Source organism: Nesterenkonia sedimenti, from assembly GCF_012641515.1.
Classification (GTDB): domain Bacteria; phylum Actinomycetota; class Actinomycetes; order Actinomycetales; family Micrococcaceae; genus Nesterenkonia; species Nesterenkonia sedimenti.
The window spans coordinates 1-57671 of the sequence record NZ_JABAHY010000014.1; the positions used below are offsets into that span (position 1 = coordinate 1).

The following is a 57671-nucleotide window of genomic DNA, read 5'->3' on the forward strand; positions in this document are numbered from 1 at the left end:
GCTCCACCGGTCTCATATGACTGTTTGTGGTCGATTTCTGCGGCCCAGCCGGATTCGGTGCACCCTGGGGTCTGGCACTGCCCATCCCGGATCAGCACCGCGTTGCGCTGGTGGGCTCGGGCGGTACGTGATTCATAGGTCTTGGTCAGCAGGTTATTGGCCTCGGGGTCGGTCTTGCTGAGCCAAGCATCTCTGTCCGCGGTGTTAGTGGAGGCCGGGGCGGTACGTGATTCATAGGTCTTGGTCAGCAGGTTATTGGCCTCGGGGTCGGTCTTGCTGAGCCAAGCATCTATGTCCGCGGTGTTAGTGGAGGCCGGGGCGGTACGTGATTTGGTGACGGTGAGCACTTCACCAACTCCAATGGTGGGTTCCCCCTCAGCCGCAGAGTCACCGNCCCACTGATCAATGTCCTTAGTGCTGGTGGAGGCCGGTGCTGTACGGGACTTAGTGACGGTGAGGACTTCACCGACACCAGTGGAACCTGAATCTTCGGTTGCAACGTCCTGGGTGACGCCGACGGCGTACCAGTCATGCTTCGCACTGGTATCCGCAGCAATAGCGCGAGCCTCGCTGGCCGGCAGGATCCATGTCCGGTCCCAGCTGATCGCCGGATCATCAGATTCACCGGTCAGTGTTTTGACGGGGATGAGGATCCCGATCTTCGCGGCACCGACTCCGGTGGGTCCCAGCACGAGGCTGGTGGCATCAGGAGTACCTGCGCCCTCTGTGGTCTCAGTCAGCAGAGGCAGCTTCCCGTTCTCGGTGGAGGCGACTTCCGCAGCGGAGGACACGTGTGTTCCCTGTAGTCCGTTAGTCAGGGCTGAAGTGAAGATGTCTGCCATTCGCTGGGTCTGAGTCCGCTCATCTACCGGCTCCCCAGAGTCAGTGGTTGTTGCTTTGCGGGGCATGTTCCGTGCCATGGAGTGCAGCATCTGCTCGATGCTCGCAGCCGCGGTAGTAGCAATCAGCCCATGGAACCGAGTAGTGCCATCATCGAGGTGCTTGAAGGCCACATAATGCTTCTGCTTGCCGCGCTCATAGCGATCCTCGTGGGCCTTGACATCCAGCTGCGGGACCCGCTGTTTCAGCCAGTTATCCAGCTCCGCGGAGTTCATCTCCCGAGCCTTAACCTGGAGCTCACGATCGAGTGTCTCCATCAGCTCCGGGCGGTGCGCGATTCCCTCAATGCAGCGGTTGACCTTCTGAACAGAGGTCAGATCGGTTTCACCCTGCTGATACAGGGCGTAGGTTTCAGGCAGCTTCTCGGCGAGTGTTTCCACACTATCTAGGAGCCGCCGAGCCGTAGGGACTGGGACACCGAGTGCTTCGGCGCATTCTTGGTAGATCTCTTTGATTCGAGCGTTCTTCCGGAAGGAGTGGCTCTCATTGATCTCTTCTATGCGGTGTTCCTTATAGGCCAGCAGGCGGGATACTGCCTCAGCTTCCTCCCGGCGAGAACGCCGGTAGTGCTTGCGGGCAGCTTCGAGTACTGAGTGTGCCTCAGTAGTCGATAGTTTCTTGCCCATGTTCTAAGTGTAGTAGATCACATGTTCTAGTTCAATAGTTCAGGGAAGAAAACTACGAAAGTTTACTGGACATGGTGGCATGAAAGGAGTCGGTCAATGGCTGTCAGTGATGTCCTCTAACCACCCTCGTCAATGCTCTGACTTGAAGACGTGGATGTAGTCAGAGAGGAAAGTGCTGTGGGTGAATGTTGGTTGGTGGGGCGCGGGACCGTGACGAGTCCAAGCTAGGCAGGAAGTAGCCAAGCCCGTTCCGGAATCAGGTCCAAGCGCACCTGACTGCCCTCAGGAATAATCTGGTCCTCAGCGGGATCCATCACCGTAGCCAACAGCCGGCTCTCCCCGCTAGTGAGTTCGTACTCCACACGATCGCCCATAAACACCGCAGCAGTCACTACAGCTGTCGCGGGACCAGACTCCCCCGATTCAGGAGTCAGTTTCAGGGACTCGGGGCGCACCAGGAGGGTGAGGTCCTCAGTCTCCCGAGCCCTCGGATGCGCAGGCACGGTGTAAACCCGGCCCCACAGCTCCACCTCAGCACTGGTCTCATCGGCGCTGCGGCGCTGGATGTCAAAGAAGTTCGCCCTGCCCACGAATCCTGCGACAAAACGGGAAGCAGGACGCCGGTAGATCTCACGGGGCGGACCCACCTGTTCAATGCGTCCTGAGTTCATCACCACCACGCGGTCGCTCATGGCCATAGCCTCGGCCTGATCATGGGTGACATAGAGCGCCGTCGTTCCTAACTGACGCTGCAGTCGACGGATCTCCAAGCGCATATGTTCACGCAACGCGGCGTCGAGGTTACTCAAGGGCTCATCGAAAAGCATGACCTCTGGGCGGGTGACCATCGCACGGGCTAGTGCCACACGCTGCTGCTGACCACCAGAAAGCTGCGCCGGCGCCCGATCCGCATAAGGACTCAGGCTCATCGACTCCAAGGCCTCATCCACCCGTTCATTCACCTGACGAGTCCTGATCCCGGCGGCCTTCAACCCATAGCCCACATTCTCCCGGACGGTCATATGGGGGAAGAGCGCATAGGACTGAAAAACCATGGACACCGGCCGCCTGCTGGGGGACTGGCGCAGCAAGTTCTTCCCGTCCAGGGTCAGTGAACCCGATGTCGGCGTCTCGAACCCCGCCACAGTGCGCAGGATCGTTGTCTTCCCGCAGCCCGAGGGACCCAGCAGCGTGACGAACTCCCCGGGTTCGATCTGCAGGCTCACGCCGTCGACGGCGCGTACATCACTGCCGGGCTCATAGATCTTCACGAGGTCAGTCAGCTCCAGCCGGCCGGAGGCGCTGCGGGTCTGGTGCATTGCCGGCGTCGCAGTTTCGGTGCTCACAGGTGCACACTCCTCATCGGGGTCATTGCGTTCGCTCCTCGGAAGGTCTCCGGATTGCCCGGGTCCCGAGTCGCTCTCTTATCAGCGGACACTGCGCATCCGCTTGGTCAGCAGGTGGATGGCCAACATGGCAATCAGCACAATCACCATCAACACCACACAGTAGGCAAAGGCATTGCCGAACTGACCGCGTTCGACCATGTTGTGGATCTGCTGGGTCAGCAGACGGGCATTCGGGGTGGTTAGGAAGATCACCGCCGAGATCGAGGTCATCGCCGAAGCGAAGGCGTACATCAGTGCGGCCATAAACGCCGGGCGGATCAGCGGCAGAGTGATCCGGCGGAAAGTCCCGGCGCTGGAGACCCCCAGGGATTGGCTGGCCTCCTCGAGGCTGGGATCGATCTGCTTCAGTGCAGCAATACCGACCCGCTGGCCTGAAGGTGTGGAGCTGGAGCAGAAGGCCATCACAATGGCGATCGCCCCGCCGAAGGCCGCCGAACCGCCCACCAGGGTCGGCAGCAGCGGCACCCCGAAGACAGTGGTGGGAGTGGAGTAGCTCAACAGATATCCGATGCCGATTACGGTCCCCGGGATTGCGATACCCAGCATCCCCAGGAAGTCCAGCAGCCCGGCCCCGCGGCGCAGTTTGGTCACCACCAGCCAGGCCACCAGCATGCCCAGCACCCCGGCGATCGGGGTGGCCACCAGCGCCATCCGGATGGTGTGCACCATCGCCTCGGAGCCGATATTGCCGGTGAGCACATATTCGAAGTTGTCCAGGGTGAAGGAGTTGTTGACCCCCAGAATCCGGACGAAGGCACCAACAATGATCGTCCCGTAGAGCAACACCACGGTCGCGGCGAAGAGGTATACCCCCGCCAGCACCGGCAGCACGATGGCGGGCGCCGTCGTCGTCGGGGGTTTGCCTGAAGGCTTACCGGTGACCGAAATATGGGAGCCACGCTGAGCCCAGTACCGCTGGATGATGAAAACAGCGACGGCGGGGATCATCAGTACCAGCGCATAGGCGGCACCACCGGGCAGGTTGTACTGACCGATGATCGCGTTATAGGCGCTGGAGGCCAGCACGGAGTAGTCCCCGCCGAGCACCAGGGGGTTGGAGAGGTCACTGATCGCCTCGACGAACAGCAGCAGGAAGGCGCCACCGAAACCGGGGACCAGCATCGGCAGGGTCACCGTCCGGAAGACCCGCCAGCGGGAGGCGCCCAGCGAGGATGCCGCCTCCTCATGGGCGGGATCCAGCGCCCGGATCATGCCTAAGAGGTTCAGATAGGCCAGCGGCAGATAGCTCAGTGCCAGCACAAAGGTCAGCCCCGGCAGACCGTAGATGAAATCAGACCGCAGACCGAAGAACCCTTCGGTGATCATCCCGGAACGGCCGAACAGTGTGATGGTCGAGGCTGCCACAGCGAATGGCGGGGAAATGATCGGCACCAGGGTCAGCAGATGCACAATCCGTTTCCCAGGGAACCGCATCCGGGCCTGGGCGTAGGCCAACATGAAGGCCACAGCGGTGCCGATAACACCGGTGACCAGACCCAGCACCACCGTGTTGACGAACATACCGCGCTGCACCGGGGAGGTGAAGAACCGCTCCAGCACCGCCCAGCCGTCCTCGGAGAAGGCCTCGCTGAGCACATTGAGCACCGGCAGCCCGATGAGCAGGGTCAGGGCGGCGATGACCAGCAGAAGCATGGCCAGGGTGATCCCGTCCATCCTCCGGCCGGAACCACCCCGACGCCGACGCTTGCTCCGGCCCGGCGGCAGCGTTGCAGCACTGCCGCCGGTTTCGGGGGCCGCCGGGGTCCCTGGGGTGACTGCAGTGACGGACCCAACTGTCATATGTGGATTACTCAGCGTCCTCGTCGGGCTCTTCGGCGATTTCGTCGTCGAACCGCTGGGTCAGCTCGATGCGGTTCTCACCGGCCTGCTCGAAGTCGTAGTCCACGAGGTTGATCTCATCGAGGTCCACCATCCGGTCATCGGAGATGGAGTCGGGGTGGGTCAGGGACTGGTAGTTGCCCTCCTCAGGACCGATGTCCTGGGCAGCGGGGGAGAGGGCCCAGTCGATATAAGCCTGAGCGTTCTCCTCGTTCTGGGTGCCCTCGATCATGGCGACCGCACCGATCTCATAGCCGGTCTCCTCGGGGAAGGAGATGGTGAGGTTGTCGAAGCCCTCCTCGATCTGAGACTGGCAGCCGTGGGCAAACATCAGGGCGCTGGTGACCTCGCCGCGGCCGGCCATCTGGGCCGGGGCGGAACCGGAGCGGGTGTACTGCAGGACGTTCTGGTCTAGCTGGCGCATGTAGTCGATGGCGGCATCCTCACCGCCGAGGCGCTCAACCTGGGTCCACAGCAGAGTGTAGGAAGTCCCCGATGTCGCCGGGTGGGCCATGGAGAGCTCACCGGCATATGCGGGGTCCAGGACATCGTCCCAGGACTCGGGGGCCTCCACGCCGAGCTCATCGAGCCGATCCTGGTTGGAGCAGAAAGCGATGGCGCCCAGGTAGACCCCGGTCCAGTAGCCCTCGGGGTCCTTCAGATCGTCTTCGATCTCATCAGCCATCGGTGACTCATAGGGGGCCAGCAGCCCCTCATCCATGGCGGCGATGAAGGTATCGGCCGGACCACCATGCCAAACATCGAACTCAGGGACCTCACCGCCTGCCTGCAGGCGGGCCAGGGCCTCACCGGCGGAGAGCCGAACGAAGTTGGTCTGCACTCCGGTTTCAGCCTCGAAGGCATCGGCCCAGGCGGCGCAGAGCTCCTCATTGGGGGAGCAGACGAAGGTCAGCTCACCTTCGAGGTCATCGGGAAGGTCAGCCCCGGCGGAGTCGCCGTCGCCGTTTCCGCAGGCGGACAGGATGAGGGCGGCCAGAGCAGTTCCGGCCAGAGTCAGCTGGCGTGAGCGCATGCAGGTGTTCTCCCTTGAATCATCAGGCGCGGGTGATTACGCGTTCTGACGTTAGGGATGCCCCGCAAACCTCCGGCGACTAGAAGGTGAACACCAGCCGAAGTCCAGGAAAAGTTGGGCTCAACCGGCTCAGTCCCGGTAACCGGCCATTTCCTTCAGCCGCGCGATCCGGTCTTCCATCGGCGGGTGAGTGGAGAACATCTGCTTTGCCCGAGGACCGAAAGGGTTGGCGATCATCATATGGGCGTGGGCGTCATGCTTGGGGTCCTCCTGCAGCGGAATCCGGGAGATGCCGTTCTGGAGTTTGTCCAGTGCCGAGGCCAGTGCCAGGGGATCCCCGGAGAGCTCAGCGCCGTCGGAGTCGGCGTCGTACTCACGGGTCCGGCTGATGGAGGAACGGATGAGGCTGGCGGCAATCGGCATCAGGATCACCGCGAGGATCGAACCGATGAGCATCAGCGGGTTCTGCTGCTGACCCCGGCCGCGGCCACCGCCGAAAAGGATGAAGAACTGGGTGATGGTGGTTAGGAAGCCGGCCACGGCCGCCGCCACCGAGGAGATCAGGATGTCCCGGTTGTAGATATGCATCAGCTCGTGGCCGGTGACCGCCCGCAGCTCACGCGGGGTGAGCAGGTTCAGGATGCCCTCGGTGTAGCAGACCACGCCCTTGTTCGGGTTGCGTCCGGTGGCGAAGGCATTCGGGGTGGGGTTCGGGGCGATGAAGATCCTCGGCACCGGCTGCTGGGCCCGGTGGGCCAGCTCCTCGACCATCTCGTAGAGGGCCGGCGCCTGCTCCCGGCTGACGGGGTAGGCACGCATGGCGCGGGTGGCGATTTTGTCGGAGTTCCAATAGGAGTACGCCACCGAGAACACACCGATTCCGGCGAAGACGAAGAGGAATGCCGGACTGTTGGTGGAGTAGGCCACGATGGCGCCCACCAACATCACCATGGCGAACAGGAAGGCAAGCAGTCCCATAGTTCGCAGCCGTCCGTGGTGATGGTGCATCAGTTCACGCTCCTGTTGCCGGGTTGCGGGGCTTTTGCCTAGGTTGAATCTCCCAGTTATCTAGGGATAACGCCATTCTATGACCCCGCTCTTCCCGGGATGACATTGCTCACATTCTGTGCAGGTTGAGCGTTATTTGGTCTGAGTTCACCTGAAGTTCACTTTCGGCTGTCACTGTGCAATGGAACGAAGAACTGGACCGCTCCAGTACACCTGGTCGGTCGCCTGATATTCAGGAAACGGAGACTCATGGCTGTTCTGCCCGCGCCGGAGAAGGTGCAGACCTCCCACGCAACCACCGATCCCGGTGTTGGCCACACCCAGTCCCCCGCTCCAGTTCCAGCACGCCTGGGCCGGAAGCTCTCCCCGCGTGCCCATGCCATCCTCAATTGGCTGACCGTCGCGGTATGTGTCTACGTCCTGATCACAGCCGTGAGCGTGATCGGCTCCGGCTTCTCCCTGGCAGCTGGCGACCGTGCCGCCGAGCTCTTCGAATTCGCAGCCAACCCGCTGGTCGGGCTGATGGTTGGCATTGTCGCTACTGCGCTGACGCAGTCCTCCTCGACCACCACTTCGGTGACCATCGGTCTGGTGGCCGGCGGGCTGCCCCTCGGCGTGGCCGTGCCGATCATCCTGGGCGCGAACATCGGCACCACCCTGACCAACACCCTGGTCAGTATGGGAATGGTGCGGGATAAGGAACAGTTCCGCCGCGGATTCGCCGCCGCGACTGTGCATGACTTCTTCAACCTGCTGGCCGTGGTGATCTTCCTGCCCCTGGAAATCGCCTTCAGCCTCCTGGAGCGCCTGGCCTCCGCGGCCGCAGGTATGCTCTCCGGTGCCGAGGCCGGCCTGCTCAACAGCGTCTTCGACGGTATCGAAACTGTAGTCAAGGGTGCGACCACCCCGCTGGCTGACTTCATCGCCTACAGCCTCAGCTGGCTGCCGGGTCTGTGGGCCGGTGTGGCGATGATCGTTGTCGCCATTGCACTGATCCTGGCAGTCATCAACCTCATCGGCCGCAAACTCAAGGCCCTGCTGGTCGGCCGGGCGCAGCGGGTGCTGAACTCCGCTGTAGGTCGCGGTCCCATCACCTCCATCGGCTCAGGTGCCATGGTGACTGTGATGGTCCAGTCCTCCTCGACGACGACGGCTCTGATGGTTCCGCTGGCAGGCTCTGGAACGCTGACCCTGCGGCAGATCTATCCCTTCACCCTGGGCGCGAATATCGGCACCACCATTACTGGTCTGGTCGCAGCCTTCGCCTTCGATGGTCCCATGGGCACTATCGCGCTGACCGCCGCCCTGGTTCACCTCTTCTTCAACGTCTTCGGCACTGCCGTCATCTATGGGATCCCGGGCATCCGGAAGCTTCCCCTGAAGGGTGCCCAATGGCTCTCCAACCTCGCCGCCGAGCGCAAGGTCGCAGCATTCGCCTGGGTATTGGCCGTGTTCATCGGTCTGCCGCTGGCACTGATCTTCTTGCTTTAGAGTTCCGGTGGCTCTGAACTCCCACGATAGATTCGCTCAGAGTTCATCTCCTATTCACTGTATAGACCTGGAACGTATCACCTGAATCCCTAGTCTCCCTGAGCGTAAGCCGCTGGTCTCCAGCTGGCGGAACCCACACCTCGAGGAGCAGGGGATGTCCCAGACCACTGTCGACGTTGTTGCAGAGGCAGAGCCCGAGGCCACCACACTGCCCCGGAGCCCCTTCGAAAGGTTCGGCCTTCAAGGAACTGCCCTGAGCGTTGCGAACTGGCTATCCGTTGCAGCGGCAATCTACGTGTTGATCACCGCGGTGAACGTGATCGGCTCCGGATTCAAACTCGCCACCGGGGATCAGGCCGAGACTCTCTTCGAGTTCGCCTCCAACCCCTTGGTGGGGCTGATGATCGGTGTGGCCGCTACGGCGCTGACTCAGTCCTCATCCACAACCACCTCGGTGACTGTGGGCATGGTGGCCGGCGGACTGCCGTTGATGGTGGCTGTGCCGATCATCATGGGTGCCAATATCGGTACCACTCTGACCAATACCCTGGTCTCGCTGGGCATGGTTCGGGATAAAGAGCAGTTCCGCCGCGGTTTCGCCGCCGCGACCGTGCACGACTTCTTCAACCTCATCGCCGTGGTGATCTTCCTGCCCCTGGAGATGATCTTCGGTCTGCTGCAGCGAATCTCCACCTCCATCGCGGATTCCACAGCAGGCGCCGAAGCAGGTCTGATCAACACGATTTTCGACGGCATCGGAACTGTTGTCAGCACTGTCACAAGCCCCCTGGCAGACGGTATCGAATACTCCCTGAGCTTCCTGCCCGGGGCCTGGCACGGGATTATCATGATCGTCGTCGCCATCGTGCTGATCCTGGCTGTGATCAACTTCATCGGCAAGCAGCTGAAGATCCTGATGGTCGGCAGAGCCAAGGCGGTCCTGCACACCGCCATCGGCCGCGGCCCGGTCACCAGCATCGGCTCCGGTGCCGTGATCACCGTCATGGTCCAGTCCTCCTCCACCACCACAGCCCTGGCGGTACCCCTGGCCGGATCCGGGGCATTCACCATGAAGCAGATCTACCCCTTCACCCTCGGCACCAATTATCGGCACCACTATCACCGCCCTGGTGGCGGCCTTCGCCTTCGACGGGGTTGAGGCCACCGCCGCACTGACTGCGGCCCTGGTGCACCTGATGTTCAACCTCTTCGCGGTCATTGTGATCTTCGGTCTGCCGGTGATCCGGGACCTGCCGCCGAGGGGAGCGACCTGGCTGGCCAATCTCGCAGCCGAACGCAAGATCTATGCCGGTATATGGGCACTAGGTGTCTTCGTTGTGCTGCCGCTGATCCTGATCTTTGCCACCACCGCATTCTGACCGCTGCCGCACCATATGAGCTAAGGACCACTGATGAGCGAAAACCAAGAGTACGACGTCGAATCCCGCCTGGAACGTGTGCTGCGTGAGGCTGAGGCATCCATCCTGGAGCTGCGTGCTGAGCTCACTCGCATCCAGTCAGAGCGCCGTCAGCATGAAGAGATCGAAAAGTTGGAGGAGCATCTCGCTAACGCCACTGTCCGTTGGTCCGAGGCCAAGGAGTTCCTGCAAATCATGATCACCGAACTGCGCGGGGCCGATGAGCGGTCCAGGGAGTCGGCAGAAGCAACCGGGGAGGAGAAGTGAGAATGCGACATCAGGCTGCAGCCGGCGTCCTCGGCGTTCTTGCCCTGACCGCCTGTGGCGGCGATGCGGAGGCCAGCGGGGACCCCATTGTGGCCCGTGGCTCGGCCACTGTCGCGCCGATCACTGAGCTGATCGCCGCCGATGGCGGTTTCGATGTGGAGGTCAACGCCGATGGCACCACCACCGGTTTTGAAGCCTTCTGCTCCGGGGATGTGGATATCAACAATGCCTCCGAGGCGATCCCCGGACCCGAAGCTCAGACTGATTTCCTCAGCCAGTGTGAGCAGAACGGTGTGGAGTTCATCGAGCTGCCCATCGGCCTGGATTCCCTGACCGTGGTGCGCAATCAGGCCAACGACTTCGCCGGTGACCTCACCATGGAGGAGCTGCAGGCGATCTGGGAACCCGGCTCCGAGGTCACCACCTGGTCTGATCTGCGCTCGGAGTGGCCGGACGAGGAGATCGTGCTGGCCGGACGTCCTTCCGGGTCGGGAACCTTCGATGTCTTCACCCACTATGTAGTCGGCGAGACCGGCGGGATCCGCGATGACTAGCAGAAGACTGACGACCTCGATCAGCTGGCCACCTGGATCTACGAGGATGAGAACGCACTGGGCTTCATGGGTATCGGCAACTACTACACAGCCGCCGATGACGAGGTGCGCGATCAGCTCTCCTCGGTCAGCATCGACGGTGTGGCCCCCACCCTGGAGAACGCCCAGAACGGCAGCTACACTCCGCTGGCCCGCCCCCTGTTCATCTACGTCAACCTCGAATCCCTGGAGGAGAACGAGGACCTGGAGGAGTTCGTCTCCTACTACGTGGAGAACGCCTACGAGATCATGCCGCGCACCTTCTTCTACCGTCTGACCGAGGACGACTACGAGAGCGTGCGGCACCGGCTGGAGACCCGGACCACCGGCTCCCTCTACGAGGGTGATCCCTTCCGCGAGGAACCGGTGGGCGAACTGCTGGACTGACTCCGAAGTCCGGGGCTGGCCCCCCGTCTGGAAAAATCAAGTCCTGCGATGAGGCCCCGATCTGGTTGACAAACCATGACCGGGACCTCATTGAGGCAGAACCAACTATGAACTAAGCGGGGGTAGCGAGGGTGGGCTCACCCTGCTGTATTTCCTCGCTTTTGCTCTTCTTGCGCAGTTTCCGACGCTCGGCTTTGCCCAGTCGGCGGTTGAGGCCCAGCACAGCGATCAGCAGGACCCCAAAGGTGAATTCAGCCGCGAAGCTGGCACCGTCCCAGCGGCCCAGTGCCATGTTGATCCCGGTCTGGACCTGCTGCATCCCAACTACGGCCAGTAACACGAGCAGTACCCGACCCTTGCCGCCATAGGGATCCACGCCGCTGAGCACGGCGATCAGGATCGCTAGGATCAGCCAGGATGACCCGAAGGACACATTGGCCGCGTTGGAGCCTGCGAACATCACTAGTCCGGCGATCGAGGCGATGAACCCGCTGAGCATATAGGTGCGGACCTGGACCTTCTCCACCTCTAAACGGGCGAACCGACTGACCTTATCCGAGGCGCCCACGGCGTACATCTTGAAGCCGAAACGAGTCTTGGTGGTGATAATGGCCAGCGCCAGCACCACAATGACGAACAGCAGGAACGAGACAGGGACCATGGCAATGGTGCCCGAACCTAAGAACCCCAAAGACCCGGTGCCGAACTGGGTGGCCCCGCCAGTGACACCGGTAGCGATACCGGTGAACAGGGCCATCGTGCCCAGAGTAATCGGGATCGGATGAACCCGCAGCTGAGAGACGAGGGTTCCGTTGATCACCCCGGCGATCACCCCCACGGCCAGACAGGCGGCAACGCCCACCAGGGAGGCTCCGGGGGCACCTAACGAGGGCTCCAGGGCAGTGCTTGTCATCGCTGCGGCAATCGCCCCGGCGTTGGCCACCGCCACGATTGAGAGGTCAATCCCGCCGATCAGGAAGGTCAGCGAGACGCATAGGGCTAACAGACCCAGAGGCGCCATCTGACTGGCCATGGAGAGGACATTCCTCAAGGTGGGGTAGGTGCTCGGGGCCAAGATGCTGAGGATAACGAAAAGTAGCACCACCAGCGCTATGAGCGCGATGACATACTGCCTGCTTCCCAGACGTGCTTCCATTAGTTGCTCACCACCATTCCGCGGGCTTTTTCAATACGACGCTGTCTCAGGGCCGGAATACCCAGACCCAGTAGCAGGAAGATACCGACGAAGGCATGCCGCCAGGCCGAGGGGATTCCCACCAGCACCAGACTTGCCGCAACCATCGTGATCAGGATGACCCCGAGCATGGTGCCCAGCACAGAGCCACGACCGCCGGTGACAGCAGCCCCGCCGAGCACTACAGCTGCCAAGGCATCCATCTCCACGCCGACAATCGTGAAGGGATCTGCCGCCCGGTTTAGTGCACCGCTCATAATCCCCGCGAGCCCGGCAAGCGCACCGGCCAGGACGAAAGCGCTGATCTTCACCGGAGTGACGGCTACCCCCAGCCTCCTGGCGGCAACTTCGTCATCGCCCACTGCATACATGCTTTTGCCCCAGGTGGTGGAGCGCAGTGCCCAGGCCAGCAGCACGGCGATGACAATCAGCACTGCTACCGAGACATGGAAGGGTGCCGGACGCCCGCCGGTCTCCAAGGTGAACAGCTGAGCCGTGGAGAACTCGCTCATCTTTGCCGGAAGCTCCCGAAGTCGATCCGAACCCACAAAGGCCAGCAGTCCGCCCCGGAACAGGGTGAGCGTGCCCAGCGTGACGATTAGTGAGGGTAACTTCAGGATCGTGACGAGAGTGGCGTTGACGAGGCCGAAAACTGCTCCGATGACCACCGCAAGCACGGCAGCAAGTAGGAAAGGCCCGTGGTAGTTCAGCTCCAGCAGCGCCACTGAGGTGATGTACATCGAAGCCACGGCGGTGGCTGAGACCGAGACATCGATACCGCCAGTGATCATCACCAGCAGCAGGCCTAGGGACAGCAGCCCCAGGACCACTGCACTCCGCCCGATGCCGAACATATGGGCAAATGAGAAGAACTGCGGCGCCAGCATGCCGAAGACAATAGCCAGTACCAGGATGACTGCCGCGAGGAGAAGCTCACGACTTCCCAGAAGTCGCTTGATCATGACCGTCCCCCTTCGCTGATGATATCGATGAGTGTCTCTTCGGAGAGGCTGTCCGCGCTACGCCGGTCTATGATCCTGCCCTCGTGGATGAAGACCAAGTCATCACAGATGCTCAGCAACTCTGCCGGCTCATCGGAGATCACTAGGAAGGCGGTTCCCTCATCGGCGGCGTTGCGGACCACGTCATGGATATCCGCGCGGGAACCGATGTCTACACCCACGGTGGGGTTGTTCAGGATAACCACATCCGGCTCCGGGGCTAGGGCACGGGCTAGCAGCACACGCTGCTGATTGCCTCCGGAAAGCGATGAGACCGGGTGGCTGACATCAGGGGTCTTGACGCGCAGCTTGCTGCGCCAGTCATCCGCCAGCTCACCGATCTTCGATGGAGAGACAGTGCCGCGAGGGGTCACCACACCGTCGAGATGGTTCGTGACAATATTGTCCGCGATGGACCAGTCCAGGAAGAGGCCTTCAGTGAGCCGGTCATCAGGCACATACTGCAAGCGGTTGTCAGCCCGCCGGTTCTCTACTGATTCACCGTGGATCCTCACGGTGCCGCGCTCGGCCCGGACCAGTCCGGCGACTGAGAGACCGATTTCAATCCGTCCTGATCCGACAAGTCCGGCCAGGCCAAGGACGCGTCCGCGGTGCATGCTGAAATCAATGTCATGGAAACTCGAGGCCAAGCCCAGCCCCCGCACTTCTACCACCGGCTCAGACTCTTCCTGAGCGGGTGTCTCACGCCGGTTGTTCTCCACCAGCCCTCCGGTCATCAGCTCAGCGATACGTTCTTGGCTGTATTCGCCGGCCCTTCCGGTAGAGATCAGTTGCCCGTCACGGAGCACGGTGACGTCGTCGGCGACTGAGGTTACTTCACGCAACTTATGCGAGATAAAGACAAAAGATAGTCCCTGCTGACGGAGCCGGTCTACGGTCTCCAGCAGTTGGTCAATCTCTCGGCTGGTCAGCGAGGCGGTCGGCTCGTCCATAAGGATGATCTTTCCGTCCGAGGAGACGGTGCGGGCGATGGCGACCAGCTGACGCTCAGCGGTGGAGAGGTCCCCCAGTCGCGTGCCTGGATCGATGTTCAGGTCCAAAGCTGCCAATGCCTCAGAGGCCTTCTTGCGGGCTTTGCGGTTACTGACCGGGATTAGCACGGAACGATTGCCCTGGAAGACGACATTCTCGGCCACGCTCATATTCGGGAACAGTGCGAGGTCCTGATAGATCACCCGGACTCCGTGCTGGATGGCAGTTCGGGGGTCGATGCTGCTGAGCACCCTCCCCTCTACGCTCACGGTGCCCGAGTCCTGGGCTTCGACCCCGGCGATGATCTTGGTCAACGTGGACTTGCCGGAGCCGTTCTCACCCACCAGGCAATGGACGGTGCCGGGGCGTACGGTGAAGTCCACGTTGTCAAGTGCGGTGACCTCGCCGTAGGTCTTGGTAATACCCTGTGCGATCACGGCCGAGGGGCCGCCGGCCTCCAGAACCGACGACCCCGCAGCGTTAGCTGACGAATCAGAAGTCATATTCGTCTGCGTTATCCGCCGTCACCGTAATCCAGGCCTCGTCACCGTAGATCACGCCATCCTCAATGGTAATGGTCTCGTAGCCCTCGACGCCCAGGTCCATGCCGTCTTCGATCTCTTCACCGTCCAGGACCAATTGGGCCACGGCGTTCATCGCGTAGGCGGCATCGGCCGGGTCCCAGAAGGTGATCGCGTCGATGCTGCCGTTCTCAAGCCCGGCGCGGGCGTCGTTAGCTGTGGAGGTGCCGACCACGGCGATGTCATCTTCCAGACCGGCCTCATCCACAGCCTGACCGACACCGACTACGTCGGTGGAGGCTGAGCCCTGAACCCCGGCGATGTTCGGGTAGGCCGAGAGCAGCTCCTGCATGCGCTCATAGGCGACCTGAGAGTCATCGGAGGTTTCGATGAGGTCACCGACCCGCTCCATCTCCGGGTAATTCTCCTGTTGGTGAGCCTCAGCGGCTTCCACCCAGGCCATATGGGTGGCAGAGCTCAGGGAGCCGACCATCAGGGCGTACTCGCCCTCCTCACCCATCCGGGAGGCAAGCTCATCCATCAGGTGGCGGCCGTAGTCCTCGTTGCGGAAGGCCTCGATATCCCAGTCGGCATTCTCGATCTCAGGGGCCTCATGGGTGATGACCACAACATCCTCATCCATGGCCTGGCCAAGGACCTGCTCTACAGCATCGGGCTGGAAGGGCACCACTGCTAGGGCGTCGACATCGGAGGCCAGGAGGTCCTCGATGACCCGCACCTGCGCGTTGGCGTCAGCCTGGCCGGAGCCCTGCATATAGGCGTCCACCCCGGTCTCCTCGGCGAAAGTGTCGGTGCCCTCGCCCAGCCGGTCAAACCAGGAGATTCCGGTCAGTTTCGGGACTGTAACGATCGTGGGGCCTTCACCGTCACCACCGCCGTTGGTGCCGGGTTCAGCTGCTGGGTCGACGCCTTCATCATCTAGGCTGCCGCAGGCAGTGAGCATCAGGGGAAGCGCGGCAGCCGCGGCGATAGCGGTGCGGACTCCCCGGCGGGACAGGATATTCATAGTGCGATTCCTCTCATCGGTGAGATATCCGGCCCGTGGAGTTCGCGGGCCGGGAGTTTAGATCTGGGCATGAGTCCAGGCTCAGAGTTCAGCGACGACTTCCTCGATCAACCGCAACACCGCTACTGAGCCTGGGTCGCGGTGACCTGCACTGCGCTCGCCCACCCAGGCGGCCCGGCCGCGCTGGGAGGTGCGTTTGGCCCCCTCTTCCACGGTGGCCTGGGCAGTACGCATTGTGGAGTTGGCAAGGGTTTCTTGGTCGCCTTCTTCGGTGGTGAGGGTACGGCCGACGGCATCCAGAACATCGACGACTGTTTTATCCCCGACCTGAGCCCCTCCCCGTTCTTGGATGCGTACAGTCAGTGCACGTACTGCACTAGCCAGTTCGGAGGTATCGAAGGTATTTGATTGGCTCAGTGACTGCGCTGCGGCGATCAGCCCCCCGCCCAGTAAGGCAGCGAAGGTAGAGGGGTTTGCGCTGGAGAAGGCTGCACCTGCGGCTTTGAAGATTTCGGCGGGGTGGGCATCGACCGGCAGCTCCTTGACTGCTTGATATACAGAAGCAGCTCCACTGGAGACCGTGATGCCTAGATCGCCGTCGCCTAGGGCAGAGTCAAGCTCCCGGAGCTCGTCAGCATGACGAGGGAGGCGTTCTGTAACCGCCAGCAGAATTTCCCGGAGTCGGCCGGGTTCTTCCATGGTGCGGATCTGTGCCGACTGTGACGTTGTCTTGCTGGTCACACGGGGTTGATTGAGATTAGTCTGCGGGACAGTAGTCTCTGCTGCACCTTGTTGGAAGAAAGGTGACTTCGCGGGAGCATCAATAAGCTCGGCAAGCTCTTCATCCAGGTGCAAGATAGACAGAGAAGCCCCTGCCATCTCCAGGCTGGTGGCGTATTCACCGATGTATTTGCGGTGGATTTCTACGCCACGATCAGTCAAAACCTTATGCACGCGGCGGTAGATGAGGTAGAGCTCTTCCAGAGGTGTGGCACCCAGGCCGTTGACTAGAACGACCACCCTATCTCCGGCGGTGAGTTTTATCTCGGTGAGGATTTCGGCCAGGAACCGGTCTGTGATCTCATCGGCGCTCTCCAGCTCTCCCCGGTGTTGTCCGGGTTCTCCGTGAATACCGATGCCGACTTCCATCTCACCCTCGTCCAAGGTGAAGGTGGGCTCACCGGCTGCAGGCAGAATCGTGGGGGATAGACCTACTCCCATCGTGCGGGTGCGATTTACGGTGCGTTGGGCGATCTCGGTGACTTTCTCAAGGTCATCACCGCGTTCGGCAGACGCGCCGGCGGTTTTGTAGGCGAAGATCAAGCCTGCTACCCCTCGCCGAGTATCGGCCTTTTCCGCAGGGGCCGAGACGATGTCGTCGGTCCCCAGCACAGTGGTTGTCGTAATTCCCTCGCTGGCAGCAAGGTCGCCGGCGAGGTCGAAGTTGTAAACATCCCCCCCATAATTACCGTAGAGATAAAGGACCCCCGACCCGTCGTCGCTGGCCGCGGTAGCTGCGTACATCTGCTCTGCGGAAGGCGAAGAAAAGACATTACCTACGGCTACCCCGGAACATAACCCTCGACCGACGTACCCAAGGAACAATGGCATGTGACCTGAGCCTCCGCCAGTGACAATGCCGACTTTTCCGCCGGTTCCAGCATCAGCCCGTACCAAGGCTCGGTTGTCTGGGGAGACTGCGCGCAATTCGTCGGGGTGGGCGAGCAGAAGCCCTTCGACAACTTCATCGACAAAGGTTGCCGGGGCGTTGATGATCTTCTTCACGGCAGTGATCCACTCCTTTGTGATCGACGCGCCAGCCTCTTGTTAGCGGGCGCCGGGTGCCTCTTTAGCTTGAAAGTGTAATCGATTTCTGTGAACCTTGTCACGTGACAGATCCAGTTTTCGTCGGTGTAGACATCGGTACGTCTAGTAGCAAGGGTGTCTTGGTCTCTCGGAGTGGAGAGATTCTTCGGTCTGCAGTTCGTTCTCATGAAGTCAATCGTCCATCCCCCGGCCACTTTGAGATGGACCCGGACGTGTGGTGGCAAGAGTTTCAGGCGATTGTCGCTGAACTTACGGGGGATCTCAGCAGCCTGAGTCAGAATAAGGCCGTCGAGGTTGCGGCAGTGGGAGTCTCTGGAATGGGCCCGTGTGTCGTATTAACTAACGAGTGGGGTGACCCTGTGCGTCCGGGCATCCTGTACGGGGTGGACTCTCGCGCGCGGGACCAAATTACAGTCTTGGATGCAGAGATGGGTCGCGACGAGATTCGTCAAAGGTGTGGTTCTGCGCTAAGTAGCCAGGCGGCTGGCCCAAAGATCTTGTGGGTCCGAGACAATGAGCCGGAGGCGTATGGAAAGGCTAGGAAGTTTTTCATGCCTGCATCCTTCTTAGTTCATAAGTTGACGGGTGCCTACGTGTTGGACCATCACTCCGCGTCCCAATCCACCCCGCTCTACGACCCCCGGACTCATGAGTGGATTCCAGAGTGGGCTGACCGAGTAGCCCCTGGCATCGAGCTGCCTCGACTGCAGTGGGCAGGTGAACTGGCTGGGCGAACTACAGTCCGCGTTGCGGGGGTTCCGGAAGGCACGCCGGTGGTAACCGGCACTATTGACGCCTGGGCAGAGGGGTATAGTGCTGGAGCGCACAGACCCGGTGATCTTATGCTGATGTATGGGACCACGATGTTCCTTATATCAACGGTGACGGAGCCGCTGATTAGTGATTCGATGTGGGGGACGGTCGGGGTTCTGCCGGGAACTCACTGTCTGGCTGGAGGAATGGCAACCTCGGGGGCAATCACTGGGTGGGTCCGTGATCTGACCGGTGCCGACTACCCCCAACTCATTCACGAAGCCGCTGGCTCGCCGCCTGGAGCCAACGGCTTAATGGTTCTGCCTTACTTTGCGGGGGAACGAACACCCGTGCAAGATCCTGATGCTCGCGGTGTCATTGCGGGGCTGACCCTCAACCACACCCGCGGAGACATGTACCGTGCGGTCTTGGAAGCCACGGCATACGGCGTGCGACATAACTTGGAGGTTATGCGCGCGGCGGGGGCTGACGTAGATCGTGTAGTCGCTGTCGGGGGAGGAACTCAGAGCAGTTTGTGGCCCCAGATCGTCACGGATGTGACGGGACTGCCGCAAATGATTCCATCAGTCACGATCGGCGCCAGCTACGGGGCTGCAGCTTTAGCCGCGGGGATGGTCATCGACATTGATCTTGACTCATGGAATCCGCCGGGTACTGAGTGCGCGCCTGAACTGGAGGCCACTGAGGTATATAACGCGCTTTATTCGGTCTACCGCGATCTTTATCCCGCCACCCAGGAAGTCGTTCACACATTAGTGAACCTAACTACGTCATGAGGCTTCTGGGGCAGGATAGAGATCATGACGGGAGACACTAGTAAGACGGCCTACCTTGTAGCATCCGGAGACTTGCGGGAGTCCGCGAATATTAGCGGATGGTCCGCCCAGGAAGCTCTGGAGACACTGTTACACGAGGTCTTCGCTGAATATGGGTGGTCACTGGTCCGCGCTAATCCTGTAGATCCCACGACGGGCCATGGGTTTATTACAAGCCAACGGATGGGCTTCGACGTGTTCCATGCCATACCCAAGCAGGCTCCAGTTGTTGTGGCTGAGGCAGTCTGGCAGTACTCCCATCATGTGCTCGGCGGGCTTCGCAGCCACCGTGGCCCGGTCCTCACCGTAGCGAACTTCGTAGGTGACTGGCCAGGATTGGTGGGGTTGTTGGGCCTAAATGCTGGTCTAACCAAAATGGGTCGTGACTACTCTACGACCTGGACTGTGGATGGAATAGACGAGTGGTTCCGTAGCTGTATCCAGGACTGGATTTCCACGGGGACTATCCGACACGACACTTCACATGTTCGCCCCCTGCGGCAATTGCCCCAGATCCCGGAGGTTGACCTTGGGAAGAAGCTTGCCAGGGAACTCCTCAGCCACAAGGCCATCATCGGCGTCTTTGACGAAGGATGCATGGGTATGTACAACGCCATCTTTGATGACGATCTGCTTAACCGTATCGGCATCTATAAGGAGAGGCTCTCCCAATCAGCCCTTTGGGCGGAGATGCAGCAGGTCGACGACTCAGAAGCAGACGATGTGCAGAAGTGGCTTGAAGATGCGGGCATGAGGTTTTTTCTTGGGAGCGATGAAAGTACAGAACTGACGAAAAGCCAGCTGCGGTGGCAGCACAAGATGTACATCGCTGCGCTGCGAATTGCGGATGATTTTCAAGTCGATGCGATTGGAATCCAGTATCAACAGGGGCTGAAGGACTTGGCCCCGGCCTCTGATCTGGCAGAGGGCCTGCTGAATAACGTGCAGCGGCCACCTGTTACCTCGCGGGATGGATCGCGAGTTCTGTGGGATGGTCAGGCCCTTCCACATTTTAATGAGGTGGATGAGGGTGCCGCTGTTGATGCCTTGGTGACAAACCGCATTTGGCGGGCATTGGGGCACGATCCTGCGACCACCCTCCACGATATTCGTTGGGGCGAACAGTACAACGGAGATTTTGTTTGGGTTCTTGAAATCTCCGGGAGCGTTCCCCCATCCCACTTTGAGAAGGGGTATGCCGAAGCCGAAGGTTGGCGGCAGGATCCAATCTTTTTCCCAGCAGGCGGGTCCACTATAAATGGCGTGTCTAAACCTGGTGAAATTGTTTGGTCACGGGTGTACGTGGCTAAGGGAAAATTAAATGTTGATATTGGTAGGGCCACAGTCGTAAAGCTTCCCGCAAGTGAGACTCGAAGGCGTAAAGAGGCTACAAATCCTGAGTGGCCGATTATGCACGTCGTGTTGCACGGAATAACCAGGAATCAGTTCATGGCGCAACACAAGGCGAATCATGTCAGCGTTGCCTACCTGCCCAGCATAGATAGTGCGGATCGGGCTTTGTGGGGGAAGGTCGCCATGTTTGGAGAATTGGGTATTGATGTGAATTTATGCGGAGAAATTAAGCTGCCTCAGGAATTTGATGTCTAAGATTAGCGATGTTGCCAGACGGGCGAATGTCTCCGTTGCGACAGTTTCTCGAGTCTTGAATGGGAAGAAGGTGCGTCCGCACTATAAGGCGGCTGTAGAACGTGCTATCGCGGAGCTCGAATATACTCCTAATCGGACAGCGCGTTCATTGCGCAAGAAAAATTCTGAGCTTCTCGCTTTAATAATCCCTGACATCGAGAATCCCTTCTTCACTGCTTTAGCGCGGGGAGTTGAAGACGTTGCCCATGAAGCAAATCTCTCAGTGGTGCTTTGCAATACGGATGAAGAATTAGAGAAGCAAGATAAATATCTGCGCGTCGCAGAAGAGGAAAATGTTGCTGGCGTCATTTTGGCGCCCTGTGGAAATTCTTCCTACCTCGAGAAATTGGTTTCTAATGGTCTTTCGGTAGTCGGGGTCGATCGAGCACTAGACGAGGTCGACATTGATCAGGTGACGTTTGACAACCATGCCCTCGGGAAGGAAGCTGCACTGGCGTTAGTTGAACGCGGATATAAGCGAATCGCTTGCATAACAGGTCCTCAGGGAACTCCTACTGCAGTGGATCGTGCCAAGGGCTGGGTCGAAGCGTTATCTGGTAGTGAGGCAGAGCTTTTCGGTGATCTGTTGAAGCACACCAATTTCCGTGCTGATGGCGGGGAAAGTGCAATGCTGGAATTGCTCCGGCATCCCCAACCACCTGACGCAGTCTTGGCGACTAACAATCTCATAGGAGTTGGGGCACTGAGGGGGAGAATATCAATGAAGGAGCACGGAATCGGTGTCGCTGTCATTGGAGATCTGCCCTTCATGGCAGAGGGCCTCGATGGGGTCGACTTCGTCAGCCTTAATCCGAAGGAGATGGGGCTAAAAGCCGCGTCTCTTCTGTTGTCGAGATTACGGGGCGAGAGTAAGTCGCCAGTTCATGTCATACAGCCGATATGACTTATTGCTCGGGACTGCCCGTGGCGGCTCTTATATTTGCCTGATTGAATGAACCTATGAGTTCATCTGCGCAGACTGTGGCCGAAGTTCTTGACCAGGCACCTGTATGGGATGGTCACAACGATCTCCCCTGGGCGCTGCGGGAACGGTATGACTACTCCGTGACCAGCTCCGGGCTGGCGGAGGGCAATGCTGACCTGCACACCGATATCCCCTCCCTGCGGGCAGGTGGGCTCGGTGCCCAGTTCTGGTCGGTCTACGTACCTTCCAGCCTCACCGAGCCGGAGTCCGTGACCGCCACACTGGAGCAGATCGACTGCGTCTACCGGTTGGTCGAGCAGTTCCCGCAGGACTTTGCGGTGGCTGATTCCGCCGATGGAGTCCGTGCGGCCTGGGATCAGGGCAAGATCGCCTCCCTGCTCGGTGCCGAGGGCGGGCACTCCATCAATGAGTCCTTAGGCACCCTGCGGATGATGCGCCGACTGGGGGTCACGTACATGACCCTGACCCATAACGACAACACCTCTTGGGCGGCCTCGGCCACCGGAGAGCCGGTCAACTACGGACTGACCGCATTCGGCCGCGAAGTGGTCGCAGAGATGAACCGGATCGGCATGCTGGTCGACCTCTCCCATGTGGCACCGACGACCATGCGCGATGCTCTGGAGGTCTCCACCAAACCGGTGATCTTCTCCCATTCCAGCTGCCAGGCCGTCCACGACCACCCCCGGAATGTCCCCGACGACATCCTGGGCCAGCTGGCCACCAACGGGGGCGTGCAGATGGTGACCTTTGTGCCCGGGTTCATCACCGCGGACAAAGAGAACGCAGGGATCGACGACGTCGTCGCCCACCTCGAACACGCCCGCGAAGTCGCCGGTATTGAGCACATCGGCCTCGGCGGTGACTATGACGGGATCCCCGCTGGGCCCAAGGGTCTGGAGCGGGTGGACAGCTACCCCCGGCTGCTGGAGGCGCTGGCGGATAAGGGCTGGTCCAAGGCCGATCTCGCAGCGCTGACCAGCGGTAATATCCTCCGCGCCCTGGGCGACGCTCAAAGCTAGTCCCGGGGCCGGGCACATGTCCCGGCCCCTCTCGGCCGCGTCACCGCGGCCTTCACAGCCTAAAGTCGCTGCCTCGCTCCGCTCGCAGCTCACAGAAAAGCGGTGGGTCGGAGCCTTCGACACCGGGGGATCCCTTGTGGCGAGGCTTTCAGCGAAGCCGAAAACTCGCGAAGGAGGAGGTGTCGAGGCGGAGGGGTACCCACCGCTTTTCGACAAGTTTCCCCGCCGCCGGGACCAACTCAGCGCATGTTGATGAACTGGAGGTCGGCGTCCTCGAAGCCTTTGAGCATGGAGATGACCTCCTGTAGATCATCGCGGGACTTGGAGCTGACCCGCAGCTCATCGCCCTGGATCTGAGCCTTGACTGACTTCGGGCCCTCATCGCGGATCTGCTTGGAGATCTTCTTGGCGGTGGGCTGGTCGATGCCCTCTTTGATCCGGCCCTCGATCCGGTAGGTCTTACCGGACTGCTTCGGCTCCGAGGCCTCATAGGACTTCAGGGAGATACCGCGCTTGATCAGCTTGTACTCCAGGACATCATTGGCCGCCTTGACCCGTTCCTCGGCATTGGCGGTGATCACGATGACCTCGCCCTGCTGTTCCACCGAGGCATCGGTGCCCCGGAAGTCATAGCGCTGGGTGATTTCCTTGGCGGCCTGGTTCAGGGCGTTGGCAACCTCCTGGGGGTCCACCTTGGAGACAATATCGAACGTCGATTCCTTGGCCATGGGATTCCTTATAGGTCGTGAGGGGTTCTATGTCTGTTTATGAAGTCTACTTTCCCGGGCCACGGCCAGCTGTCCTCGTCGTTTATGTACACTCAACACAGCAGCGCGCATGCGAAGCCTCGCGCCTGGCGACGAACTGACCGGGCACCGCTGCGAACACCTGTACACAGCCGTGTGCTCTCAGTGTGTGTTCGCAGATGCGAGGACTCCCTGGGGGCGTGACCCATGAAAGGACAGCAGCTCGGTGTCCGGCGCACAGCGTCCGTCTCCGAGTGGTGCACCATGCGTCTTCTCTTTTCTTCACAGCATATTCAGCGTGACGCTGCTCTGACCGCGGCGGTGTTGCCGCGATGATCGGGGTGACATTCTCCATTGAGAAAACTCGCTTCGACGAGACCTACCAGCCCCTCGAGGGCACTCGCCTTACCACCAATTTCGCTAACCTCGCTCGTGGTGAGAATCGGCAGCAGAACCTCCGCAGGGCCCTGCGGATGATCGATGACCGGTGCAATGAGCTGGCGTCCCAGGACAATGAGAACGGGAACCGTTACGGCGTTGACCTCGATATCGTCTCGGTGAACCTTGAACTTGAGGAATCCCAGGGCACAGCCTCTTTCCCGGTGATCGAGATGCTGCAGACCACCATTGTGGACCGGCGTCTGAACCAGCGGTTCGAAGGAATCGTTGGCAATAACTTCTCCTCCTATGTCCGCGATTTCGACTTCAGTGTTCTGCTGCCCCAATACGCGAAGAGTGATTCCGGGCTGCCGGAGGACTTCGGCGAACTGCACGGAAATATATTCAAAGGTTTCCTGAGCTCCCAGGCCTATACCGAGCAGTTCAGCAAACCGCCGGTGATCTGCATCAGTGTCTCCACTAGTAGGACCTACCAGCGCACTGGGTATCAGCATCGGGTGCTGGGGGTGGAATACCAGCAGGATGAGTTCTCCCTGACGGATCGGTACTTCGCGAAAATGGGTATGCGGGTCCGTTACTTCATGCCGCCCAATAGTGCTGCGCCGCTGGCCTTCTACTTCCTCGGCGATCTTGTGGAGGACTACACGGATCTGAAGCTGATTGCCACGATCAGCACCATGGAGACCTTCCAGCGGATCTACCGGCCCGAGATCTACAATGCGAACACACCGGCGGGGGAGAGCTATCAGCCCACCTTGAAGCATGCCGACTATGCGGCCACTGGGATCGTCTATGACCGGGAGGAACGTTCCAGGCTCGGTGCGGAGCAGGGCAAATTCGCCCAGGAGAACCTCATCACTCCGCACCGGAACACTCTTGAGCAGTGGTCTGCTCGCTACTCGGACTATCACCACCAACTGCAGGGAATCACATCATGAACAAGCTGCTCCCCACCACCTCCGCCGGCAGTCTGCCCAAACCGTCCTGGCTGGCCCAGCCCGAGACCCTCTGGTCGCCCTGGAAGCTTGAGGGTGAGGAACTCACCGAGGCTAAACGGGACGCCTTGCGCCTGGCCCTGGCTGATCAACGGGCCGAGGGCATCGATATCGTCAGCGACGGCGAACAGACCCGCCAACATTTTGTGACCACCTTCATTGAGAACCTCAACGGTGTGGACTTCGAGAACCGGAAGGTTGTGCGAATCCGCGACCGTTACGATGCCTCAGTGCCTGTGGTGGTCGATGACGTCTCCCGGAAGGGACCTGTCTTTGTTGCCGATGCTGAGGTGCTGCGAGCATCCACCGATGCGCCGATTAAATGGGCACTGCCTGGGCCGATGACCATGATCGACACGCTCTATGACGACCGCTATGGCAGCCGTGAGGAGCTGGCCTGGGTATTCGCGGAGATCCTTAACCAGGAGGCCAAGGAACTGGCCGCTGCCGGGGTAAACATCATCCAGTTCGACGAGCCTGCTTTCAACGTCTTCTTCGACGATGTGAAGAACTGGGGTGTAGCCGCCCTGGAACGGGCAGCCGAAGGGCTCAGCTGCGAAACCGCTGTGCATATCTGCTACGGCTACGGTATTGAGGCCAATAACAACTGGAAGAAGACTCTGGGCTCGGAGTGGCGCCAATATGAGGAGACCTTCCCCAAACTCCGCCAGTCCAGCATTGACATCATCTCCCTGGAGTGCCACAACTCCCGGGTGCCGGTGGATCTCCTGGAACTGGTGCGCGGGAAGAAGCTGATGGTCGGGGCCATCGATGTGGCCAGTACCGACGTGGAGACTCCGGAGGAGGTCGCTGCGACTCTGCGCAAGGCCCTGCAGTTCGTCGACGCTGAGAATCTCTGGCCCTCCACCAACTGCGGTATGGCGCCCCTGCCGCGGCACGTGGCCCGTGCCAAGCTCGGAGCATTGAGCGCCGGCGCGGAAATCGTTCGCAACGAATTTTCTTCCTGAAATCCCGGACCGACGAAAGGACAGCAGTCCGCATGCCTGCAAACTCTCAAGATCCCACACAGCAGATTCTGGTTTCGCACGCCGGTTCCCTGCCCCGTACCCCCGAACTCATCGAGGCCAACGCCGCCCGCGAGTTCGAAGAGGACGGGCTGACCCTGAAGCGCACTGAGGAGTTCGACCGGCTCCTCTCCGGTGCAGTCAACGACCTCGTAGCCCGCCAGAAGGCACTGGGCGTGACCGTCCCCGGCGACGGCGAGTTCGGTAAGGCTATGAGCCAGGGTGTGGACTACGGGGCCTGGTGGTCCTACATCTTCCAGCGGGTCGAAGGACTCGAAGTCACCGGTGAGGACATCTTCACCCAGCCCAATGTGGAGTCCTCCCCCGGGAATGTGCAGCTGACCAGCTTCCCCAACCGCCGTGACTGGGTGAAGTTCCACGAGGCCTATAACGACCCCACCACCGGCATCGGCACCGGCTCCACCGCCACCCCCTTCCCCGCCACTGTGGGCGAGCTGAAGTACAAGGGCCAGGATCAGATCGCCTCCGATGTGAAGAACTTCCGGGCAGCCCTCGACGCCGCAGGTCTCGAGACCGGATTCATCACATCCCTGTCCCCGGGCTCGGGCGCGCGTATCGCCGACCGGCACTACGGTGACGAGGAAGCGCATATCTACGCCTGGGCCGATGTGCTGCGCGAGGAGTACAAGGCAGTTATCGACGCCGGCCTCATCCTGCAGATCGATGACCCCTCCATCGCCGAGAACTGGGACCAGATCACCCCTGAGCCCTCCGTGGAGGACTATCGGAAGTTCACCCAGATCCGCATCGATGCGCTGAACTACGCCCTGCGCGACCTCCCCGAGGAGCAGATCCGGTTCCACCTCTGCTGGGGCTCCTGGCACGGTCCGCACACCACCGATATCGAGTTCAAGCACATCGTGGATCTCATGCTGCAGATCAACGCGAAGTACTACTCCTTCGAGGCCGCCAATGTGCGCCACGAGCACGAGTACACCGTCTGGGACGACGTGAAGCTGCCCGAGGGCAAGGTCATCGTCCCCGGCATCGTCTCCCACGCCACCAATGTGGTCGAGCACCCCGAGCTGGTGGCCCAGCGGATCGTGCGGTTTGCCGAGCGGGTCGGCAAGGAGAACATCATCGCCTCCACCGACTGCGGCCTGGGCGGACGCATCCACCCGCAGATTGCCGATGCGAAGCTCGAGACCCTGGGCAAGGGCGCGGCTATCGCAACAGAGCAGCTGTGGAAGTAATCCACTCCCGCTGAAACTAAAGGCGGCCCGTGACCCCGATACATCTCGGAGGTCACGGGCCGCTTTTGGTCTCTAGGGGGTCACCGGTGATCAGGCCGCAGAGCCGTCCAAGAACTCCTCATAGGGTTCTAGGTCCAGGCCTTGGGCGGCCAGCCAGGCGTCGTCGTAATAGGTGTCCTGATACCGCTGACCCTGGTCGCACAGCAGTGTGACGATGGAACCGCGCTCGCCGCGGGCAGCCAGCTCATCGGCCAGCATCAGCGAGGCCCAGAGGTTGGTGCCGGTGGACCCACCGATCAGCCGGCCCAGACGCTCCGCGCCCCAACGCATCGCCGCAATCGAGGCCGCATCCGGGACCCGGATCATCCGGTCGATCAGATTCGGGGTGAACGACGGCTCCACCCGAGGCCGGCCGATCCCCTCAATCCGTGAGGCCGGAACCTGCTCCGGCGGCTCAGCGTCCCAGGCGTGGAAGAATGCCGAGTTCTGCACGTCAGGCACACATAGCTGGGTGGGCAGCTGCCGGTACCGGATATACCGGCCGATGGTGGTCGACGTCCCGCCGGTGCCAGCACCGACCACCACCCACTGAGGCACCGGATGCTCCTCCATGGCCAGCTGATCGAAGAGGCTCTCGGCAATATTGTTATTGCCCCGCCAATCGGTGGCCCGCTCGGCATCGCGGAACTGGTTCATATAGTGCCCACCGGTGCGCTCAGCCAGCTGCTCAGCCTCCCGGTAGATTGTTGAACCGTCCTCAACCAGCACACACCGGCCCCCGTAGCGTTCGATCAGCCGCTGCTTGGACTCCACAGTGGAGGCGGGCATCACCGCATAGAACTCCAGGCCCAACATATGGGCGAAATAGGCCTCACTGACCGCGGTGGACCCCGAACTGGCTTCCACCAGGGGTGTTCCGGCGGTGATATCCCCATTGCACAGCCCCAGCAGCACCAGTGACCGGGCTAACCGATGCTTCAGGCTCCCGGTGGAATGGGCCGACTCATCTTTGATGTAGAGATCGATCCCCTCCGGCACCCGGGGGTGGATCAGCTTCTCAATATGCGTATCGGCAGTCCGAGTGGCCTCAGCCCGCAGCTGCCCGATCGCCCAGTGCACCCACTGACGCTCCTGCAGCCGCTCATCCTCGGCAGCACGGATCTTGGACTCCGGTTGGGCAGCAGAACTCACGACGACGACGCCCCTACTTCCGTGCCCGGCTGGGAACTTCGGGCTCGCCCAGGCTGAGCATCAGCCGGTTGGCCCAGTTGAAAAAGGCCGCACCGTAGATGACATCCATGATGTCGGCATCATCGAGACCGGCATCCTTCAGCTGCTGGATCTGCTCGCTGCCGAACTCCGAGGGAGTCCGGGTCAGAGCGGCCGAGGCCTGGGAGATCGCGCTCCAGGGCTCACCGAGATCAGCGTCGACGCCCTCATCGAGCAGCTTCTGCACATCCTCTTCCCGGCCGGACTCCTTAGTGGCCCGCCCGGTGTGCACCGAGGCGCAGTAGACACAGCCGTTGACCCGGGAGGCCGCCGAGGCCGCAATCTCACGGTCGGCCCGGGGCAGACCACTGGTGACGTTGTAGAAGATGTCCTTATCCACCAGGGTCCGGGCCAACAGGGCCTCCGGGTTCCGTACGAGCAGCCGGAAGTAGGGGCTCTTGACCCGGAAATCGTCCAGTAGAGAGGCCCGCTGCTGTTCGGTCAGCTCATCCTCGGCCAGCGGCTGAAGCCATGGCTTCCAGCCCAGGCCCTGCTGGGTGAAGGCCTCCGGGCGGTTGTCCTCGGTGTACTCAGTAACGACACTCACCGTTCACTCGCTTCCCGCCGCGTCCTGCGGCTGCGTCGGGTCCCCTGCTCGTTCACTTGTTACCTCCTGGTTTAGTGCGAGCAGTCCATCGACCACCCGGATCTGGAAGGAGAGGAAGGAGACGAGCTGACCCAGGGTGACAATGTCATCGGCGCTCCACCCGGCTGACTCCAGCCGGCGCAGATGCTCCGGGGCAGCATCCCGAGGATGCAGGCTCAGCAGATGCGCGTACTCCAGAGCCGCTGCCAAGTGCTGGCCCACCGCCTCATCAGCGGGGATCTCCACCGTGGGGCCGGGCTCGGACTCCCCCATAAGCCCCGACTCCTTATAGCTCCCATAGGGACCGGGACGGCGGTGCTCCTCAGCCAGCTGGGCAACTGCGGCAGCAAGGGCGGCGTCGCCCTCATCCTCCAAAAGTTCGGTGTAGAAGGCCAGAGCAGGGGAGGAGCTGGCCTGCAGGCCCACCGTATAGGCGGCCACTGCATACCGTTCGGCCAGCGGGAACCCACCGGGTTCACTGGGTTCGAAGAGCAGCTCGAAGCTGCGCTGGGCATTCTCCCGAGCTTGGGGGCGAGTGGCACGGATCGAGTCCAGGGCACTGCCCGCACCGATCCCGGCCAGCATGTCAATCACATCAGGCATGCGTTCACCTTATCGGAGCATCTACTGGTGACAGAGCGTGCCAAAACCTCAGGAACTCGGGGTCGGATAGGGCCAGTTTCCGCAGTTTTGAGACGTGGTGTGGCCTCGCCTCAGCCTCCGGCTACACCTCTCTGGGGTGGCCCAGAACACTACGGTTCCATATCCGCCGTCTATCGCGGGTAATCTCCTTCGGGTGACCGAAAAAGACCCCACCGCCGACGACACCGCCCAGCAAACCACCGCTCACTCCCAACCGGCCGATTACGACGCTGTGATCGTCGGCGGCGGACCCCGGGGCCTGGCCACTGTGCTGCGTCTGGCCGCACGCGCGGCCGCCGAGGCGCGGCGCACACCCCGGGTAGCCCTGGTGGACCGGATCGATATCGGGGCAGGGGCCACCTGGCGCACTGACCAGCCGGCGGCCTATCTGAACAACACCATCGCCGCTGAGACCACTATCCACCCCGATGAGTCCACTGTGATGTCCGGACCGGCCGCCCCCGGGCCAACCCTGGTGGACTGGTGCCAGCAGATCCTGGCCGAGAACCGCACTGACCTCCCTGCCTGGGCTCTGGAAGAGGCCGCCGAGGTCCAGCCCGGAGTCTTTCCCACCCGCCGGCTGCAGGGCGTCTATTTCCGTGACCAGCTCGATGCCGTCATCGCCGCGGGGTCCGTGGAAGTCACCGAATACCCCGCCACGGCCGTGGACCTCGACTACGAGGGTGAAGACCGCCTCGTGCGCCTGGAGGATGGAAGGTCGCTGCGCGCACCCACGGTTGTGCTGGCCCAGGGCATGGTCCAGGCCGATCCCGATGCGGAGACCACCCGGCTGACTGCCGCCGCCGCAGAATACGGCCTCATCTACACCCCACCGGGGATGCCTGCCGAACGCCGCTTCACCGACCACGCACCCGGACAGACCGTGCTGGTGCGTGGACTGGGCGCGAACTTCTTCGATATCGCCGGACAGCTGGCCGCCCACTGGGGAGGAACATTCCAGCCCGTCGACGGCGACCCTCATGGCCGGCTGCGTTATCTGCCCAGCGGAGCCGAGGCGCGACTGGTGGTCAGCTCCGGACGCGGGGTGCCCTACCGCTCAAAGCCCGATGGTGCCGCCGGCCCGGGCCGCTACACCGCCCGCTATGCCACCCCGGAGTGGTTTGCCGAGCAGAAGGTACGCACCGGCCTGGACTTCACCACAGATATCTGGCCGGTGGTGGCCAAAGACCTCGCCCACGCCTATCTCACAGCATTGACCGCCCAGTCCGCCGAGGCAGTCGCCGGCGACTGGCTGCAGCGACTCGACGCGGTCACCGGGGTGGAGGAACTCGACCAACTGCTGAGCGAACTCGGAGCAGGTTTCACCGTTGAGCAGCTGACCCATCCGGTGGGCCGTCAGCCAGTGGATGCCGAAACCTGGCAGCAGTTCATCCAGCACTGGATCGATGCGGAACTGACCAGCATGTCCGAACCGGGCACCAACCCCCGGGCTGCAGTCAATAACGCTATGTCAGCCCTGCGTGGACAGATCGGGGGCCTGCGCAAAGCACTGACCGGCCAGTCCATGACCCGGGACCTCTACGGCTGGTTCGAGAGGGTCCATCTCTCTCTGGCTTCAGGTCCGCCCTCACACCGAGTCCGCGAGGTCTATGCTCTGGCAGAGGCAGGCTTCATCGACTTCCTCGGCCCGGGTATGCAGATCGAGGTCAACGAGGAGAAACGCTGCTTCAACGCCCGGTCTGCTCAGACCGGGCGCAGTGTGGACGCCGAGGTGCTTCTGGAGGCACGGATGACCAAGGGGGATATGCGCTGGACATCCGATCCCCTGCTCAAAGAGCTGCTGAGCACAGGCCGGGCCCGGATTCACACAGTCGAAGGCGCCCAGACCACCAGTATCGAAGCTTCCGGTGCTGAGATCGGCGAGGATCAGGACCATGGGCATAACCTGGTAGATGCCGAGGGGAAAATCGACCCCGCCGTCGTGCTCCTGGGCATCCCCGCCAACAGCACCCAGCCGGGCAGCGCCATTGGTGCGACACCTGGCAAACCCTCCCCGCTGCTGGCTGGGGCTGATATCGCTGCCAAACAGATCCTGAAACGGAGCCTCCGGTGACTCAGAACAGCCCGCAGATCAGCAATCTGGACCATATTGTGGTGGCCACACCCGACCTCGAGGTGGGTGTGCAGCAGATCGCCGAGGCCACTGGCATCCAGCTGGAACGTGGCGGCTCCCACCCGCATTGGGGCACCCGCAATTATCTGGCCACCTTCGGCAACGGCAGCTACTTCGAACTGATCAGTGCGGATCCGGAGAACACCGACTTCAGTGGCACCCGGCCGTTCAAAGTCGACGAGGTCGAGCACACCCGGGCGGTGACCTGGGCGATTGAACCGCCCTCCGTGGAGGACGCGCTCGCCGCCGCCGAGGAGGCTGGATTCGACCTCGGCGAACCGGCGCCGGGCTCCCGCCGCACTGCTGCCGGGGAGCTGCTGCAGTGGCGGCTGACCCCGCCGATCGCCGGGCCCAGCGGCATCATTCCCTTCCTGCTGGACTGGTCGGGATCCACGACGCCGGCGGCGACTCTGACACCGCAGCTGAGCCTGGTGGATATCGAGGCCAGCCACCCCGAGGCGGCTCGTTACACCGCACTGCTGAAGGCCATGGGAACGGACCTCGAGATCAGCGAAGGGCCTGAATCCCTGCAGTTCACCCTGGAAGGCCCAGCAGGCCGCATCACCCTGTAGTGGAGCCAGTGGCTGGTGTGAGGTTTCTCGCCCGCCTCCCTGGAAGACATCCACCAGCGGAATCGTTACAGCCGGTGAGTCCCGGAGAACCCGGGTCCATGACCTATTGATCTCGATTCAAGGAGACACACGATGGGCAACCTCAACCAGCTGCTGAGCGACAAAAATCGGCTTCGGCACCGCACCGCTGGGCAATATGTTCCGTGATATCCCCGAGGACGAGGCACTGGCCACTGTTCAGGCCGCCTGGGACCACGGAATCCGCTATTTCGACACCGCCCCCTTCTACGGTGCCGGCCTGGCCGAGGAGCGCCTCGGCGAGGTGCTCTCGAAGCAGAACCGGGACGACTTCGTGCTCAGCACCAAAGTGGGCCGACTGGTCGAGGATGAGTATGAGGAGAAGAGCGGCCTCTTCGAATACGGCCACCAGAAGAAGATCACCACCGATTTCTCCGCCGAGGCCACCGAACGCTCCATCGAGGAGTCCCTGAAGCGGCTGAAGACTGACCGCCTGGACTTCGTCTTCATCCACGACACCTCCCGGGACTTCTATGGCGATGAGTGGATCAGCCTCTTCGACCAGGCACGCAATGGAGCCTTCAAAGTGCTCAATAAGCTCAAGGAAGAAGGCGTGATCTCCGGCTGGGGCCTGGGCGTGAACACCACCGAACCCATCGAACTGGCCCTGGACATGGAGGCCGACACCCCCACCATCAGCCTCTCGGCCACCCAGTACAGCCTGCTCAAGCACGAGAAGGCACTGCAGCGGATAATGCCGAAGTCCCAGGCCCAGGGCGCCCAGATCGTCGTCGGCGGTCCCTTCAACTCTGGGGCCCTGCTGGGCGGTAACCACTTCGACTACGCCGAGATTCCGCCCGAGGTCGCCAAACAGGTTGAGACCCTCAACGGTATTGCCGACCGTCACGGGGTGAGCCTCAAGGCCGCCGCCATGCAGTTCTCCACTGCCCACCAGCTGATCCCCAAGCGCCTCTTCTATTCGGTGGCCCGCAGGACAGGAAACCGGTCGAAATCGGCCCAATCCCTTGCTCTGCGGGGCCACCGTCTGCTGTTTGAGGACCCTACAGACGGGGCGATGTCACAATTTGGGGATTTCTGCACGGGTGTTGAAGCTCGGGTACGATAACTGCACAAGGATCACGAGTATCGGCTGGGAGATCACGATCTCCCGAAAGCTCTGGCTGGCCGGTCGGCAACCCTTCCGCTGTGATGGGGTGCTCCAGATGACGATCCGGCCGGTGTCCACCATGTTCACCGGCAAGCACGGCGAGCCGCGGGCATGCACCGCGTCGCCCCCGGACCTTGGGGGACCTTAAATGTCATCACCTCACCCGTATTCAGACACTGCTGCCTGTACCGCCACCAGCCAGATTCACGGCGGAGCGGCAGCTGATACCGGACTGCGGCCGGTCACTCCACCGGTGCACCTCTCGGCCGCCTATGAATTCGCGACCCTGCGCGATGCCCGCGAGGCCTTTGCCCAGCGCGAGGCCGGGTTCACCTACTCCCGTACCGGCAGCCCCACAGTGGCACTGCTGGAACGCCGGGTGGCGGAACTCGAAGCCGGCACCGGGGGCGTGGCCACCGCCTCCGGGCAGGCCGCAATCGCCCTGACCCTGCTGGCCCTAGCCGGCAGCGCGGGCCAGAGCCCCGACGGCCGCGCCTACCCGCAGACCCCCGCCGGCCATGTGGTCGCCTCCGCCAAGATCTACGGCGGCACCGCCGATCTGCTCAACGACTCCCTGGCCGATGCCGGGATCTCCGTGACCTGGGTTGACCCGCATAGCCCCGAGGAATGGGCCCAGGCGATCACCGAGCAGACCCGAGCACTGCTGGTGGAATCCATCGGCAACCCCCACGCCGATCTGCCCGATATCGCCGCCCTGGCCGATGTCGCCCACCGTAACGGACTGCCCCTGCTGGTGGACAACACCCTGGCCAGCCCCTATCTGCTGCAGCCGGCCAAACTCGGCGCGGACTTCGTCATCCACTCGGCCACCAAATACCTCTCCGGCAACGGCACAGCTCTGGCCGGCGTCGTCGTCGACACCGGCCGATTCGACCCCACCGCTGAACCCGAGAAGTGGCCCCAGTTCACTGCCCCCACGCCCCGCTTCGGCAATACCCCGTTGGTGGAGCGCTACGGTGCCGGCGCCGTTCTGCACCTCATCCGCGCCAAATACCTTCACGACCTCGGCCCCTGCCTTGCCCCGATGAGCGCCCAGCAGGTCCTCGAAGGCATCGAGACCCTGGATGTGCGGGTCGAGAAGCATTGCCGCAACGCGGAGGCACTGGCTGAGCGGCTGTTGACCCACCCCGCCGTGGATAGGGTCCGCCACCCCTCGGTGCCCGGGGACCCCAACGCCGAGGCCGCCCGGAAGCATTTCCCCCGCGGCACCGGTGCAGTGCTCTCCTTCGAGGTCACCGGCGACTACCGCGATGTCGAACGGTTCATCAACGCGCTGCAGCTGTTCAAGCTGGCTGCGAATATCGGTGACTCCCGCTCCATGGTCGCCCATCCCGCATCGATGACCCACTGCCGGCTGAGCCCCGAACTGCGCGAAGCCGGGGAGATCACCGAGCAGACCGTACGGCTCTCGGTGGGCCGGGAGAATCCCGAGGACCTATGGGCAGATATCCAGCAGGCCTTCACCGCCGCGGGTCTCGGAAAGAACGATGACGCCGCCGCGACTGTCTCCCAGGAGGCCACAGTATGAGCGGCGGGGCAGAGCAGGGCTTCGCCACAACCGCCATCCACGCCGGACAGCAGCCCGATCCGCTCACCGGTGCTGTGGTGCCCCCGATCTACCAGACCTCAACCTTCACCCAGCTGGGTGTCGAGACCCTGAAGAACGGCTACGAATACTCCCGCGGGGGCAACCCCACCCGCAACGGTTTCGAAACCCAGCTGGCCGCACTGGAAGGTGGCAGTGATGCCTTCGCCTTCGCCTCCGGGATCGCCGCCGAGGACGCCCTGCTGCGGTGTGTGCTCAAACCTGGGCATACTGTGGTGGCCGCGGCCGAATCCTATGGCGGAACCCACCGGCTGCTGACCCATATCTACGCCCGCTGGGGTGTGCGCACAGTCTTCGTCGACCCCCATGACACCACCGAGCTGGAACAGGCGCTTTCTACTGACCGCAGTGCCAAGCTGCTGTGGCTGGAAACCCCCACCAACCCCCTGCTCACCGTGGTGGATATCGCTGAGTGGTCGGCCATCGCCAAGGCCCACGGGGCACTGACCGTGGTGGACAACACCTTCGCCTCCCCGGCCCTGCAGACCCCGCTGAGCCTGGGTGTCGATGCCGTGGTGCACTCCACCACCAAATACATCGGTGGGCACTCCGATGTGCTCGGCGGCGCCGTCGTCGTCGCAGATACCGAGTGGGAGGGCCGCCCCCTGGCGGAAGCCGTGGGCTTCCAGCAGTTCGCCGGCGGTGCAGTGGCCGGACCCCAGGACTCCTTCCTGGCCGCACGGGGACTGAAGACCCTGGGCGTGCGGATCCGGCAGCACTGCGCCAATGCCGCCGTCGTCGCCGATTGGCTCACCGAACACTCCGCTGTCCAGGATGTCTACTACCCGGGCCTGGAGAGCCACAGCACTCACCAGATCGCGGCCAAGCAGATGTCCGGCTTCGGCGGACTGGTCACCTTCCGGGTTCCCGGTGGTGAGGCCGCAGCCCGCAAGGTCGCCGAATCCACTGAGCTCTTCGGGCTCTCAGTCAGCCTCGGGGGAGTGGAATCACTGATCTCCCATCCGGCCACGATGACCCACGGCTCCACCCAGGGCACGCCCCAGGCCCCGCCGCGGGATATCGTGCGCCTCTCGGTCGGCATTGAGGACTCCGAGGATCTCCTCAAGGACCTCGACCGGGCACTGTCCGCGCTCTGACATGCAGCCGGAGGATCTCTCCGCCGCGCAGCGCCAGCACTGGGAAGAGCTCTACCGGGATAACCCCCGGATGTACGGGCTGGAACCCTCAGGCTCCGGGATCTACGCCGCTGAAGTCTTCGCCTCAGCGGGAGTGCAACGGATCCTAGAGCTCGGCGCCGGTCACGGCCGGGACAGTCTGCACTTCGCCGGTGAGGGTTTCGATGTGGTGGCCACCGATTTCTCCGCCGAAGGTATCGAGCAACTCACCGACACTGCCGGAGCCCTGGGCGTGGGACACCGTCTCTCGGCCCAGCTGCAGGACGTCCGGCAGCCCCTGCCCTATCCGGATCAAACCTTCGACGCCGCCTACGCCCACCTGCTGCTGTCGATGGCGCTGTCCACCACCGACATCCAGGAGGCCGTGGCCGAGGTGCACCGGGTGCTGAAACCCGGGGGCCGGTTCATCTACACAGTCCGGCATACTGGAGACCCCGAGTTCGGAGAAGGGATCGACGTCGGCGACAACCTCTGGGTCAACCAGCAGTTCGCCGTGCATTTCTTCGATGAGGAACTGGTCGAGACCCTGGCGGAGGGTTGGCAGTTGGTCAACCGTGAGGAACTGGCCGACAGCGAGGTTCCCGATACCCTCTGGCGAATCACCCAGTCCCGCTGAGTACTGGGCCCCTGCTCTGACCTGACCTGCGGAGATCTGTTCAACGGGTACGTGCAGGGAGTACTGTTCTGCACGTGGGAAACTCCTGCGTTGACAACCACAGCGGACACCGCGGCAGTCCCAGGTCGCGTGCTTTAGCTGTACTGGCAGCCATAGGACTAGTGGCAGCCGGGTGCGCCAACTATCCAGCCGATCCTGAGGACAGCCTCGAGACGGCCCGTGGATCCCAACTGCAGGTGGGGGTCACCGAGAATCCGCCCTGGGTGGAGATCGACGATGACGACAAACCTTTTGGCCTGGAAGCTGAACTCATCATTGACTATGCCGAACGGCTCGATGCTGAGGTGGCGTGGACCGTTGGCAGTGAGTCGGAGCTGATAGGTCTGCTGGATTCACACCAGTTGGACGTTGTGATCGGCGGGTTCGATGAGAACACACCCTGGCAGTCTGAGGCTGCCACCACCCGGCCCTACGGCACTGCCAGCGACGGTACTGGTCGTGTGCTGTTGGTGGAGATGGGTGAGAACGCATTGCTGAGCGATATGGAGCGTTACCTCATTGACACCGAGGACGAACGTGCCGGGGAGATGCCATGAACGCCTTCGGTCACGCTGAACTTCCCGCTGAACAGAAAGATGCGCTGGCCAAAGCACGCAAGATCCAGTGGATATGGCTGGGCGTGCTGGTGCTCACCGTGGCAGCCATGGCCACCGTGATGGGCAATTCTCAAGCGATGCAGACCGCACTGGTGGAAGACGGCCTCTCCTTCTTACCTCCCCTGGCGTTTCTGATCGGTGCCCGAGTCGCCAGAATGGCACCCAGCAGACGGTTCCCCTTCGGATTTCACCGGGCAGTGGGCGTGGGGCATTTGGTCTCCGGGGTGGCTTTGGCCGGAATCGGCCTGCTGCTGATCTTTGAGGGGGCCAGCACGCTCCTGGAGCAGAAGCACCCGCCGATCGGGGTGGTGAACTTTCTCGGAACCCCCATCTGGATGGGGTGGCTCATGATGAGCGTGGCTCTGGCCAGCTGTATCACCCCGGTGATTTTGGGGCGGATCAAAAGGCGCCTGGCCGAACAGTTGCACGATAAGGTACTGCGCGCAGATGCGGATATGAACCGAGCCGACTGGATGACAGGCCTCGCCACCGCAGCGGGTGTGGCAGGTATCGGCATGGGCTGGTGGTGGGCCGATGCCGCGGCTGCACTGCTGATCTCGATCAGCATCACCAAGGACGGGTGGGAGAACACTCGCGATGCCATCCGGGATTTAGTGGATATGCGCGCGACCACTTTCGACAACTCTCAGCCCCACTGGCTCATCGGTCAGATCAATGCCGAAGTACTGGATGATCCGCTGGTCCACAGCGTCCAGGCCCGGGCGCGTGATCAGGGCCATGTGCTGCACGTTGAGCTGTTTGTCCAGCTCCGGCAACCCGGAGTCGAAGTCAGTTGGGTCGAGCAGCTGCGCGAGAGGTGCCGCAACCTCGATTGGCGTCTTGAGGATGTGGTGATCACGCTGACCAGTCAGCCGTTCCAGGAGGGCGAGAGCAGCTTAGATCACGATCAGGGTGAAGGTATGGGTCCCCGGGCCGACTAGCTGTTGCTGGCCAGGAGGTTCTTGACGTTGCTCGCGGGTGGCTGGGCGCGCAGCTACACTGGTGTCATGCGGATGCAGCAGCGATTTCAAGACCCCCGGCCGGGATATGGCCGCGGGGTCTTCGACGCGCAGTCGTAGCGCAGTAGGTCTCCGCAGGTACGGCCGGGGGAAGTTTCTCGTCCTTCACCTACCTGCCATCTTCTTGGAGACTTTCTCATGTCGCACGCCGACTATCTGACTTCCGACCAGCTCTATCGTGCTCTCAATACGCGCGACCTTACCGATCCCGACCAGGGACGGCACGCCATCCAGTCTCTCCTGCAATCGGTCATCGACCGTTTGCAGCCCGAGTGGGACAGCTCCCTCCGGTATGTGCGCAGCTCGCCAGTCGTTCCTGTTCGGGACAACTACGACCGCCTCGGTTACGAACCAGGTGATGTGACTCGGGCTCGCCGGTACACCCGGTACATCAGCCCCGCCGTGATGCTCCGCAGTCACATGAGCGCCGAACTCCCGCGCGCCCTTGAGGACTATGCGGGGATGTCCGAGGTGGATGAGTTACTCGTGGTACCCGGCCTCGTCTACCGTCGCGACGCCGTCGATCGCACGCACGTGGGGGAACCGCACCAGGTGGACCTGTGGCGCATCCGTAGCACTCCGGATACCGGTGACGAGGACATGCTCACGATGATCGGCCACTTGGTTGAGGCAGTCCTTCCAGATGCGCAGTGGAGAACAACAGACGTGGCGCACCCATACACCGTCGGTGGTAGGCAGATCGACGTGTTCCACGACGGCGAATGGCTTGAACTCGCCGAGTGCGGCCGCATCCATCCCGAGGTGCTGCGCGGATCGGGCCTCGACCCCGAGCGATGGTCCGGCCTGGCTCTCGGTATGGGCCTTGAACGTGCACTCATGCTGCGCAAGGGCATCCCTGACATCCGCTATCTCCGGGCAGAAGACCCGCGCATAGCAACCCAGATGCTCACCCTTGATCCATGGCAGCACGTTTCACTTCTGCCTGCGGCCCGGCGCGACATCTCAGTCGTCGTGGATGCACAAGAGGACGAGGAGACGCTTGGTGACCGCATCCGCGTCGCCCTCGGAGACAACGCCGACGTCATCGAGTCTCTCGAGGTTCTCAGCCGTACACCCCACGAGGGACTACCCGAGGCCGCGCGCTCTAGGCTCGGCACTCGGGAAAGACAAGTCAATCTCCTGATCCGGATCATGCTACGCCCCATCGACCGCACCCTGACCTCGGAAGAGGCCAACGTGATCCGCAACGTTATCTACGAGGCCGTGCATGAAGGCCCGGTGATGGAGCTGATCTGAGATCGCTGAGAGCAGCCATGACCTCGCCTACGCATGCCAACGCTCCCCTCTCACCCGAAGGCCGACGCCGCCTGATCGAACGCTGCCGCATCCGCCCTATCTCCCACGTGGCCGCCGAGATGGGGATCTCCCGCGCGACCGCCTCGAAATGGGTCAACAGATACAAGCGATTCGGGAACACCGGCCTACTGGACCGCTCATCCTCTCCGGCCCGACAGCCATCTGCAACGCCTGGCTACCTCGTGCAGCAGATCGAGTCGATGCGGCGCGAACACAAATGGTCGGCGTCCCGTATTGCGTTCGAGCTCGAGCAGGCAGGCACACCGGTGAGCCGTCGCACCATCACCCGGCTCCTCGCACAGCTGGGCCTGAATCGACGGAAGTTTATCGACCCGAACGGCGAGACGAACCGGGAGCCGCAAAGTATCAACGCCAAACGTCCCGGCCACATGGTGCATCTGGACGTGAAGAAGGTCGGGCGCATCCCCGACGGCGGCGGGTGGCGTGTGCACGGCAAAGGCAGCGAGAAAGCCAAAGCTGTCGCCCGCACGAAGACCCGCGGTGCCAGGATCGGGTACATCTACCTGCATTCCGCCATCGACGGACACACCCGGCTCGCTTACACAGAAGCGTTACCGGATGAGAGGGCCGTCACTGCCGTCGCGTTCCTCGGGCGGGCCAGAGCGTGGTTCGCTACGCACGGCATCACCCGGATCGAGCGCGTCGTGACTGACAACGGTTCCTGCTACCGATCTGCTGCCTTCCGCGAAGCGGTCGGGACCAGCCGACACCAGCGCATCACGCCATATACGCCTCGACACAACGGCAAAGTCGAGCGCTACAACCGGATCCTCGCTGAAGAGTTCCTCTACGCGCGCATCTGGCGCTCGGAAGCAGAACGCGCTGCCGCGCTGGAAACATGGAACCGGCACTACAACTATCACCGTCCCCACGGCGCTCACGAAGGGCAACCGCCTGCCTCTGCAACATCGGCACACGTCGACAACGTCATGGCCTCATACAACTAGCCGTGCCGAAAGACCTTCTCATAGCACCGGGAGTAATCGGCTGCAATGTAGGGCCAGTAGATCGGGATCCGCTGCCAGCCCCGCTTCTGGTACAGGGCCTCAGCATCGGGCTGCCGGTCTCCGGTCTGCAGGATCAGCCGCGGCGCACCGGTGGCCCGGGCTGCCTCCTCCAGGGCATCCATCAGCGTTGAGGCGGCCCCCTTGCCCCGGGCCTCAGGCACCACGTAGACCCGCTTGACCTCAGGGGTTCCATCCAAATCCCGCAGCAGTCCCTGGGCAACGGGCCGGTTCTGCTCATCGGTGACCAGCACGGTCGTCAGCACACTCTCAGGGGTTATAGTTCCTGCGGGATGATCGGTGCGGCCCTCCAGATTGGCCAGGTTCCCGCCGTGCCGGTCGGCATAGCGAGGACCGATCTCCGCGCCCATCGCCTCCTGGAGAGCCACCGCACGCGGATCATCGGCGGCCACATGTTCTACCACCCAGCGGCTGTGGGCAATCCCCTGCCCAGAGGGTGTATTCGCCTGCATGAGCCCTAGGCTAATCCCAGCGATCGCGACTACGGAGACTTCGCACAATAAACCGCAATAAATAGTCACCTGAGGTAACAGGCTTTGCCCCGGTCAGGTAGATCGATCACCATAATGAGTGCCTGTCCCAGTTGGTCCTGTCCCGGTGGAGGAGACTCCAGATGGCAGATACTGCCCACCCCCAGCCCTGGGGAATCGCGCCCAGCGATGCGCTGATCACCCAGCTGCTGACCACCCCGGGCTCGGCTGCCTATGCCCAACTGCGGGACGTCATCGACCTCACCAGCGGAGTCATCTACCTCGGGGCCCAACGCTTCCATCCCGCCCGGGCCGCCGCGGAGCAGAGCCAGACCGGATATTTAGACCCCCTGGTAGCAGCCCAAGCACTGCTGAGCCGGCTGCCACAGGCCACGGCCCTGGTAAGCACCTCACCAGATGTCGAACACCCCTATAACTATGCCCGCCGCACAGCCTCCCTGGACCACTTCACCCAGGGCCGCATCGGCGTCGTCCTCGGTTCCCGGGACCACCGCATTGATCACCTCGGAACCCCCGGCACCGCCTGGACGACCCAGCCCACCGGAGCTGAACTCACCGAGGAATTCGGCACTGTCCTGCGCAAACTCTGGAACAGCTGGCCCCGGGAGTCCATCCTCGCCGATAAGGACCAGGGCCGTTACGCCGACTCCAGCCTGATCAAAGAGATCGCGCATAGCGGGCACTACCGGGTGGCCGGGCCACTGAGCTCGTTCTCCAGTGTTCAGGGGGAACCACCACTGGGCTGGCACCTGAGCTTGGGAGACAGCGAGCTGCCCCATACCCAGCAGGCCGAACTGCTGATCACCCATGGTCAGGATGTGGCGGAGCCCCCTGGGCAGACGGCCGAGAGGGAGGACCTCCTACTGGCTGAACTCGTCGACCCCCAGCAGCTGACCACAGCGCAGAGCACCTGGAGCAGCAACACCGATGGTTTCCTGGTCGCCGTCGAAGATCTCGAACAGCTGCCGGCAGTGATTGCCGCCCTGAGCGGGATGGCCGAAATCGGGGAATACCACCAGCCTGCCGCCTGCGGCACGCTGCGTCAGCGCCTGGGCCTGGTGCCCCGCCGCTATGACCTCACCGAGATGCCGCGGGCCTTCGCCTCCACGGCTCAGGTCGCAGGATTCTGAGGCGCCACTATGACAGACCAACAGCGGAAGATGCTCCTCAACGTCAACCTCCAGGGCTTCGGTCAGCGGCCCGCGGCCTGGCGAACCCAGGATGTGGCCGGGACCGAACTGACCACCGCGGAGTTCTGGGCGCAGCTGGGACGGATCGCCGAACGCGGAAAACTCGACGCCGTCTTCTTGGCCGACAGTCCCGCCCTGGGCAACCCCAATCTGCGGCCCCTGGGACAGGTCGAACCCTTCGTGGCACTGCAGGCCATCGGTGAGGCCACCGAACATCTGGGGCTCATCGGCTCAGCATCCACCACCTATAACGACCCCTATGATCTGGCCGAGCGGCTGCTGAGCCTCGATGTGATCACCGGTGGGCGCCTGGCCTGGAACGCGGTGACCACCTATGCCGAGAACGTCTCGGCCAACTTCGGCATCGACCAGAACCCCGACCGCCCCACTCGGTACCGACGCGCCAAGGAATTCGCCACGGTGATGCGCCGGCTCTGGGAGACAGCTGCCACCGGGGAGCGGATCCGGCATCGTGGCGAGTTCTTCGACCTGGAGGGCCGGCTCAATGTCCCGCCATCACCCCAGGGCCACCCCGTGATCTTCCAGGCCGGCGGCTCCCCGGCAGGCCGGGATCTCGCCAGTGCCACCGCCGAAGGTGTCTTCACCGTCGAGCTGCTGCTGGAACCGGCCATCAAGAATTACCGGGCAGTCAAAGAGGGCGCAGCCGCCTATGGTCGCAACCCCGATGACATCAAGATCACCCCGGGACTCTCCTTTGTGCTCGGCGGTACCGAGGAGGAAGCCCGGCGCCGCTATGACGAGATGGAAACCCTGGCCCCGGATAACTACACCCTGAACACCCTGTCCGACTACCTCGGCGAGGAGATCAAAGAGCTGGACCCCCACCAGCCGATCCCCACCGAAATCCTCGACCGAGAGATCGACGAGACTACCTACCACCGCTCGGTCTCCTACCACCAGGGGATCGTGCGCTGGATCCGGAAGAACAACACCAGCCTGCGGGACACCCTGCGGAATTTCGGCGGCTACGGGGCACGCATCATCGTCGGCACCCCAGAGCAGGTGGCCGACTCACTGGAGGAATGGTTCCTGGCCGGAGCCGTCGATGGATTCAACCTCATGGCCGATGAATTCCCTCGCGGACTGGAGACCTTTGTGGAGCAGGTGGTCCCGCTGCTGCAGGCCAAGGGCATCTTCAAAACCGAATACACCGAAACCACCCTCCGCGGAGTACTGCGCAGCCAGGGACACCGCTATCCGGTAAGCGCAGCCTCCCCGACCACCACTGCCGAGCACGTTCTCAGCACAGCCCAAAGGAGCAACTGATGACCATAACACCTGCCACTGCCACAACCGCCTTCCCCCAGGCAGCAACCCCGGTGGTCTATGTCATCCACGACAACCCCGAATGGATCCCACCCTTTGCTGATTCCCTGGCGGCAGAAGGCGTGGAGTACGTTGAATGGTTGCTGACCGAGAAATCCCTGGATCTCACTACAACCCCTCCCCAGGGGGTGTTCTGGTCCCGCCTCTCGGCATCCTCACACACCCGCACCGACCCCCACGTGAAGGAATATGGCCGAGCTGTTCTGGCCTGGCTGGAAGCAGCCGGACGCACTGTGGTCAACGGTTCCAGCGTCTACGAACTGGAGGTCTCCAAAGTCCGCCAGCACGGGGAGCTGGCCGCCCGGGGGTTCGATGCACCTAAAACCTCCGCGGTCTTCGGGTCTCAGGGGCTGGCCGAGGCCGCTGAGGCTTTCACCCCGCCGTTCATCACCAAACACAACCAGGGTGGTAAGGGGCTGGGCGTCCGGCGCTTCGATTCCCACCAGGAGCTCGCCGCTGCGGCCCATGAGTTCGCACCCGGCGGCCCCAACGAGCCCATCGACGGCATCACCCTGCTGCAGGAGTATCTGCAGCCAGCTGAGCCCTTCATCACCCGCGCGGAGTTCATCGGCGGGACACTGCACTATGCGGTGAAAGTCGATATCTCGGGGGGTTCCTTCGAACTCTGCCCCGCCGAGGCCTGCGAGATCCCCGGAACCGCAGCTGAGGCGCCGCCGCAGTTCCAGCGTCGTGAGGAGATCACCGAGGAGACCCCACTGATCCAGAAGCTGACCCAGCTGCTGGAGGAGCTCAACATCCCGATCGTCGGTGTGGAGTTCATCGAGACCACCGACGGGCGTCAGGTGGTCTATGACATCAACACCAACACCAACTACAACCCCGATGTCGAAACTGCCGAGCAGCAGGCCGGACGGGTGCCCGCCACCCGGCACATCGCCCAGTACCTGGCCGAACTCCTCAAAGCCGACTGAGGACAGTACGCGGATTTACCCAGTTAATGTAACAGTTTTAACTGTTACCTAGTATTGCGTTCTATCGAGAGTCAAGCCGAAAAAGAAGTAAGATTAAAAAAGGATCACGAGTACCGGTTCACAGAAGCTCTGGCTGACCGGTCGGCAACCCTTCCGCGGTGATGGGGTGCCCCAGATGACGATCCGGCCGCGGGCACCCGCCTGACGGCAAGCACGGCAATCTCGAGAGGACCCCCCATGTCACAACTGCACCTGCGTACCGGTGGATCCTTCGGTCTGGGCTCCCTGACCCTGGCCTCGTTAGCGCTGATCACAGCCTGCGGGGGCCAGGGCGCCCAGGCATCCGGGGCCACCAACGGTGAGGACATCGTCACCGGGGGCACACTGCGATTCTCGGTCAGCTCCGACCAGGGCTGCATCGACCCCCAACAGACCACCTCCAATGACTCCATCTACTCCAGCCGCCAACTGGTGGACTCACTGACGGATCAAGATCCCGAGACCGGGGAGATCGTGCCCTGGCTGGCTGAGGAGTGGGAGATCAACGACGACGCCACCGAATTCACCTTCACCCTCCAGGAGGGTGCGACGTTCAGCAATGGAGAACCGGTGGACTCCGAGGCAGTGGCTGCAAACTTCGACGCCGCCGTCGAACTCGGTGCCCGAGCCAGTCTGCCCAGCCAATATCTCAACGGGTATCAGGAGACTGAAGTCCACGATGAGCACAGCTTCACCGTGCATTTCGCCGAACCCAGCGCCCAGTTCCTGCAGGCAACCTCCACCCACTCCCTGGGCATCCTCGCCCCGGAGACCACGGCCGCCGACGCCGATGCCCGCTGCCAGGAGGTCATCGGATCTGGTCCCTTCGTCCTGCAGGGCTACACCCAGAACGATTCCATCTCGCTGAGCGCCCGGGAGGACTACGACTGGGGCTCCAGCCTGTGGGAGAACCAGAAGCGTCCTCATGTCGATGGACTCGAATTCTCCGTGGTCCCCGAATCAGGGGTCAGGGCCGGATCCCTGCAGTCCGGGCAGACCGATGCCATCGGCAATATCGCCAGCCAGGATCAACCCCAGCTGGAAGCGGCCAATGCTCAACTGTTCGACCGGAACAACCCCGGCATCGTCTTCTCCCTGCATATCAACCACGAGAACGAGTTCCTCAGCGAACAGGAAGTCCGCGAGGCCATCTCGCACGCCATCGACCGTGAGGAGATCGTCGAGACCGTCTACACCGAGTTCACCCCGGTGGCCGCATCCATCCTGGCCTCCACCACCCCGGACTACTCGGACCTCTCCGAACACCTGCAGTACGATCCTGAACGCAGCGCCGAACTGCTTGAGGCGGCCGGATTCGACCACACCGGGGAGGGGTGGGAGCGCGAGGGTGAACCCCTGCGTTTCGAAATTGTCTTTTGGGACAATGCGGCGGCCAACGCCCCGAGTGTGGAACTGATCCAGCAGCAGCTGGCCGAGGCCGGTATCACCGTGGAACTGCGCGAGGCCCCGATCGCCGAGGCCGCCGAAATCCAAGCTGAGGGCAATTTCGATGCGTCCTGGGGAAATATCACCCGGGCTGATCCAGATATCCTGCGCAATCAGTTCTCCACCGAGGGTGCCAATAACCTCCGGCTGGAGCCGGGGGAGCTCGACGAACTGCTGGCTGAGCAGGCCACCGAAGTCGACCCCGATGCCCGGGCTGAAATGGTCGCCGAGGCCCAAGAGAAGATCACCACCGAGTACCACAGCATCCCGGTGCTGGAGCTGACCACAGTGCTGGCCACCCGGGATACCGTCCATGGGCTGCACTATGACTCGGGATCGCGAATCCACCTCAACGACACCTGGATCGAAGACGCCGACTGACTTCGCAGCCACTGGCCGAGACTGCCGCCGGCACGGAGGTTACGAATTGTGTTCCCGTGTCGGCACAGGATCTGGCCTGAGGCGTAATCTCAGAGCGGAGAAGCACTCCGCTGGACTCCCCAGCCACCCCGGTGGTCCTTCCGCCATCGGGTAGCACCATTGATCGGAACAACGACAGCTATGCCCGGCAGCCCAACAGCGCATCACATCCCGGCCTTCGCGGGCCGAATCTCCCGTCTGATGACAGCCACCGCCACCCTCTCCGCCCTCAGCCTGCTGGCCGCCTGCGGAACCAACCAGGGCGGCAGCGGCCCAGCCGGTGACAGTGGAGATCCCGGGGATATCGTCACCGGAGGCACACTCCGGGTCGCCGTCGGCTCCGATGCCGGCTGCGTGGATCCCCACCAGGTAGTGGCCAATGATTCGATCTACTCACTGCGCCAACTGGTGGATTCGCTGACTGATCAGGATCCGGAGACCGGGGAGATCGTGCCTTGGTTGGCTCAGGAGTGGGAGATCAACGACGACGCCACCGAGTTCAGTTTCACTCTCCAGGAGGGGGCGACCTTCAGCAATGGGGAGCCAGTGGATTCTGAGGCAGTGGCCGCGAATTTCGACGCCGCCGTCGAACTCGGTGCCCGGGCGACCCTGCCCAATGACTATCTCACGGGATACCAAGAGACGGAGGTCCACGATGAGCTGAACTTCACCGTGCACTTCGAGGACTCCAATGCCCAGTTCCTGCAGGCAACCTCCACCCACTCCCTGGGCATCCTCGCCCCGGAGACCACCGCACTGGACGAGGACGCCCGCTGCCAGGAGGTCATCGGATCCGGGCCCTTTGTCCTCGAGGAATACGTCCAGGGACAGCAGACCACACTGAGCGCACGTGAGGACTACGCCTGGGGATCAACCGCCTGGGAGAACCAAGGTGAGGCCCATGTTGATGCTCTGGAGTTCTCCGTAGTCTCCGAATCCGGTGTGCGGGCAGGGCTGATCCAGTCCAACCAGGCCGATCTCATCGCCGGTGTCGGCCACCAGGACATCGCCCAGCTGGAGAGTGCCGAGGCCCAGCTGCTCAGCCGCAATAACCCGGGCATTGCCATGGGGCTCAACGTCAACCACGAACACCCGGTGCTGGGCGAGCAGCCGGTCCGCGAGGCGATCTCCCACGCCATCGACCGCGAGGACATCGTGGAGACCCTGTTCACCGAGTTCACCCCGGCGGCAACCTCGGTGCTGGCCTCCACCACACCTGACCATGTGGACATCAGCGAGTACCTCTCCTATGACCCTCAGGGGGTCGAGGAAATCCTGGAGGAGGAAGGCTGGGAGCGCACCGACGACGGCTGGGAACGCGACGGCGAGGCACTGGAGTTCGAGATCTCCTACTTCGGCGATGCCACCCCACAGGCGTCCGCCAGTCAGGAGATGATCCAGCAGCAGCTGGCCGAAGTTGGCATCAACGTGACCCTGCGGGATGTGCCGATTGCCGAGATGGGGACCCTGCAGAGCGAAGGCACCTATGATGTCATCTGGGCTAACCTCACCCGCGCCGATCCCGATATCCTGCGGGCACGGTTCGACTCCACCACCGCCAACCCCCAGCGGCTGAGCGCCTCCGAGATTGACGATCTGCTGGCCGCCCAGTCCGCGGAGCCGGATCCGGAGGCCCGGGCCGAGATCGTCGCCGAGGCACAGGAGAAGATCACCGCCGAATACCTCAGCGTTCCGGTCCTGGAGTCCACCGCCGTGCTGGCCAGCCGCGAGGCGGTCCACGGGGTACGGTTCGACTCCGGTTCCCGGATCTACCTCAACGATGTCTGGATCGACGACGCCGACTGAAAGAAGGACCACCGATGACCGCACAGCCCACCAAAACCACCGCCAGCCAAGCCTGGGAGGATGCCTTCGCCCAGCGTGAGCAGGGTCGGCGCTCAGCCAACGGATTCTTCGCGGTCACCGGTCTCTACTGGCTCAGCAGCGAACCCACTGAGGTCCCCGGTATCCCGGGAATCTGGCAGGTGAGGGACGATGCCGTCGTCGTCGATCTCGGTGAGTCCGGGGTGCTGGCACGTGATGGCGAACAGCTCACCGGGGTCCGAGAGTTTGCTGGTATTCCTGAACGTGGCGGGATCCTGCTCGGAGTACCTGAGGGACAGTCGACCGACCTCGGGGTGACCTCCCTGGAGGTGGCCAAACGCGGCGGGCTGTTCATCCTGCGGCCCAAGAGTGCCGCCCACCCCTTCCTGAGCGAGTACACCGGAACTGAACGGTTCGACTACAACCCGGGTTGGCGGGTCACTGCCAGTTATGAGCCCTTCGCCCAGCCGGAACCGGTGACCGTTGCCGCAGCAGTGGAGGGCATTGAGCATGTCTACCAGGCTCCAGGACGGGTGCGTTTCCAGGCCGAGGGGCAGCAGTACGAGCTGCTGACCTTTGATGGGTTCGCCGAGGGGGAGCGGCTGGTGCTCTTCACGGATCACACCTCCGGGGAGACGACCTACCACGCGCTGCGGGCGCTGCGGTTCCACGTCGGCTCCGGTGAGCCCGCGGAGGTGGTGGTCGACTTCAACAACGCGGCCAATCTGCCCTGTGCCTACACGGATCTTGCCACCTGCCCGCTGCCGCCGAAGGGAAACCGGATTGAGGCAGCGGTGACCGCCGGGGAGAAGAAACCGACTCAGCGGGTGGAATCAGCTGCCGAGGGCCCGGGCATGACCTGGCAGCGGATCATCACCGACTGACCGGCGATCCGTCCGGAGTTGAGTGTTGTAGAGCCAGGCAGCTGAAGGCCGCAATGATTGCGCTTGGCGCTATTAGTGTTTAACGCTATTATCTACCTGTGATCCAGTCGTTTCGTGACAAGGCCACGGAACAAGTATGGGAGACGGGCAAACATAAGAAGTTTGATCCGCGAATCCTGAAGGTAGCTGTACGCAAGTTAGGGCACCTTCACCATGCGGCCCGCCTTGAGGACCTTCAAGTTCCTCCGGCGAATCAACTCGAAGCGCTACACGGAGACAGACAGGGCCAACACAGCATCCGCATTAATAAACAGTGGCGCATTTGTTTTGAATGGACGGAAGCGGGGCCGAGGAACGTTGAAATCACGGATTACCACTAGAGCCAAATGCAAAGGAAAGAACTCATGAGTCTCACCCATCATGCTCACCCCGGGGAGATCCTGCTTGAGGATTTCCTGAAGCCAATGGGTATTTCGCAGTACCGCCTGGCCAAGGATATTGGTGTGGACCCTGCGCGCATTAACGCAATAGTTCACGGAAAGCGGGGGATTACACCCGCGACTGCACTTCGTCTGGGTCAGTACTTCGGTATGTCCGCCGAGTTTTGGACCAACGCCCAGACTCATTACGACTTGGCTGTGGAACGCGCTCTTCATGGGCAGGAAATCGACGCCATCCGCCCCTTGCAGGCCGCCTAGGGGAGGCCTGCGGATGGGTCCTTCCCATTGTGAGGTCATTAAGGCAGTGTTAGTTTTGCGAGATGGCGCTCACGGTTCGGGCAGCAACTGCCGCTGACTGGACTGCCATCTGGCAGATAATCCAAGAGGTGGCAGCTGCCGGGGAGACTTTCGCGATGGAAGTTTCTCCATCTGAGGATCAGATGCGGCGTGAATGGTTGACACCGTCAGCGGGTCGCGTTGTCGTCGCCACTGATGAATCCGGCGAGGTTTTGGGCACCGCGAATATGTACCCCAACCGCCCCAACCAGGGAGCGCATATTGCCTCAGGCTCCTTCATGGTCGCCGATGACGCGCGTGGTCGAGGGGCCGGCCGGGCGATGGTCCGGGACATGGTGGATTGGGCCACGTCCAGTGGATACCGCGGTATTCAGTTCAACGCGGTGGTGGCTACGAATGCATCAGCGGTGGAGCTCTACCGCTCCGAGGGGTTTCGGGCCATCGGCACCGCGCCCCAGGCATTCCTTCACCTGACTTCGGGCGCCGTCGACCTCCTCCTCATGTGGCGAGACCTTCCCTAGTGGAGGTCGTTATCCCAGCCCCCGGGCCATCACCGACTGACCTGTGACTCGGGATCTCTTGGCAAGAAGAAAGCCAGGAGTACGCAGCCGCAGAAAATTATGGAGCCAACCAACGTAGGTAGAGCGATATCTGTAGTTGCAAGGAGGCCGCCTAGGGCTGATCCTAGGGCGAGTCCTAGAAGGCCAAGAACTTTTGAAGTCGCGCCGACCCGGCCCAACAGTTCCGAGGGTACAAGTCGTTGACGAATCGAAGTTGAACAGATGTTCCAGACAACTGCGTGCATGATGTACAGAGCAAGAAGCAGTGCGGCCAGCACCACCTGTGTTGTGTAGGCAAGTAGGGCCAGGGTAGATGCGCCGAGGATAAGACTGGATGTGATGGTCCACCTGTATCCGAGGCGAATGCGGATCGGCACGGTGATGAAAGATCCCGCAAGGCCCCCGAGAGCAGAAAACGCAAGCAATATGCCGTAACCGGCGGCGTTTAAGTCGAGCTGTATGTCAGCGAAAAGGACCAGCACGGAAAACGGCAACATATATCCGATGCTTGAGAGACCTCCGATGAGCGCCAATGTCATCACCGTGCGGTTCTTGAGAAGCCATTGGGCACCTTCTAGCGCTTCTCGATACACAGAAGGTCTCTGTTCTGGCGGGGCCAACTGAGTGGGTCTGCTTCGCTTTGGCAGTGCCAAAGCGAATGCTCCAGCTGCTGCCCACAGGCCACCCATGACATAAGCGGGTAGGACCATCCCTGCTGTGAATAGTAGTCCGCCCAACGGTGGGCCTATGAACTCGTCTGCAGCGAGCTGGGTGGCCGCAATGCGTGAGTTGGCCCCGTCGAGGTGATCCTTCTTCACCAGGGATGGCAACAGGGCGATGGCAGAGCTGTCTGCGACGCTTTCCAAAGCGGCGACGATAGCCATCACCCCGTAGAGCACCATCAAAGTTGCTGGGCCAAAGTGGATTGTCAGAGCGAGGCATACCAGTGCGGCACCGCGTAACAGGTTGGCTAGCACCAACAGTGTTCTTCGGTCCAGGCGGTCTACATAGACACCGATGGGAAGGACCACAGTGAGACGGACTACCGCATAGAGAGTAGCCAAGCCTGCTACCCAGCGAGGGTCATCGGTCAGGGATGCTGCCAGCAGTGGCATCGATACGAAGGTGATCCCGTCAGACAGGTTTGAGAGGGCATTGGCACCCCAGAGAACTTTGAATGACCGACCGAGACTCACCGACTCAGTCTATGGAGTGCGCTGGACCCCGTCGATGACGCCCTAGATTACTTGGGTGCCTTATGCCTGGGGCGACCAGCCCAGGGCCGGGCCGAGACGTTCGGCAATATCTGTGAGTATCTGCACGTAATCGGTCTCCTCGAAGCTGAAGGGCAGGGCGAAGGCCACCTCATCGACCTCCCGGTAACCGGCATGGGCTGCCAACTCCTCAGCGATCTGCTCGCTGGTGCCGATGATGTCCTTAGCCGGCAGGAAACCTTTGGGGCCATTGGGCTGCAGCGTCCGGGGAGTCCGCTCATCCACATAGGCCTGGTACTTCTGCCGCTGCTCGGTGGTTGCCGAATCAGTAGGAATGACCACCAGCCCCTGGGAGACCTTGGCTGCGGCGCCATCGGGGTGCTCAGCCCGGAAGGCCCTGATCTGCTCGGCCTGGATCTCCCCGAAATCTGGCCTGTCCTGCCCCGGCGCGAAGACGACCGAGGAAGTCAGCAGGTTGAACCCCGCCTGACCGGCCCACTGGGCTGAGCGCAGACTGCCCGCCCCGTACCAGAGCCGGGAACGCAGACCAGGGGAGTGAGGCTCCACCCGTTCGGAATGCTCCTCGATCACCCCATCCTTACCGGAGAACCCCCGCACGGGCTCACCGGCGATGAACCCGGCCAGCCGCTGAACCCGGGAATAGCTGAAATCCTCTGCCGCAGCGGTATCCGGATAGAGAGCATCTTTGACAGTGTCCCAGTACATGGGTTCACCCACACTCACCCCTGGATTGATCCGCCCACCGGAGAGCACATCAGCCGTGGCCAGATCCTCGGCCAGCCGCAGCGGATTCTCCCAGGCCAAGGGGGTCACCGCCGTGCCCAGTTCGATCCGAGAGGTTCGCTGGGAGGCTGCAGCCATCACCGCAACCGGGGAGGAAATCCCATACTGCAGATGCCGGTGCCGCAGCCAGGCAGAGTCGAAGCCCAACTGTTCCCCCAGCTCGATGACCCGCAGTGTGGATTCATGCCCGGCGGCGGGATTATCCCGGTCGAAGAGGCCAATGGTGAGGAACCCCAGTTTCTTCAGCGGGGAGGCCCCCGAGGCGGATGCAGCAGCTGACATGATCAAAACTCCTTCACTGGGACTGTCTCGAAGAGGTGGCGGGCTGGGAAGTCGAAAGTGGGGGCAGCAGCAGTGCTAAGAAGCAGGCTACTGCGCTGGCGGTGAGGCAGACCAGAGTTGCCATCCGCAGTGACCCGGTGCCCACGTCCAACCCGGCTGAGAGCAACAGTCCGCTGACCAGGGCAATCAGGAAGGTGGCGGCCAGCCGCTGGGTCAGCTGCAGGAAGGAGGCAGCCACCCCACGCAGATGTGGGCCCACCTCCGCCAGGGCCACTGCCCGCACTGTCGGTTCGGTCATTCCAGAGAAGAATCCCAGGACAACCAGCACTGCAGCCGAAATCCAGAACAGCGCCATCGTTTCCACGGAATAGCTGACGACGACGAACACCGCCAGGGCCACCACCTGGCCGCTGAGCGCTGCGGGGAACACGGTGGCACCCCACCGGGAGAAGAGCCTGTTGCTCATCCGTGCCCCCAGGAACCTTGCGGCTGCTCCGGGTATCCCGGCGGCGGCGATCAGGAAAGCTGAGAGGTCGGTGGCGGCCATGAAGTACATGACCAATACGGTGGAGAAGGCCAGAATGCTGCCGAACCACAGCAGGGCTGCGGCATTGGTGACCATATAGCTGCGGCTGCGCAGCAGTTCGGGGGCGAAGACCGGCAGCCGGCCCCTTCTGCGGTAGCTGACCTCCCACCCGCACAGCAGCATCACCAACAGGATGCTGGCCGCCACCAGTGCAGTCAGCACACCGGTGCCGACTCCCGGATCCACAACCGGCAGGGTCACCGTGAGGGTCAGCGCCCCCAGCAGCAGAACCCCTGGGATGTCCAGATCCACCGCCGCCGAACCTTTCGCGTCCCGGGGAAGGTGCCGCCAGGCCACCCAGAGGGTGCCGATTCCGGCCAGGAAGGGCAGCAGCAGTACCAGCCGCCAGGCGGCTTCACCGATAACTTCCAGCAGCAGGGCCGAGAGCAGGGGACCGGCCACTGCAGCGGCCGCACCGGCGGCGGTGTACCCCGCGAAGGCCCTGACCCGTGCCGGACCCGAATAGGTGTCCTGGATGATGCCCAGCACCTGGGCGGAGAGAATACCGGCACCCAGTCCCTGAAATAGCCGGCCCAGGATCAGCATCCAGGTCTCGGCGGCTGCCGCAGCCAGGCCGCAGCCGGTCAGGAAGAGGCTGAGCCCGAGCAGGAACAGCTTGCGCCGGCCGTAGGCGTCACCGAGCCGGCCGGCAGGGGCCAGGCCGAGGCCGAAGGTCAGAGAGAAGGCAGCCAGAAACCACTGAACCCCTGCAGTGCTGGCACCCAGGGACTCACCCACCGATGGAGCGATATAGGCCATCGAAGCCCCATCGATCAGGGTGGTGAATCCGGCCCCCATACAGGCCAGCAGCACCAGTGACTGCGCCCGGGACCCACCGAGGGTGTCATCTCGAACGCTCGGGGCGAGGCCAGCTGGTCCCATGACTGTTCAGCCCCGATCAGTGGCAAGCAGCGGTCGGTGAACAGCTCATTGCAGTGCCCCTGCGAGATCATCCTCAGCCCGGGCCCCGGAGATGGACTCCAGCAGCTCCCGGGTATAGGGATGTTCAGCCGATTCGAAGATCTCCTGGGTGGGACCAGTTTCGATGATCTGACCGCTGCGCATCACTGCCACCCGGTGTGCCAGGTGCCGCACCACGGCGAGGTCATGGGTGATGAAGAGATAGGTCAGTCCCTGCTCGGCCTGCAGATCCGCCAGCAGGTCCAGGACCTGAGCCTGAACTGAGACATCCAGTGCCGAAACCGGCTCATCGCAGACCACCAGATCAGGGGAGAGCGTCAGAGCCCGGGCAATGGCCACCCGCTGCCGCTGACCACCGGAGAGCTCAGCGGGCCGGCGTTGCAGCGTCCCCTCCGGCAACGCCACCTGATCCAGAAGCTTGGCCGCTGTTTTGCGGCGCTGCTCCTTGGAGCCCACTTTGAAGGCATCAAGGGGTTCAGTGATGATCTGCTCGATGGAGAATCGCGGGTCCAGCGAGGCGTAGGGGTTCTGGTAGATCAACTGGGCACGACGACGCAGCTGCCGCCAAGCTTCCCCACGCAGGGAGGTGACATCTTCTCCGGCGAAGGTGATGCTGCCGGCGTCGGGCTTCTCCAGTCCCAGCACCAGTTTCGCGGTGGTGGACTTCCCGGAGCCGGATTCACCGACCAGGGCCAGGGTCTCGCCCCGCAGCAGGTCGAAGCTGACCCCGTCCACTGCGTGGATGGTCTGCTTCGGTTCCCCTCGCCGGGCCGGCAGGGTGAACTCACGGCGGAGGTCCTTGGCCGAGAGCAGCACCTCAGTGTCTGCCGGCAGTGGGGCAGGAGCCCGGGAAGGTTCGCTCAGACCCGGGGCAGCGGCCACCAGCCGCCGGGTATAGGCATCGGTGGGATTGGTCAGCACCTCATCGGAGGTTCCGGCCTCCACAATCCGCCCACCGTTCATCACCACAATCCGGTCTGCCCGATCTGCGGCGACACCCAGGTCATGGGTCACCAGAAGCACTGAGGTGCCCAGTTCGGCAGTCAGCTCCTGCAGATGGTCCAGGATTTTCTTCTGCACGGTCGCATCCAGTGCGGAGGTCGGCTCATCGGCGATCAGCAGATCCGGCCGGCCGGCAATAGCAATGGCGATCAGCACCCGTTGCCGCATACCGCCGGAGAGCTGGTGGGGATACTGCTGCAGCCGGGTCTGGGGTCGGTCGATACCAGCGCGGTCCAACAGTTCGGCAGCCTCCGCCTGGGCTGAGGCCTTGGGCATCTTCCGGTGGGCGCGGATCGCCTCGATGACCTGGTGGCCGATAGTTCGCACCGGGTTGAGGCTGACGGTGGGGTCCTGTGGGATCAGTCCGATCCGGTTGCCCCGCAGGGTGCGGAACTGCCGGTCGGACCAATCGGCCACATCGGTGTCTCCGAAGAGGATCTTGCCCCCGGTGATCCGGGCGTTCTCCGGCAGCAGGCCGATCAGCGCATGGGAGAGCGTGGACTTACCGGAACCGGATTCACCGACCAGGGCAACCGTCTCCCCATGGCCGATCTCCAGCCCGGCACCGCGCAGGGCTTCGACCGTGCCTCGGGTGGTGAGGTACTCAGAGGTGAGGTTCTCCACCCGCAGCAGGGGTGCGGAGTCGACGTCGTGAGCTGTCATGTCTAGAACCTCCTGCGCTCGCCGGAGAGCGCGTAGGCAATGCGGTTGATGGCCAGCACGGTCGCGGCGATGACCAGACCCGGGATAGTGGTCAGCCACCAGGCTGCGGCCATGTAGTTACGGCCCTCCGAGACCAGCGAACCCCATTCGGGGGCGGGCCGGGGAGCGCCGTAGCCCAGGAAGCTCAGGGCGGAGACCGAAAGGATCGCCATACCGAACTCCAGGACTGCCAGGGCGAGGATGGGCCCGGAGGCGTTCGGCAGCACGTGCCGACGCAGGGTGGTGTACCAGCGCGAACCCAGGGACCGGGCGGCCTCTACATAAACCGCCTGGCAGACCCGCAGGCTCTGGGATCGGGCGATGCGTGCGAAGGTCGCTACCGAACCGATGGCCACTGCGATGGCCACATTCGTGGAGCCGAAGCCCAGGGCGGAGATCAGCGCCAGGGACAGCAGCAGGGAGGGGATGGCCAGCAGCACATCGACCACCCGCATAATCGCCTGGTCCACCCAGCCGCCCAGGAATCCGGCCATAATCCCGAAGACACCACCGGAGAAGAGGGCGATCACCACGGCCACCAGGGCGGTGCGCAGTGAGAGCGAGGTCCCGTGGACAACCCGGGTGTAGAGATCCCGGCCCAGATGGTCAGTGCCGAACCAGTGGGCGGCACTGGGAGACTGCAGGGCCTGGGTACTGTCACCGGTATAGGGGTCACCGGAGGCCAGCACATTCGGGAAGAAAGCGGCGACGACGACCAGGATCAGAAACAGTCCGCTGATCACCAGACCGGGCTTGCGCAGCCACCGGGTCCACGGCAGCTTCTTGGGGGCCTGTTTCGGAGCAGCGGCAGGTGAGCGGACCTCGTCGTTCTGGGGGTCCTGGGATTCGGTGCCCGGAACCTCGGAGCGGAGTGTGGAGGGCAGTGCAGTCTGAGTCATGAGCTTTCCTAGGCGTAGGAGCGTCCGACGGTGACGCGGGGGTCGGCTACGGGGAGCAGGAGATCCACAATGAGGTTGGCGGCGATGAAGACCACCGCGCCGAAGACCACCACACCCTGGACTACCGGGAGGTCCTGCATGGTCACGGACTGAACGGTCAGCTGGCCCACGCCCTGGCGGGAGAAGACGGTTTCGACGATGACCGAACCGGCCAGCAGGTTGCCGGCGATCAGGCCGACCATAGTCAGCGATGGCAGGGTCGCATTGCGCAGCACATGCCCCAGGTGGACCCGGATGCGGCTGATTCCCTTGGCCCGGGCAGTGGTCACGTAGGGATCAATTGCTGCTTCCTGCAGCGATTTCGCCAACACCTGGGCGACTAGGGCGCTGATCGGCAGTCCCAGGGTGATTGCCGGGAGGACCAGTGCACTGAATCCGTCATTTCCCATGGCGGGGAAGATGTTCCA

General features: G+C 62.4%; 53 protein-coding genes and 2 riboswitches (1 of these 55 running past the window's edge). Of the genes, 32 read left to right on the forward strand and 21 right to left on the reverse strand.

Features of this window, described 5'->3' with window-relative positions; translation table 11 throughout:
- The 5 genes from HGQ17_RS12145 to HGQ17_RS12165 all read right to left on the reverse strand — a co-directional run.
- Positions 1-1526 (reverse strand): HNH endonuclease signature motif containing protein (locus HGQ17_RS12145; RefSeq protein WP_168888216.1); only part of this gene is annotated, 1526 nt, incomplete at its 3' end.
- Between the two features lie 224 nt (positions 1527-1750).
- Entirely contained in the window at positions 1751-2872 is a 1122-nt protein-coding gene (locus HGQ17_RS12150; protein ID WP_324615279.1) for an ABC transporter ATP-binding protein, read from the reverse strand.
- An 81-nt stretch (positions 2873-2953) separates the two neighbouring features.
- Positions 2954-4735 carry an ABC transporter permease gene (locus tag HGQ17_RS12155; protein WP_168888217.1) on the reverse strand — a complete coding sequence of 594 codons (1782 nt, stop codon included), beginning with the start codon at positions 4733-4735 and terminating at the stop codon, positions 2954-2956.
- 7 nt (positions 4736-4742) lie between these two features.
- A complete protein-coding gene (locus HGQ17_RS12160; RefSeq protein WP_168888218.1) occupies positions 4743-5807 on the reverse strand; it encodes an ABC transporter substrate-binding protein in 1065 nt (354 codons plus the stop codon).
- Between the two features lie 129 nt (positions 5808-5936).
- Complete coding sequence (locus HGQ17_RS12165; protein WP_168888219.1) at positions 5937-6815, reverse strand: M48 family metalloprotease; 879 nt, start codon at positions 6813-6815, stop codon at positions 5937-5939.
- A gap of 249 nt (positions 6816-7064) precedes the next feature.
- On the opposite strand from HGQ17_RS12165, the gene HGQ17_RS12170 reads away from it, so the two are divergent.
- The 6 genes from HGQ17_RS12170 (at position 7065) to HGQ17_RS12190 (ending at position 10971) form a co-directional block, all read left to right on the forward strand.
- Positions 7065-8306 carry a Na/Pi symporter gene (locus HGQ17_RS12170; RefSeq protein ID WP_168888220.1) on the forward strand — a complete coding sequence of 414 codons (1242 nt, stop codon included), beginning with the start codon at positions 7065-7067 and terminating at the stop codon, positions 8304-8306.
- 154 nt (positions 8307-8460) lie between these two features.
- Positions 8461-9465 carry a Na/Pi symporter gene (locus HGQ17_RS12175; RefSeq protein WP_229503542.1) on the forward strand — a complete coding sequence of 335 codons (1005 nt, stop codon included), beginning with the start codon at positions 8461-8463 and terminating at the stop codon, positions 9463-9465.
- Positions 9437-9685, forward strand: coding sequence for a hypothetical protein (locus HGQ17_RS15380; RefSeq protein ID WP_229503543.1), 249 nt, complete (start codon positions 9437-9439; stop codon positions 9683-9685). The genes HGQ17_RS12175 and HGQ17_RS15380 overlap by 29 nt, the downstream gene beginning before the upstream one ends.
- Before the next feature lie 33 nt (positions 9686-9718).
- Complete coding sequence (locus HGQ17_RS12180; RefSeq protein WP_168888221.1) at positions 9719-9991, forward strand: hypothetical protein; 273 nt, start codon at positions 9719-9721, stop codon at positions 9989-9991.
- Positions 9992-9993: 2 nt separating this feature from the next.
- Entirely contained in the window at positions 9994-10545 is a 552-nt protein-coding gene (locus HGQ17_RS12185; protein WP_168888222.1) for a substrate-binding domain-containing protein, read from the forward strand.
- Positions 10546-10611: 66 nt separating this feature from the next.
- Positions 10612-10971: a type 2 periplasmic-binding domain-containing protein gene (locus HGQ17_RS12190; RefSeq protein WP_168888223.1), complete on the forward strand. Its 360-nt coding sequence runs from the start codon at positions 10612-10614 to the stop codon at positions 10969-10971.
- A gap of 112 nt (positions 10972-11083) precedes the next feature.
- Here the strand turns inward: HGQ17_RS12190 and HGQ17_RS12195 are convergent, their stop codons facing one another.
- The 5 genes from HGQ17_RS12195 to HGQ17_RS12215 form a co-directional block, all read right to left on the reverse strand.
- Complete coding sequence (locus tag HGQ17_RS12195; RefSeq protein ID WP_168888224.1) at positions 11084-12046, reverse strand: ABC transporter permease; 963 nt, start codon at positions 12044-12046, stop codon at positions 11084-11086.
- 80 nt (positions 12047-12126) lie between these two features.
- Positions 12127-13128, reverse strand: a complete 1002-nt coding sequence (locus tag HGQ17_RS12200) for an ABC transporter permease (RefSeq protein WP_168888225.1) — start codon at positions 13126-13128, stop codon at positions 12127-12129.
- Positions 13125-14663, reverse strand: coding sequence for a sugar ABC transporter ATP-binding protein (locus HGQ17_RS12205; protein ID WP_168888226.1), 1539 nt, complete (start codon positions 14661-14663; stop codon positions 13125-13127). Before HGQ17_RS12205 ends, HGQ17_RS12200 begins: the two co-directional genes overlap by 4 nt.
- Positions 14653-15708, reverse strand: a complete 1056-nt coding sequence (locus HGQ17_RS12210) for an autoinducer 2 ABC transporter substrate-binding protein (RefSeq protein WP_229503544.1) — start codon at positions 15706-15708, stop codon at positions 14653-14655. The genes HGQ17_RS12205 and HGQ17_RS12210 overlap by 11 nt, the downstream gene beginning before the upstream one ends.
- 81 nt (positions 15709-15789) lie before the next feature.
- Positions 15790-17493 (reverse strand): dihydroxyacetone kinase family protein, encoded by a 1704-nt coding sequence (locus tag HGQ17_RS12215; RefSeq protein ID WP_168888227.1) that lies wholly within the window; start codon positions 17491-17493, stop codon positions 15790-15792.
- 104 nt (positions 17494-17597) lie between these two features.
- On the opposite strand from HGQ17_RS12215, the gene HGQ17_RS15750 reads away from it, so the two are divergent.
- The 4 genes from HGQ17_RS15750 to HGQ17_RS12235 all read left to right on the forward strand — a co-directional run bounded on the left by HGQ17_RS15750 (position 17598) and on the right by HGQ17_RS12235 (position 22739).
- Positions 17598-19085: an FGGY-family carbohydrate kinase gene (locus HGQ17_RS15750; protein ID WP_168888229.1), complete on the forward strand. Its 1488-nt coding sequence runs from the start codon at positions 17598-17600 to the stop codon at positions 19083-19085.
- Positions 19086-19307: 222 nt separating this feature from the next.
- Entirely contained in the window at positions 19308-20732 is a 1425-nt protein-coding gene (locus HGQ17_RS12225) for a fucose isomerase (RefSeq protein ID WP_229503545.1), read from the forward strand.
- Positions 20725-21675 (forward strand): LacI family DNA-binding transcriptional regulator, encoded by a 951-nt coding sequence (locus HGQ17_RS12230; protein ID WP_168888231.1) that lies wholly within the window; start codon positions 20725-20727, stop codon positions 21673-21675. Before HGQ17_RS12225 ends, HGQ17_RS12230 begins: the two co-directional genes overlap by 8 nt.
- 56 nt (positions 21676-21731) lie before the next feature.
- Positions 21732-22739: a dipeptidase gene (locus HGQ17_RS12235; protein ID WP_168888232.1), complete on the forward strand. Its 1008-nt coding sequence runs from the start codon at positions 21732-21734 to the stop codon at positions 22737-22739.
- 239 nt (positions 22740-22978) lie between these two features.
- Here HGQ17_RS12235 and HGQ17_RS12240 read toward each other — a convergent pair whose 3' ends face one another.
- Positions 22979-23467 (reverse strand): YajQ family cyclic di-GMP-binding protein, encoded by a 489-nt coding sequence (locus HGQ17_RS12240; RefSeq protein ID WP_168888233.1) that lies wholly within the window; start codon positions 23465-23467, stop codon positions 22979-22981.
- Positions 23468-23826: 359 nt separating this feature from the next.
- Between HGQ17_RS12240 and HGQ17_RS12245 the strand changes: the two genes are divergently transcribed.
- Genes HGQ17_RS12245 through HGQ17_RS12255 form a run of 3 tightly spaced genes read left to right on the forward strand, consistent with a single transcriptional unit; the run spans position 23827 to position 27118 of the window.
- Entirely contained in the window at positions 23827-24822 is a 996-nt protein-coding gene (locus tag HGQ17_RS12245) for a putative oxygenase MesX (RefSeq protein ID WP_324615280.1), read from the forward strand.
- Positions 24819-25847: a methionine synthase gene (locus tag HGQ17_RS12250; protein WP_168888235.1), complete on the forward strand. Its 1029-nt coding sequence runs from the start codon at positions 24819-24821 to the stop codon at positions 25845-25847. Before HGQ17_RS12245 ends, HGQ17_RS12250 begins: the two co-directional genes overlap by 4 nt.
- A 32-nt stretch (positions 25848-25879) precedes the next feature.
- On the forward strand, positions 25880-27118 hold the full coding sequence (locus HGQ17_RS12255; RefSeq protein WP_168888237.1) for a cobalamin-independent methionine synthase II family protein: 1239 nt from the start codon (positions 25880-25882) through the stop codon (positions 27116-27118).
- Between the two features lie 90 nt (positions 27119-27208).
- On the opposite strand, the gene HGQ17_RS12260 is transcribed toward HGQ17_RS12255, so the two are convergent.
- Genes HGQ17_RS12260 through HGQ17_RS15390 form a run of 3 tightly spaced genes read right to left on the reverse strand, consistent with a single transcriptional unit; the run spans position 27209 to position 29576 of the window.
- Positions 27209-28309 carry a PLP-dependent cysteine synthase family protein gene (locus HGQ17_RS12260; protein ID WP_407670802.1) on the reverse strand — a complete coding sequence of 367 codons (1101 nt, stop codon included), beginning with the start codon at positions 28307-28309 and terminating at the stop codon, positions 27209-27211.
- Between the two features lie 13 nt (positions 28310-28322).
- Positions 28323-28934 carry an alkylhydroperoxidase domain protein gene (locus tag HGQ17_RS15385; protein ID WP_324615281.1) on the reverse strand — a complete coding sequence of 204 codons (612 nt, stop codon included), beginning with the start codon at positions 28932-28934 and terminating at the stop codon, positions 28323-28325.
- Between the two features lie 3 nt (positions 28935-28937).
- A complete protein-coding gene (locus tag HGQ17_RS15390; protein ID WP_229503546.1) occupies positions 28938-29576 on the reverse strand; it encodes a CMD domain protein in 639 nt (212 codons plus the stop codon).
- Between the two features lie 193 nt (positions 29577-29769).
- Here HGQ17_RS15390 and HGQ17_RS12270 point away from each other — a divergent pair, with 193 nt between their 5' ends.
- The 10 genes from HGQ17_RS12270 to HGQ17_RS12315 all read left to right on the forward strand — a co-directional run bounded on the left by HGQ17_RS12270 (position 29770) and on the right by HGQ17_RS12315 (position 40846).
- The gene (locus HGQ17_RS12270; RefSeq protein ID WP_168888238.1) at positions 29770-31689 is read left to right on the forward strand and encodes an FAD/NAD(P)-binding protein; all 1920 of its coding nucleotides are present in this window, start codon (positions 29770-29772) and stop codon (positions 31687-31689) included.
- Positions 31686-32321, forward strand: coding sequence for a VOC family protein (locus tag HGQ17_RS12275; protein WP_168888239.1), 636 nt, complete (start codon positions 31686-31688; stop codon positions 32319-32321). The genes HGQ17_RS12270 and HGQ17_RS12275 overlap by 4 nt, the downstream gene beginning before the upstream one ends.
- A 166-nt stretch (positions 32322-32487) precedes the next feature.
- Positions 32488-33465, forward strand: coding sequence for an aldo/keto reductase (locus HGQ17_RS12280; protein ID WP_324615282.1), 978 nt, complete (start codon positions 32488-32490; stop codon positions 33463-33465).
- A gap of 9 nt (positions 33466-33474) precedes the next feature.
- Positions 33475-33609: riboswitch (SAM riboswitch) on the forward strand.
- Between the two features lie 46 nt (positions 33610-33655).
- Positions 33656-35056 (forward strand): O-acetylhomoserine aminocarboxypropyltransferase/cysteine synthase family protein, encoded by a 1401-nt coding sequence (locus HGQ17_RS12285; protein WP_168888241.1) that lies wholly within the window; start codon positions 33656-33658, stop codon positions 35054-35056.
- Complete coding sequence (locus HGQ17_RS12290) at positions 35053-36231, forward strand: cystathionine gamma-synthase (protein ID WP_168888242.1); 1179 nt, start codon at positions 35053-35055, stop codon at positions 36229-36231. Before HGQ17_RS12285 ends, HGQ17_RS12290 begins: the two co-directional genes overlap by 4 nt.
- Before the next feature lies 1 nt (position 36232).
- A complete protein-coding gene (locus HGQ17_RS12295) occupies positions 36233-36886 on the forward strand; it encodes a class I SAM-dependent methyltransferase (protein ID WP_168888243.1) in 654 nt (217 codons plus the stop codon).
- 161 nt (positions 36887-37047) lie between these two features.
- Positions 37048-37482: a transporter substrate-binding domain-containing protein gene (locus tag HGQ17_RS12300; protein ID WP_168888244.1), complete on the forward strand. Its 435-nt coding sequence runs from the start codon at positions 37048-37050 to the stop codon at positions 37480-37482.
- Entirely contained in the window at positions 37479-38483 is a 1005-nt protein-coding gene (locus HGQ17_RS12305; RefSeq protein ID WP_168888245.1) for a cation diffusion facilitator family transporter, read from the forward strand. The genes HGQ17_RS12300 and HGQ17_RS12305 overlap by 4 nt, the downstream gene beginning before the upstream one ends.
- Before the next feature lie 216 nt (positions 38484-38699).
- A complete protein-coding gene (gene srmL / locus HGQ17_RS12310; RefSeq protein ID WP_168888246.1) occupies positions 38700-39818 on the forward strand; it encodes a PheS-related mystery ligase SrmL in 1119 nt (372 codons plus the stop codon).
- A gap of 17 nt (positions 39819-39835) precedes the next feature.
- Positions 39836-40846 carry an IS481 family transposase gene (locus HGQ17_RS12315; RefSeq protein WP_168888247.1) on the forward strand — a complete coding sequence of 337 codons (1011 nt, stop codon included), beginning with the start codon at positions 39836-39838 and terminating at the stop codon, positions 40844-40846.
- Here HGQ17_RS12315 and HGQ17_RS12320 read toward each other — a convergent pair.
- Positions 40843-41376 carry a GNAT family N-acetyltransferase gene (locus HGQ17_RS12320; protein WP_168888248.1) on the reverse strand — a complete coding sequence of 178 codons (534 nt, stop codon included), beginning with the start codon at positions 41374-41376 and terminating at the stop codon, positions 40843-40845. The genes HGQ17_RS12315 and HGQ17_RS12320 overlap by 4 nt on opposite strands.
- 161 nt (positions 41377-41537) lie before the next feature.
- Here HGQ17_RS12320 and HGQ17_RS12325 point away from each other — a divergent pair, with 161 nt between their 5' ends.
- The 9 genes from HGQ17_RS12325 (at position 41538) to HGQ17_RS12365 (ending at position 50755) form a co-directional block, all read left to right on the forward strand.
- A complete protein-coding gene (locus tag HGQ17_RS12325) occupies positions 41538-42545 on the forward strand; it encodes an LLM class oxidoreductase (protein WP_168888249.1) in 1008 nt (335 codons plus the stop codon).
- Positions 42546-42554: 9 nt separating this feature from the next.
- Positions 42555-43892: an NtaA/DmoA family FMN-dependent monooxygenase gene (locus HGQ17_RS12330; protein ID WP_168888250.1), complete on the forward strand. Its 1338-nt coding sequence runs from the start codon at positions 42555-42557 to the stop codon at positions 43890-43892.
- Positions 43892-44884: an ATP-grasp domain-containing protein gene (locus HGQ17_RS12335; RefSeq protein WP_168888251.1), complete on the forward strand. Its 993-nt coding sequence runs from the start codon at positions 43892-43894 to the stop codon at positions 44882-44884. The genes HGQ17_RS12330 and HGQ17_RS12335 overlap by 1 nt, the downstream gene beginning before the upstream one ends.
- A 102-nt stretch (positions 44885-44986) precedes the next feature.
- Positions 44987-45104, forward strand: a riboswitch (SAM riboswitch).
- Positions 45105-45121: 17 nt separating this feature from the next.
- Positions 45122-46750, forward strand: a complete 1629-nt coding sequence (locus HGQ17_RS12340) for an ABC transporter substrate-binding protein (protein ID WP_168888252.1) — start codon at positions 45122-45124, stop codon at positions 46748-46750.
- Between the two features lie 240 nt (positions 46751-46990).
- Positions 46991-48595 (forward strand): ABC transporter substrate-binding protein, encoded by a 1605-nt coding sequence (locus HGQ17_RS12345; RefSeq protein ID WP_168888253.1) that lies wholly within the window; start codon positions 46991-46993, stop codon positions 48593-48595.
- A gap of 14 nt (positions 48596-48609) precedes the next feature.
- Positions 48610-49497: a DUF1684 domain-containing protein gene (locus HGQ17_RS12350; RefSeq protein ID WP_168888254.1), complete on the forward strand. Its 888-nt coding sequence runs from the start codon at positions 48610-48612 to the stop codon at positions 49495-49497.
- 98 nt (positions 49498-49595) lie between these two features.
- Entirely contained in the window at positions 49596-49877 is a 282-nt protein-coding gene (locus HGQ17_RS12355) for a type II toxin-antitoxin system RelE/ParE family toxin (RefSeq protein WP_168888255.1), read from the forward strand.
- A 24-nt stretch (positions 49878-49901) separates the two neighbouring features.
- Positions 49902-50195 carry a HigA family addiction module antitoxin gene (locus HGQ17_RS12360; RefSeq protein WP_168888256.1) on the forward strand — a complete coding sequence of 98 codons (294 nt, stop codon included), beginning with the start codon at positions 49902-49904 and terminating at the stop codon, positions 50193-50195.
- A gap of 62 nt (positions 50196-50257) precedes the next feature.
- Positions 50258-50755 (forward strand): GNAT family N-acetyltransferase, encoded by a 498-nt coding sequence (locus tag HGQ17_RS12365; RefSeq protein ID WP_168888257.1) that lies wholly within the window; start codon positions 50258-50260, stop codon positions 50753-50755.
- A gap of 29 nt (positions 50756-50784) precedes the next feature.
- On the opposite strand, the gene HGQ17_RS12370 is transcribed toward HGQ17_RS12365, so the two are convergent.
- The 6 genes in view from HGQ17_RS12370 to HGQ17_RS12395 are tightly spaced (at most 60 nt apart) and all read right to left on the reverse strand, a layout consistent with a single transcriptional unit that may run on beyond the window.
- Positions 50785-51990 (reverse strand): MFS transporter, encoded by a 1206-nt coding sequence (locus HGQ17_RS12370; protein ID WP_168888258.1) that lies wholly within the window; start codon positions 51988-51990, stop codon positions 50785-50787.
- 60 nt (positions 51991-52050) lie between these two features.
- Entirely contained in the window at positions 52051-53094 is a 1044-nt protein-coding gene (locus tag HGQ17_RS12375; RefSeq protein WP_168888259.1) for an LLM class flavin-dependent oxidoreductase, read from the reverse strand.
- Between the two features lie 13 nt (positions 53095-53107).
- Entirely contained in the window at positions 53108-54562 is a 1455-nt protein-coding gene (locus HGQ17_RS12380) for an MFS transporter (RefSeq protein WP_168888260.1), read from the reverse strand.
- A gap of 45 nt (positions 54563-54607) precedes the next feature.
- A complete protein-coding gene (locus HGQ17_RS12385; RefSeq protein ID WP_168888261.1) occupies positions 54608-56266 on the reverse strand; it encodes an ABC transporter ATP-binding protein in 1659 nt (552 codons plus the stop codon).
- Positions 56267-56268: 2 nt separating this feature from the next.
- The gene (locus HGQ17_RS12390) at positions 56269-57204 is read right to left on the reverse strand and encodes an ABC transporter permease (RefSeq protein WP_168888262.1); all 936 of its coding nucleotides are present in this window, start codon (positions 57202-57204) and stop codon (positions 56269-56271) included.
- Between the two features lie 8 nt (positions 57205-57212).
- Positions 57213-57671 carry the final stretch of an ABC transporter permease gene (locus HGQ17_RS12395; RefSeq protein ID WP_168888263.1) on the reverse strand. 489 nt of this gene lie beyond the right edge of the window, so the window shows 459 of its 948 coding nt (coding positions 490-948); its start codon lies beyond the right edge, outside the window; the stop codon is at positions 57213-57215.

Excerpts from the sequence above, each read along its gene's own strand:
- HGQ17_RS12155 (WP_168888217.1), bottom strand. The coding sequence starts at position 4,735 with ATGACAGTTGGGTCCGTCACTGCAGTCACCCCAGGGACCCCGGCGGCC.
- HGQ17_RS12160 (WP_168888218.1), bottom strand. The coding sequence starts at position 5,807 with ATGCGCTCACGCCAGCTGACTCTGGCCGGAACTGCTCTGGCCGCCCTC.
- HGQ17_RS12165 (WP_168888219.1), bottom strand. The coding sequence starts at position 6,815 with ATGCACCATCACCACGGACGGCTGCGAACTATGGGACTGCTTGCCTTC.
- HGQ17_RS12170 (WP_168888220.1), top strand. The coding sequence starts at position 7,065 with ATGGCTGTTCTGCCCGCGCCGGAGAAGGTGCAGACCTCCCACGCAACC.
- HGQ17_RS12175 (WP_229503542.1), top strand. The coding sequence starts at position 8,461 with ATGTCCCAGACCACTGTCGACGTTGTTGCAGAGGCAGAGCCCGAGGCC.
- HGQ17_RS12180 (WP_168888221.1), top strand. The coding sequence starts at position 9,719 with ATGAGCGAAAACCAAGAGTACGACGTCGAATCCCGCCTGGAACGTGTG.
- HGQ17_RS12185 (WP_168888222.1), top strand. The coding sequence starts at position 9,994 with ATGCGACATCAGGCTGCAGCCGGCGTCCTCGGCGTTCTTGCCCTGACC.
- HGQ17_RS12190 (WP_168888223.1), top strand. The coding sequence starts at position 10,612 with ATGGGTATCGGCAACTACTACACAGCCGCCGATGACGAGGTGCGCGAT.
- HGQ17_RS12200 (WP_168888225.1), bottom strand. The coding sequence starts at position 13,128 with ATGATCAAGCGACTTCTGGGAAGTCGTGAGCTTCTCCTCGCGGCAGTC.
- HGQ17_RS12205 (WP_168888226.1), bottom strand. The coding sequence starts at position 14,663 with ATGACTTCTGATTCGTCAGCTAACGCTGCGGGGTCGTCGGTTCTGGAG.
- HGQ17_RS12210 (WP_229503544.1), bottom strand. The coding sequence starts at position 15,708 with ATGAATATCCTGTCCCGCCGGGGAGTCCGCACCGCTATCGCCGCGGCT.
- HGQ17_RS12225 (WP_229503545.1), top strand. The coding sequence starts at position 19,308 with ATGGGCTTCGACGTGTTCCATGCCATACCCAAGCAGGCTCCAGTTGTT.
- HGQ17_RS12230 (WP_168888231.1), top strand. The coding sequence starts at position 20,725 with ATGTCTAAGATTAGCGATGTTGCCAGACGGGCGAATGTCTCCGTTGCG.
- HGQ17_RS12235 (WP_168888232.1), top strand. The coding sequence starts at position 21,732 with ATGAGTTCATCTGCGCAGACTGTGGCCGAAGTTCTTGACCAGGCACCT.
- HGQ17_RS12240 (WP_168888233.1), bottom strand. The coding sequence starts at position 23,467 with ATGGCCAAGGAATCGACGTTCGATATTGTCTCCAAGGTGGACCCCCAG.
- HGQ17_RS12250 (WP_168888235.1), top strand. The coding sequence starts at position 24,819 with ATGAACAAGCTGCTCCCCACCACCTCCGCCGGCAGTCTGCCCAAACCG.
- HGQ17_RS12255 (WP_168888237.1), top strand. The coding sequence starts at position 25,880 with ATGCCTGCAAACTCTCAAGATCCCACACAGCAGATTCTGGTTTCGCAC.
- HGQ17_RS15390 (WP_229503546.1), bottom strand. The coding sequence starts at position 29,576 with ATGCCTGATGTGATTGACATGCTGGCCGGGATCGGTGCGGGCAGTGCC.
- HGQ17_RS12285 (WP_168888241.1), top strand. The coding sequence starts at position 33,656 with ATGTCATCACCTCACCCGTATTCAGACACTGCTGCCTGTACCGCCACC.
- HGQ17_RS12290 (WP_168888242.1), top strand. The coding sequence starts at position 35,053 with ATGAGCGGCGGGGCAGAGCAGGGCTTCGCCACAACCGCCATCCACGCC.
- HGQ17_RS12295 (WP_168888243.1), top strand. The coding sequence starts at position 36,233 with ATGCAGCCGGAGGATCTCTCCGCCGCGCAGCGCCAGCACTGGGAAGAG.
- HGQ17_RS12305 (WP_168888245.1), top strand. The coding sequence starts at position 37,479 with ATGAACGCCTTCGGTCACGCTGAACTTCCCGCTGAACAGAAAGATGCG.
- srmL (WP_168888246.1), top strand. The coding sequence starts at position 38,700 with ATGTCGCACGCCGACTATCTGACTTCCGACCAGCTCTATCGTGCTCTC.
- HGQ17_RS12315 (WP_168888247.1), top strand. The coding sequence starts at position 39,836 with ATGACCTCGCCTACGCATGCCAACGCTCCCCTCTCACCCGAAGGCCGA.
- HGQ17_RS12320 (WP_168888248.1), bottom strand. The coding sequence starts at position 41,376 with ATGCAGGCGAATACACCCTCTGGGCAGGGGATTGCCCACAGCCGCTGG.
- HGQ17_RS12325 (WP_168888249.1), top strand. The coding sequence starts at position 41,538 with ATGGCAGATACTGCCCACCCCCAGCCCTGGGGAATCGCGCCCAGCGAT.
- HGQ17_RS12330 (WP_168888250.1), top strand. The coding sequence starts at position 42,555 with ATGACAGACCAACAGCGGAAGATGCTCCTCAACGTCAACCTCCAGGGC.
- HGQ17_RS12335 (WP_168888251.1), top strand. The coding sequence starts at position 43,892 with ATGACCATAACACCTGCCACTGCCACAACCGCCTTCCCCCAGGCAGCA.
- HGQ17_RS12340 (WP_168888252.1), top strand. The coding sequence starts at position 45,122 with ATGTCACAACTGCACCTGCGTACCGGTGGATCCTTCGGTCTGGGCTCC.
- HGQ17_RS12345 (WP_168888253.1), top strand. The coding sequence starts at position 46,991 with ATGACAGCCACCGCCACCCTCTCCGCCCTCAGCCTGCTGGCCGCCTGC.
- HGQ17_RS12350 (WP_168888254.1), top strand. The coding sequence starts at position 48,610 with ATGACCGCACAGCCCACCAAAACCACCGCCAGCCAAGCCTGGGAGGAT.
- HGQ17_RS12360 (WP_168888256.1), top strand. The coding sequence starts at position 49,902 with ATGAGTCTCACCCATCATGCTCACCCCGGGGAGATCCTGCTTGAGGAT.
- HGQ17_RS12365 (WP_168888257.1), top strand. The coding sequence starts at position 50,258 with ATGGCGCTCACGGTTCGGGCAGCAACTGCCGCTGACTGGACTGCCATC.
- HGQ17_RS12375 (WP_168888259.1), bottom strand. The coding sequence starts at position 53,094 with ATGTCAGCTGCTGCATCCGCCTCGGGGGCCTCCCCGCTGAAGAAACTG.
- HGQ17_RS12380 (WP_168888260.1), bottom strand. The coding sequence starts at position 54,562 with ATGGGACCAGCTGGCCTCGCCCCGAGCGTTCGAGATGACACCCTCGGT.
- HGQ17_RS12385 (WP_168888261.1), bottom strand. The coding sequence starts at position 56,266 with ATGACAGCTCACGACGTCGACTCCGCACCCCTGCTGCGGGTGGAGAAC.
- HGQ17_RS12390 (WP_168888262.1), bottom strand. The coding sequence starts at position 57,204 with ATGACTCAGACTGCACTGCCCTCCACACTCCGCTCCGAGGTTCCGGGC.